The sequence below is a fragment of the Serratia sp. TSA_7 genome (genome assembly GCF_052692135.1).
On the sequence record NZ_JBQZFU010000004.1, the window covers coordinates 1 to 55,250 of the forward strand.

60 protein-coding genes (1 of these 60 running past the window's edge) are annotated in these 55,250 nt (G+C 56.3%); 36 read left to right on the forward strand and 24 right to left on the reverse strand.

Annotated elements, in window-relative coordinates; all coding sequences use genetic code 11:
* Positions 1–108: 108 nt before the first annotated feature.
* From ACUTQW_RS14960 to ACUTQW_RS14985, 6 genes are all read right to left on the reverse strand, one after another.
* Positions 109–573 (reverse strand): YehS family protein, encoded by a 465-nt coding sequence (locus tag ACUTQW_RS14960; RefSeq protein WP_006324267.1) that lies wholly within the window; start codon positions 571–573, stop codon positions 109–111.
* Positions 574–798: 225 nt separating this feature from the next.
* Entirely contained in the window at positions 799–1,698 is a 900-nt protein-coding gene (gene phnE, locus ACUTQW_RS14965) for a phosphonate ABC transporter, permease protein PhnE (RefSeq protein ID WP_006324266.1), read from the reverse strand.
* On the reverse strand, positions 1,695–2,558 hold the full coding sequence (gene phnE / locus ACUTQW_RS14970; RefSeq protein ID WP_037432466.1) for a phosphonate ABC transporter, permease protein PhnE: 864 nt from the start codon (positions 2,556–2,558) through the stop codon (positions 1,695–1,697). The genes phnE (ACUTQW_RS14965) and phnE (ACUTQW_RS14970) overlap by 4 nt, the downstream gene beginning before the upstream one ends.
* 58 nt (positions 2,559–2,616) lie before the next feature.
* Positions 2,617–3,549, reverse strand: coding sequence for a phosphonate ABC transporter substrate-binding protein (gene phnD, locus ACUTQW_RS14975; protein ID WP_037432463.1), 933 nt, complete (start codon positions 3,547–3,549; stop codon positions 2,617–2,619).
* A gap of 35 nt (positions 3,550–3,584) precedes the next feature.
* Positions 3,585–4,418: a phosphonate ABC transporter ATP-binding protein gene (phnC, locus tag ACUTQW_RS14980; protein ID WP_004942097.1), complete on the reverse strand. Its 834-nt coding sequence runs from the start codon at positions 4,416–4,418 to the stop codon at positions 3,585–3,587.
* 140 nt (positions 4,419–4,558) lie between these two features.
* Complete coding sequence (locus ACUTQW_RS14985) at positions 4,559–5,584, reverse strand: zinc-binding alcohol dehydrogenase family protein (RefSeq protein WP_006324261.1); 1,026 nt, start codon at positions 5,582–5,584, stop codon at positions 4,559–4,561.
* 140 nt (positions 5,585–5,724) lie between these two features.
* Here ACUTQW_RS14985 and ACUTQW_RS14990 point away from each other — a divergent pair, with 140 nt between their 5' ends.
* Positions 5,725–6,630: a GntR family transcriptional regulator gene (locus ACUTQW_RS14990; RefSeq protein ID WP_006324260.1), complete on the forward strand. Its 906-nt coding sequence runs from the start codon at positions 5,725–5,727 to the stop codon at positions 6,628–6,630.
* 206 nt (positions 6,631–6,836) lie between these two features.
* Complete coding sequence (locus tag ACUTQW_RS14995) at positions 6,837–8,195, forward strand: MFS transporter (RefSeq protein WP_006324258.1); 1,359 nt, start codon at positions 6,837–6,839, stop codon at positions 8,193–8,195.
* 70 nt (positions 8,196–8,265) lie between these two features.
* Here ACUTQW_RS14995 and ACUTQW_RS15000 read toward each other — a convergent pair whose 3' ends face one another.
* Positions 8,266–8,943, reverse strand: coding sequence for a helix-turn-helix transcriptional regulator (locus ACUTQW_RS15000; RefSeq protein ID WP_174270203.1), 678 nt, complete (start codon positions 8,941–8,943; stop codon positions 8,266–8,268).
* Between the two features lie 88 nt (positions 8,944–9,031).
* Here ACUTQW_RS15000 and ACUTQW_RS15005 point away from each other — a divergent pair, with 88 nt between their 5' ends.
* Positions 9,032–9,628 (forward strand): hypothetical protein, encoded by a 597-nt coding sequence (locus tag ACUTQW_RS15005; RefSeq protein ID WP_064798730.1) that lies wholly within the window; start codon positions 9,032–9,034, stop codon positions 9,626–9,628.
* A 171-nt stretch (positions 9,629–9,799) separates the two neighbouring features.
* Here the strand turns inward: ACUTQW_RS15005 and ACUTQW_RS15010 are convergent, their stop codons facing one another.
* Positions 9,800–10,729 carry a LysR family transcriptional regulator gene (locus ACUTQW_RS15010; RefSeq protein WP_064798729.1) on the reverse strand — a complete coding sequence of 310 codons (930 nt, stop codon included), beginning with the start codon at positions 10,727–10,729 and terminating at the stop codon, positions 9,800–9,802.
* A gap of 127 nt (positions 10,730–10,856) precedes the next feature.
* Between ACUTQW_RS15010 and ACUTQW_RS15015 the strand changes: the two genes are divergently transcribed.
* On the forward strand, positions 10,857–11,603 hold the full coding sequence (locus tag ACUTQW_RS15015) for an SDR family NAD(P)-dependent oxidoreductase (RefSeq protein ID WP_006324255.1): 747 nt from the start codon (positions 10,857–10,859) through the stop codon (positions 11,601–11,603).
* 88 nt (positions 11,604–11,691) lie between these two features.
* Here ACUTQW_RS15015 and ACUTQW_RS15020 read toward each other — a convergent pair whose 3' ends face one another.
* From ACUTQW_RS15020 to ACUTQW_RS15035, 4 genes are all read right to left on the reverse strand, one after another.
* Positions 11,692–12,219 carry a cysteine hydrolase family protein gene (locus tag ACUTQW_RS15020; RefSeq protein WP_006324254.1) on the reverse strand — a complete coding sequence of 176 codons (528 nt, stop codon included), beginning with the start codon at positions 12,217–12,219 and terminating at the stop codon, positions 11,692–11,694.
* Between the two features lie 27 nt (positions 12,220–12,246).
* Positions 12,247–13,350 carry a suppressor of fused domain protein gene (locus tag ACUTQW_RS15025; RefSeq protein WP_004942081.1) on the reverse strand — a complete coding sequence of 368 codons (1,104 nt, stop codon included), beginning with the start codon at positions 13,348–13,350 and terminating at the stop codon, positions 12,247–12,249.
* Positions 13,351–13,533: 183 nt separating this feature from the next.
* The gene (locus tag ACUTQW_RS15030; protein WP_006324253.1) at positions 13,534–14,406 is read right to left on the reverse strand and encodes an oxygenase MpaB family protein; all 873 of its coding nucleotides are present in this window, start codon (positions 14,404–14,406) and stop codon (positions 13,534–13,536) included.
* Positions 14,407–14,455: 49 nt separating this feature from the next.
* Positions 14,456–15,427 (reverse strand): quinone oxidoreductase family protein, encoded by a 972-nt coding sequence (locus tag ACUTQW_RS15035; RefSeq protein ID WP_006324252.1) that lies wholly within the window; start codon positions 15,425–15,427, stop codon positions 14,456–14,458.
* A gap of 121 nt (positions 15,428–15,548) precedes the next feature.
* Between ACUTQW_RS15035 and ACUTQW_RS15040 the strand changes: the two genes are divergently transcribed.
* The 5 genes from ACUTQW_RS15040 (at position 15,549) to ACUTQW_RS15060 (ending at position 19,826) form a co-directional block, all read left to right on the forward strand.
* Positions 15,549–16,439 carry a LysR family transcriptional regulator gene (locus ACUTQW_RS15040; protein ID WP_006324251.1) on the forward strand — a complete coding sequence of 297 codons (891 nt, stop codon included), beginning with the start codon at positions 15,549–15,551 and terminating at the stop codon, positions 16,437–16,439.
* Positions 16,440–16,604: 165 nt separating this feature from the next.
* Complete coding sequence (locus ACUTQW_RS15045; RefSeq protein ID WP_004942073.1) at positions 16,605–17,048, forward strand: acetyltransferase; 444 nt, start codon at positions 16,605–16,607, stop codon at positions 17,046–17,048.
* Between the two features lie 252 nt (positions 17,049–17,300).
* Positions 17,301–18,326 carry a methionine ABC transporter ATP-binding protein gene (locus ACUTQW_RS15050; protein WP_004942072.1) on the forward strand — a complete coding sequence of 342 codons (1,026 nt, stop codon included), beginning with the start codon at positions 17,301–17,303 and terminating at the stop codon, positions 18,324–18,326.
* Positions 18,319–18,987: a methionine ABC transporter permease gene (locus ACUTQW_RS15055; RefSeq protein WP_006324250.1), complete on the forward strand. Its 669-nt coding sequence runs from the start codon at positions 18,319–18,321 to the stop codon at positions 18,985–18,987. Before ACUTQW_RS15050 ends, ACUTQW_RS15055 begins: the two co-directional genes overlap by 8 nt.
* 17 nt (positions 18,988–19,004) lie before the next feature.
* On the forward strand, positions 19,005–19,826 hold the full coding sequence (locus tag ACUTQW_RS15060; protein WP_020438694.1) for a MetQ/NlpA family ABC transporter substrate-binding protein: 822 nt from the start codon (positions 19,005–19,007) through the stop codon (positions 19,824–19,826).
* A gap of 45 nt (positions 19,827–19,871) precedes the next feature.
* On the opposite strand, the gene ACUTQW_RS15065 is transcribed toward ACUTQW_RS15060, so the two are convergent.
* Positions 19,872–20,516, reverse strand: coding sequence for a TetR/AcrR family transcriptional regulator (locus tag ACUTQW_RS15065; protein ID WP_004942064.1), 645 nt, complete (start codon positions 20,514–20,516; stop codon positions 19,872–19,874).
* A gap of 174 nt (positions 20,517–20,690) precedes the next feature.
* Between ACUTQW_RS15065 and bhsA (ACUTQW_RS15070) the strand changes: the two genes are divergently transcribed.
* From bhsA (ACUTQW_RS15070) to ACUTQW_RS15105, 8 genes are all read left to right on the forward strand, one after another.
* Complete coding sequence (gene bhsA, locus ACUTQW_RS15070; protein WP_004942062.1) at positions 20,691–20,948, forward strand: multiple stress resistance protein BhsA; 258 nt, start codon at positions 20,691–20,693, stop codon at positions 20,946–20,948.
* A 203-nt stretch (positions 20,949–21,151) separates the two neighbouring features.
* Positions 21,152–21,409: a multiple stress resistance protein BhsA gene (gene bhsA / locus ACUTQW_RS15075; RefSeq protein ID WP_004942060.1), complete on the forward strand. Its 258-nt coding sequence runs from the start codon at positions 21,152–21,154 to the stop codon at positions 21,407–21,409.
* Positions 21,410–21,524: 115 nt separating this feature from the next.
* On the forward strand, positions 21,525–22,397 hold the full coding sequence (gene dapF / locus ACUTQW_RS15080; RefSeq protein WP_006324248.1) for a diaminopimelate epimerase: 873 nt from the start codon (positions 21,525–21,527) through the stop codon (positions 22,395–22,397).
* Between the two features lie 402 nt (positions 22,398–22,799).
* Positions 22,800–23,471 carry a CsgG/HfaB family protein gene (locus ACUTQW_RS15085; RefSeq protein WP_006324246.1) on the forward strand — a complete coding sequence of 224 codons (672 nt, stop codon included), beginning with the start codon at positions 22,800–22,802 and terminating at the stop codon, positions 23,469–23,471.
* Positions 23,472–23,489: 18 nt separating this feature from the next.
* A complete protein-coding gene (locus ACUTQW_RS15090; RefSeq protein WP_006324245.1) occupies positions 23,490–23,846 on the forward strand; it encodes a DUF4810 domain-containing protein in 357 nt (118 codons plus the stop codon).
* Positions 23,843–24,499, forward strand: a complete 657-nt coding sequence (locus ACUTQW_RS15095) for a DUF799 domain-containing protein (RefSeq protein ID WP_037432452.1) — start codon at positions 23,843–23,845, stop codon at positions 24,497–24,499. Before ACUTQW_RS15090 ends, ACUTQW_RS15095 begins: the two co-directional genes overlap by 4 nt.
* Positions 24,500–24,635: 136 nt before the next feature.
* Positions 24,636–26,126 (forward strand): alpha-amylase, encoded by a 1,491-nt coding sequence (gene amyA, locus ACUTQW_RS15100; protein WP_006324243.1) that lies wholly within the window; start codon positions 24,636–24,638, stop codon positions 26,124–26,126.
* 124 nt (positions 26,127–26,250) lie between these two features.
* The gene (locus tag ACUTQW_RS15105; protein WP_004942055.1) at positions 26,251–27,099 is read left to right on the forward strand and encodes a PA4780 family RIO1-like protein kinase; all 849 of its coding nucleotides are present in this window, start codon (positions 26,251–26,253) and stop codon (positions 27,097–27,099) included.
* A 28-nt stretch (positions 27,100–27,127) separates the two neighbouring features.
* On the opposite strand, the gene ACUTQW_RS15110 is transcribed toward ACUTQW_RS15105, so the two are convergent.
* A complete protein-coding gene (locus ACUTQW_RS15110) occupies positions 27,128–27,346 on the reverse strand; it encodes a DUF7661 family protein (protein ID WP_004942052.1) in 219 nt (72 codons plus the stop codon).
* A 68-nt stretch (positions 27,347–27,414) separates the two neighbouring features.
* Between ACUTQW_RS15110 and ACUTQW_RS15115 the strand changes: the two genes are divergently transcribed.
* On the forward strand, positions 27,415–28,230 hold the full coding sequence (locus ACUTQW_RS15115; protein ID WP_020438690.1) for an AraC family transcriptional regulator: 816 nt from the start codon (positions 27,415–27,417) through the stop codon (positions 28,228–28,230).
* Here the strand turns inward: ACUTQW_RS15115 and ACUTQW_RS15120 are convergent.
* On the reverse strand, positions 28,227–28,820 hold the full coding sequence (locus ACUTQW_RS15120; protein ID WP_006324241.1) for a LysE family translocator: 594 nt from the start codon (positions 28,818–28,820) through the stop codon (positions 28,227–28,229). The genes ACUTQW_RS15115 and ACUTQW_RS15120 overlap by 4 nt on opposite strands.
* An 84-nt stretch (positions 28,821–28,904) precedes the next feature.
* Positions 28,905–29,201: a (4S)-4-hydroxy-5-phosphonooxypentane-2,3-dione isomerase gene (lsrG, locus tag ACUTQW_RS15125; protein WP_004942047.1), complete on the reverse strand. Its 297-nt coding sequence runs from the start codon at positions 29,199–29,201 to the stop codon at positions 28,905–28,907.
* 186 nt (positions 29,202–29,387) lie between these two features.
* Between lsrG and lsrK the strand changes: the two genes are divergently transcribed.
* From lsrK to ACUTQW_RS15160, 7 genes are all read left to right on the forward strand, one after another.
* Entirely contained in the window at positions 29,388–30,953 is a 1,566-nt protein-coding gene (gene lsrK / locus ACUTQW_RS15130; protein WP_020438689.1) for an autoinducer-2 kinase, read from the forward strand.
* Positions 30,954–31,187: 234 nt separating this feature from the next.
* Entirely contained in the window at positions 31,188–32,372 is a 1,185-nt protein-coding gene (locus tag ACUTQW_RS15135) for an MFS transporter (RefSeq protein ID WP_006324238.1), read from the forward strand.
* A 60-nt stretch (positions 32,373–32,432) separates the two neighbouring features.
* Positions 32,433–33,326 (forward strand): LysR family transcriptional regulator, encoded by an 894-nt coding sequence (locus ACUTQW_RS15140; protein WP_006324237.1) that lies wholly within the window; start codon positions 32,433–32,435, stop codon positions 33,324–33,326.
* 52 nt (positions 33,327–33,378) lie between these two features.
* On the forward strand, positions 33,379–33,840 hold the full coding sequence (locus ACUTQW_RS15145; protein WP_064799421.1) for a GNAT family N-acetyltransferase: 462 nt from the start codon (positions 33,379–33,381) through the stop codon (positions 33,838–33,840).
* Positions 33,841–33,898: 58 nt separating this feature from the next.
* A complete protein-coding gene (yajD, locus tag ACUTQW_RS15150) occupies positions 33,899–34,240 on the forward strand; it encodes an HNH nuclease YajD (protein ID WP_004942039.1) in 342 nt (113 codons plus the stop codon).
* A gap of 315 nt (positions 34,241–34,555) precedes the next feature.
* On the forward strand, positions 34,556–35,191 hold the full coding sequence (locus ACUTQW_RS15155) for a division plane positioning ATPase MipZ (protein WP_004942035.1): 636 nt from the start codon (positions 34,556–34,558) through the stop codon (positions 35,189–35,191).
* Positions 35,188–35,484: a hypothetical protein gene (locus ACUTQW_RS15160; RefSeq protein WP_004942032.1), complete on the forward strand. Its 297-nt coding sequence runs from the start codon at positions 35,188–35,190 to the stop codon at positions 35,482–35,484. Before ACUTQW_RS15155 ends, ACUTQW_RS15160 begins: the two co-directional genes overlap by 4 nt.
* Positions 35,485–35,584: 100 nt before the next feature.
* Here the strand turns inward: ACUTQW_RS15160 and ACUTQW_RS15165 are convergent, their stop codons facing one another.
* From ACUTQW_RS15165 to ACUTQW_RS15185, 5 genes are all read right to left on the reverse strand, one after another.
* Complete coding sequence (locus ACUTQW_RS15165; protein ID WP_020438688.1) at positions 35,585–36,313, reverse strand: substrate-binding domain-containing protein; 729 nt, start codon at positions 36,311–36,313, stop codon at positions 35,585–35,587.
* A complete protein-coding gene (locus ACUTQW_RS15170) occupies positions 36,306–37,085 on the reverse strand; it encodes an ABC transporter ATP-binding protein (RefSeq protein ID WP_006324234.1) in 780 nt (259 codons plus the stop codon). Before ACUTQW_RS15170 ends, ACUTQW_RS15165 begins: the two co-directional genes overlap by 8 nt.
* On the reverse strand, positions 37,078–38,076 hold the full coding sequence (locus ACUTQW_RS15175; protein ID WP_004942022.1) for a FecCD family ABC transporter permease: 999 nt from the start codon (positions 38,074–38,076) through the stop codon (positions 37,078–37,080). Before ACUTQW_RS15175 ends, ACUTQW_RS15170 begins: the two co-directional genes overlap by 8 nt.
* Positions 38,073–39,122, reverse strand: a complete 1,050-nt coding sequence (locus tag ACUTQW_RS15180; protein WP_445654883.1) for an ABC transporter substrate-binding protein — start codon at positions 39,120–39,122, stop codon at positions 38,073–38,075. Before ACUTQW_RS15180 ends, ACUTQW_RS15175 begins: the two co-directional genes overlap by 4 nt.
* A gap of 302 nt (positions 39,123–39,424) precedes the next feature.
* Positions 39,425–40,348, reverse strand: coding sequence for a DUF7916 family protein (locus tag ACUTQW_RS15185; RefSeq protein WP_064798722.1), 924 nt, complete (start codon positions 40,346–40,348; stop codon positions 39,425–39,427).
* A 101-nt stretch (positions 40,349–40,449) separates the two neighbouring features.
* Here ACUTQW_RS15185 and ACUTQW_RS15190 point away from each other — a divergent pair, with 101 nt between their 5' ends.
* Positions 40,450–41,184, forward strand: coding sequence for a GntR family transcriptional regulator (locus ACUTQW_RS15190; protein WP_006324231.1), 735 nt, complete (start codon positions 40,450–40,452; stop codon positions 41,182–41,184).
* Between the two features lie 39 nt (positions 41,185–41,223).
* On the opposite strand, the gene bglX is transcribed toward ACUTQW_RS15190, so the two are convergent.
* Together bglX and ACUTQW_RS15200 are read right to left on the reverse strand one after the other, a co-directional pair.
* Complete coding sequence (gene bglX / locus ACUTQW_RS15195; RefSeq protein ID WP_006324230.1) at positions 41,224–43,521, reverse strand: beta-glucosidase BglX; 2,298 nt, start codon at positions 43,519–43,521, stop codon at positions 41,224–41,226.
* A 116-nt stretch (positions 43,522–43,637) separates the two neighbouring features.
* Positions 43,638–44,567, reverse strand: coding sequence for a LysR substrate-binding domain-containing protein (locus tag ACUTQW_RS15200; protein WP_020438687.1), 930 nt, complete (start codon positions 44,565–44,567; stop codon positions 43,638–43,640).
* Positions 44,568–44,835: 268 nt separating this feature from the next.
* On the opposite strand from ACUTQW_RS15200, the gene ACUTQW_RS15205 reads away from it, so the two are divergent.
* The 6 genes from ACUTQW_RS15205 to ACUTQW_RS15230 all read left to right on the forward strand — a co-directional run bounded on the left by ACUTQW_RS15205 (position 44,836) and on the right by ACUTQW_RS15230 (position 49,759).
* On the forward strand, positions 44,836–45,990 hold the full coding sequence (locus tag ACUTQW_RS15205) for a pyridoxal phosphate-dependent aminotransferase (protein ID WP_020438686.1): 1,155 nt from the start codon (positions 44,836–44,838) through the stop codon (positions 45,988–45,990).
* A gap of 42 nt (positions 45,991–46,032) precedes the next feature.
* Positions 46,033–46,812, forward strand: a complete 780-nt coding sequence (locus ACUTQW_RS15210; RefSeq protein ID WP_006324225.1) for an ABC transporter substrate-binding protein — start codon at positions 46,033–46,035, stop codon at positions 46,810–46,812.
* An 867-nt stretch (positions 46,813–47,679) separates the two neighbouring features.
* Positions 47,680–47,961 (forward strand): hypothetical protein, encoded by a 282-nt coding sequence (locus tag ACUTQW_RS15215; RefSeq protein WP_155728972.1) that lies wholly within the window; start codon positions 47,680–47,682, stop codon positions 47,959–47,961.
* Between the two features lie 51 nt (positions 47,962–48,012).
* Positions 48,013–48,282, forward strand: a complete 270-nt coding sequence (locus ACUTQW_RS15220; RefSeq protein ID WP_071825596.1) for a hypothetical protein — start codon at positions 48,013–48,015, stop codon at positions 48,280–48,282.
* A gap of 202 nt (positions 48,283–48,484) precedes the next feature.
* Positions 48,485–48,745: a TcdA/TcdB catalytic glycosyltransferase domain-containing protein gene (locus ACUTQW_RS15225; protein ID WP_020438684.1), complete on the forward strand. Its 261-nt coding sequence runs from the start codon at positions 48,485–48,487 to the stop codon at positions 48,743–48,745.
* Between the two features lie 63 nt (positions 48,746–48,808).
* On the forward strand, positions 48,809–49,759 hold the full coding sequence (locus tag ACUTQW_RS15230) for a TcdA/TcdB catalytic glycosyltransferase domain-containing protein (RefSeq protein WP_020438683.1): 951 nt from the start codon (positions 48,809–48,811) through the stop codon (positions 49,757–49,759).
* Between the two features lie 330 nt (positions 49,760–50,089).
* On the opposite strand, the gene ddlA is transcribed toward ACUTQW_RS15230, so the two are convergent.
* Positions 50,090–51,193 (reverse strand): D-alanine--D-alanine ligase, encoded by a 1,104-nt coding sequence (gene ddlA, locus ACUTQW_RS15235; protein WP_006324221.1) that lies wholly within the window; start codon positions 51,191–51,193, stop codon positions 50,090–50,092.
* A gap of 169 nt (positions 51,194–51,362) precedes the next feature.
* Between ddlA and ACUTQW_RS15240 the strand changes: the two genes are divergently transcribed.
* The 4 genes from ACUTQW_RS15240 to ACUTQW_RS15255 all read left to right on the forward strand — a co-directional run.
* Positions 51,363–51,566 carry a ParD-like family protein gene (locus ACUTQW_RS15240; RefSeq protein WP_006324220.1) on the forward strand — a complete coding sequence of 68 codons (204 nt, stop codon included), beginning with the start codon at positions 51,363–51,365 and terminating at the stop codon, positions 51,564–51,566.
* The gene (gene map, locus ACUTQW_RS15245) at positions 51,563–52,357 is read left to right on the forward strand and encodes a type I methionyl aminopeptidase (protein WP_004942002.1); all 795 of its coding nucleotides are present in this window, start codon (positions 51,563–51,565) and stop codon (positions 52,355–52,357) included. The genes ACUTQW_RS15240 and map overlap by 4 nt, the downstream gene beginning before the upstream one ends.
* A 207-nt stretch (positions 52,358–52,564) precedes the next feature.
* Positions 52,565–54,274: a D-lactate dehydrogenase gene (gene dld, locus ACUTQW_RS15250; RefSeq protein ID WP_037432443.1), complete on the forward strand. Its 1,710-nt coding sequence runs from the start codon at positions 52,565–52,567 to the stop codon at positions 54,272–54,274.
* A gap of 173 nt (positions 54,275–54,447) precedes the next feature.
* Positions 54,448–55,250, forward strand: the 5' portion of a protein-coding gene (locus ACUTQW_RS15255) for an NAD-dependent succinate-semialdehyde dehydrogenase (RefSeq protein ID WP_037432441.1). The gene runs 571 nt beyond the window's last position; only the first 803 of its 1,374 coding nucleotides appear in the window; it begins with the start codon at positions 54,448–54,450; the stop codon falls past the right edge of the window.

Sequence of the window (55,250 nt, forward strand, 5' to 3'; positions counted from 1 at the left end):
TTTTCCTCTGTGCGTGAGTAAAATGTGTCAACGCTATTCAGGACGGGTCAACAGAAAGAAAAAAGGCGCAATCTTGCGATTACGCCTCTAGTTACGTGAACACCTTAATTACTCGCCGCGAATGCGTTGCGCCAACCCTTTGAGGAAATAACGCAGCATCTGATCGCCGCACGGGCGGAAGTTTTTGGTGCCTTCTTTACGGAACAGCGCGCTCAGCTCCGGCTTGGAGATGCGGAACTCCACGGCGGTGAAGATCTGGTGCATGTCGGTGTCTTTCAGTTCGAACGCCACGCGCAGCTTTTTCAACACCAGATTGTTGGTGATCGGCAACTCCACTTCCGGTGCCGGGAACTTGTCGTCCTTGCCGCGCTTGAGGAACACCAGGCCGTTCAGGAAGTGCGCCATCACTTCGTCCGGGCAGTTTTCGAAACCCGGCTCGCCTTCTTTGATGACGTAAGCGCGCATCGCAGAGACCTCAACGTCGAAATTATCCAGCTTGATAATCTCGGTCATTTTGGCGTCGTTAAGACTCAGCATGTAGCGCACGCTGCGCAGCACATCGTTGTTGATCATGGAGTTAAATTGCCTTTAGCTTGTAAACCGGGGAGGTGCGCATTTGATATATACCCTATGATTTTCAAGTTGCAGCTAGGCGCCCAGCTCGCTCATCCCAGACGCTTACTCAGGTAAGTCACTGGGGTGAGCGAGTGCAGGTAACAACGCTGCGGCTTGAAAGACGACGGGTATGGCCGCACACCTTGAATATGTGCGGCAGTATAGGGATCGCCAAGGGGTTTCTCAATCGATTTGGCTTTTTTGCTGATACAGCGGGATGTCTTCGCCAATAATGTATTTGTTGCGCAGGAGCGACGACACCTTATCCATCGCCATCACTACCACCACCAGGATCAGGGTGATGAACATCACCACGTCCCAGTTCCACAACCGCATGTTCTCCGCATACACCAGGCCGATACCGCCGGCGCCGACGAAGCCCAGCACCGCCGCAGAGCGGGTGTTGGATTCAATCTGGTACAGGCTTAGCGCCAGGAAGGTGGGAAACGACTGGGTGAAAATACCGTAACGGTGCTTCTGCAAACCGTTGGCCCCCACCGCCGTCAAGCCGCGGCTGGGGGATTTATCCACCGCTTCGTGCCCTTCGGCATACAGCTTGCCGAGCAGCCCAACGTCCTGCATCACAATCGCCAGTACCCCGGCCAACGGCCCCATGCCGACGGCGCGCACGAAGATCAGCCCCCAGATCGCCATATCGATGCCGCGTAAGATATCCAGCAACCGCCGCACCGCCACCGAGATCGGCCGCAGCAGCGGCGTCGACATCACGTTGCGCGCGGCAAAGAACGACAGCGGCAAGGCGATAAGCGAAGCGGTGATGGTGCCGGCAAACACGATGCCGATGGTGATGAAGATCTGCTGGAAGTAATACATAAACGGCCAGTTGACGAAATCGTGCCAGACGAACATGCGCACAAAGTAACGGCCCAGTTGATGGCAGCCGTTAACGAACTGCGGCCAGGAGATGCCGAAGAACTGGAAGAAGAACAGATAATACAGCGCGATCGCCACGGCGATAATACCGAGGGTACGCAGATAGCGGCGCTGCTGCGAGAATATTTCCGGGTGCTGCTGTTTGAGCGTTTGCAGCTCTTGTGCCGAGAGCGTTGGTGCGGTGATCATTTTTTCCCCTCCACGACCCGTTTGCGCAGTTCGCCGGAGGTGTAATCCAGCAGCGAGACCACCAGGATAATCAGCAACAGCGTCATGCTGACCTGATCGTAGCGATCGAGCTTGATATTGGTCATCAGCTCCTGGCCGATGCCGCCCGCCCCCACCAGCCCCAGAATGGTCGACTGGCGAAAGTTGATTTCCAGCCGCATAAAGCTGTACGACAAAAACACCGGCTTCACCTGGGGCCACAGGCCGAAACGCATGCGTTGCAACGGCGTCGCGCCGCAGGCCGTCAGCCCGCGCACCGGCTTGTTGGACGCGGTTTCGATCGACTCATAAAACAGTTTTGTCAGGCTGCCGATGGTGTGCAGCGCCAGCGCCAAAAAGCCGGGGATGGCGCCAATGCCGAATGCCATCACGAACATCACCGCCCACGCCAGCTCGGGCATGGTGCGCAAAAATGCCACCAACGTGCGGATCGCCAGGCGCAGCGACGCCGGGCTGTGGGTGTTGTTAGCCGCCAGAAACGCCAGCCCCCCCGCCACCAGCACCGAAAGAAGGGTCGCCGCCAGCGCCAGTTGCAGCGTTTCCCAGATCAGCGGCAGCTGAATGTTGAGCCGATAACCCCAGTAGGCCAATGAGCCTTCGGTATGGCCATCGGCGAACAGCAGCTTCCAGTGCAGCGTCGGGACGGTTTCCGCCAGGTAATCGAAGAAGTGGGGAATGGACACCCACACGGTATGCAGGTTGAACTCGGCGATGTTGCCGGCGCCCAGGTAGAGCGCCACCAGACCGAGCGACCAGAACAGCGTCTCGCGCTTTTGCTTGCTGCGGATCTGTTGGTAGTAGTGCGCAAAATCTGTATTCAAAATAGGTTTCCGACGTGTGGAAATCAGCGGGGCTCAGCCTGGCCAAGCCCCGGCAGCATTAACGGTCGCCTTTGGTCAGCTCACGCTTCATATCGATGATGTTCTGGTATTCCGCCAGAGTGGTGTCGCCGATGTGCTGTTTGCCGCCCATTGCCTTGATAAAGCACTGGTGATCGTCCTTATCCAGCTTTTTGATGGCGGTCACAACTTTGGCTTTGAAATCGCCCGGCAGCGAGTTGCTCACCAGGATTGGGCCATTCGGGATCAGCGGCGACTGCCAGATAATGCGGATCTGTTTCATCAGGTCCGGGTGATCCATGCGGATCATGCGGGTGAACGCACCGCTGGTGTAGCCGGTGTTGTAGTCGCCGATCATCGAAGCCCAGGTCACCGCGCCTTCGAACTGGCCGTTCAGCACGCCGAGAATGTCCTGCTCATGGCCGCCGGAGAAGGTGACGCTGGAGAAGGCGTTGTTGTATTTGTTGTCCACCGTGCCGCCGAACAGTTTTTTGAACGCCTGGTTCGGGATCAGGAAGCCGGAGGTGGAATCAGGATCGGCGAAACCGATAGCTTTGCCCTTAAGATCTTCCAGCTTTTTATACGGGCTACCGGCTTTGACCACCACCACAGAGTGGTAGCCGCGGGATTGGTCAACGTCATCGACTGCGATACCGACGATGTCCACCGCTTTCGGATCCTTGATGTACACCGAGGCGAACGACGATGGCGACATGCTCAGCACCAGATCGATCTTGCCGCCCAGCAGGCCCTGGATCACCCCCGAATAGTCGGAAGAGTTGCGCATCTTGGTGTCCACGTTCAGCTCTTTGTCCAGGAACTGCTTCACGCACTGGTTATCGCCGATCTGCTGGGTGGCGTTTTGGCCACCGAGAATGCCCAGGTTCAGTTCTTTAGGTGCGTCTGCTGCGGCAGCATTAAATACCATCATCGCGCCGGCCATCAGGGTGGTCAGACTCAATACTTTTTTCATTACGGGTGCCTTGTGTGTGTAAAGGTAAAAGTGAATCAATGGATTTGATTGGCTTCTTCGCCATACAGCTGGTGCAGTATCCGTTCGTTCAGTTGCGACGGGTGCCCGTCAAACACGATTTTGCCCTGGGCGATGCCGATGACCCGGGTGCAATATTCTTTCACCAGTTCAACCGAGTGCAGGTTCACCATCACCGCGATGTCGTTTTCGCTGACTTTTTGCAGCGCATCCATAATGCGGCGGGTGTTTTTCGGATCGAGGGACGCTACCGGCTCGTCGGCCAGCAGAATTTTAGGGTTTTGCATCAGCGCACGGCAGATAGCCACCCGCTGCATTTGGCCACCCGACAGGTTTTCGGCGCGCTGCAGGGCGTGCGGCAGCATATTGAGCCATTGCAGCAGCTCGATGGCGCGCCCGCGATCGGCGTCGTCAAACAGTTTGAAGAAGGATTTCAGGGTAGAGGTGTGGCTCAGGCGGCCCAACAGTACGTTGGTCATCACGTCCAGCCGCGGCACCAGGCAGAAGTCCTGGAAGATCATGCCGCAGCGGGAACGCCACTGGCGCATCTGACGGGCGGAAAGTTGGGCGATATCCTGCGCCACGCCGTCATCTTCAAAATGCAGCATCTCGCCGCAGCTCGAAGGAATAGTGCCGTTCAGGGTATGCAGCAAGGTGGATTTGCCTGCGCCCGAGCGCCCAATCACCGCCACGAACTCGCCTGCATGCAGATCGAAGTTGATGTCGTCCAGCACGCGCTGCTGGGATTTATAGGCTTTGCCCAAGCCTTTCACCGACAGCACCTTACGTGAGGAGATCGGTTGCTGCCCTGGAAAATCGGTTGGTGCAAGTTTTAACAGTGCCTGAGCCATATGATTTCTCTGGTTTCAGTGGCTAATCATTATGGGCACCTATTAACGAATAAATTTATGACAGCGGGATGATGGTTTTATGGCTGGGAAGTGACGTATGCCGCCCGCTCGCTATAAAGCATTGAGGGGCGACGTCGGGATTAATTGAAATGGATTACGCCTTTGATCAGCTGCTTATTATTAATCACCTGCTGTTCGTAATGTTCCGCCAGGGTGTCGAAATCAAAATGGTGGGAGAGCATCATCTGCGCGGTAATTTTCCCTGCCGCCATCAAACGCCCCACCTTGGCGAAATCCTCATGGGTCGCATTGCGGCTGCCCATCAGAGTGGTTTCTTTTTTATGGAACTCCGGATCGGAGAACTGAATATCGCCCTTGAACAGCCCGACGAAAACGATGCTGCCACCGTGACGGATCAGGTTCAGGCTATTATTCATCGCGTGCGGGTTGCCGGTGGCGTCAATCACCTTGGCCGCCAGCATGCCGCTGAACCGATCGCGCAGCGCCGCGTCAAATTGCTCATCCGCCGGGTTGAGCGTCGGCAGCCCCAAGGCTTTTTCAACATGCGCCCGCCGCTCGGCGCTGGTATCGGCGACCACCACCTGCGCGCCGTCGGCGCAGGCTATCGCCGCCACGCCCAGCCCGATCGGCCCGGCCCCCACCACCAGCAGGTGATCGTCCGGTGCTATTGCCGCCCGGCGCACCGCGTGGGCGCTGATGGCGAAGGGTTCAATCAGCGCCGCCGTTTCCGGCGGCAGGTCGTCCACCGCCAGCAGATTGCCGGCCGGCACGCTCAGGAACTCGCAGAAACCGCCATCCTGATGAACGCCAATCACCGAAATATTCTCGCAGCAGTTGGTTTTGCCGCTCTGGCAGGCCCCGCAGCGCCGGCAAGAAATATACGGCATTACCGTCACGCGCTGGCCCACCCGCCAGCCGCTGACATTATTGCCGATGCTGACAATCTCGCCGCATATTTCATGGCCCAATACGCGGGGATAACTAAAGAAAGGCTGATGACCGGACCAGGCGTGAATATCCGTTCCGCAAATGCCGACGGTCATTATTTTGATCACCGCCTCCTGGTCTGCGGGCAAAGGCACCGGGCGCTGTTGATAAACCAATTTCGTCGGCTGCTCACACACTAATGTTTTCATTGTCGTCATCATCTTTCCTCCAGTCAGGTGAGAAGGTTATTCAATAAAAACGCGGCGACCGGTTATGCCAGTGGACAGAACTGTGAGGCAGCACTAAATAAACCGATTTAAATTGGTTTTAAATGCATAAAAAACACCAGAGACAGCACATGAGCAGAACCCAGGCCCTGCGGCACAACGTGGTTAACCAGATGATCGACGGCATTAACGGCCGCCATCTTCGCTCGCCACTGCCTTCACAGGCGGCATTGGCCGAAATGTATAACATCAGCCGCACCACGGTACGCCACACGCTGGCCCACCTCGACCGGCGCGGGGTGTTGGAAAAGGTCGGCGATGACTATGTGATTGTACGGCCACCGCAGGCAGAGGACGGCTTCGAGTGCGTGAACCCTTCGCTGGAAGACCAGGACAAGCAGTTCAAGAAAAGCTTCTATCAGATGATTAACCAAAAGCAGCTGCGCGCCGGCGACAGTTTCAGCGAGCTGCAACTGTCGCGCATCGCCAACGTCAGCCCGCTGGTGGTGCGGGAATTCCTGTTGCACTTTAGCCGTTATAACCTGATCGAAACTGTCAAGCGCGGCCAGTGGCGCATGAAAAAGTTTGATCAAAACTATGCCGAGCAGCTGTTTGAACTGCGCCAGATGCTGGAAACTCACGCCCTGTCGCGCTTTATCAATTTGCCCGCCGACGACGAACGCTGGTTGCAGGCCAGGGAGCTGTTGAGCCGCCACCGCCAGCTGCGGGAAAGCATCAGCGACAGCTACCGCCTGTTCTCCCAGTTGGATCGCGACTTCCACGGGCTTATCCTCTCCGCCGCCAACAACCCGTTTTTCAATCAGTCGCTGGAGATCATTTCGGTGATTTTCCACTTCCACTACCAGTGGGATGAAACCGACCTGAAACAGCGCAATATCATTGCCATCGAAGAACATATGATCATCCTCAGCGCGTTGATCTGCCGCAATGACCAGGAAGCGATCAACGCGCTGCATCGCCACTTGGACACGGCCAAGCAATCGATGATCCGCTCCATCAATCAGGACGTCGCCTGATCGCTTTTTATCGATAAAAAACACCGAATGCGGCATTTAAAACCGATAAAGAGCAGCAAAATAGTAACTGCCGCACGGAACCGCGACAAAAACGCATCGCTAAAATATCCCTCCATCTAGGCTTACTGCCGACCGCCTGCTAATGCACCACCCAGGGGAATACCCGGAATAATAAATATTATTAATGCGAAATTCTGGAGGCAAAGATGGAAAGAACCACCACCGTTGACAGCGGAAAAGAACAGATTGACCCTTATTCAGATCACATCATTCCGATGCCGCCAAACGGCCTGCTGGTACGTTCGGCGAGAATTAAAAAAATCCAGACCACCGCCATGCTGTTGCTGTTTTTCGCCGCCATCATCAACTTCCTTGACCGCAGTTCGCTGTCGGTCGCGAATTCCACCATCCGGGAGGAAATGGGCCTGAGCGGTACCGAAATCGGCCTGCTGCTTTCGGCGTTTTCATTGGCTTACGGCATCGCCCAACTGCCCTGCGGCTTGCTGCTGGATCGTAAAGGCCCGCGCATTATGCTGGGGGTGGGAATGTTCGTCTGGTCGGTGTTCCAGACGCTGTCCGGCATGATCCACAATTTCACCCAGTTTATCTGGGTGCGCATCGGGTTGGGGATCGGCGAAGCGCCGATGAACCCGTGCGGCGTGAAGGTGATCAACGACTGGTTTAACATCAAACATCGCGGTATGCCGATGGGGGTTTTCAACTCGGCGTCCACCATTGGCATGGCGATCAGCCCGCCGATCCTCACCGCCATGATGCTGGCCTTCGGCTGGCGCGGGATGTTCATCACCATCGGCGTGCTGGGGATCGCGCTGTCGATCGGGTGGTATATGCTGTATCGCAACCGCCAGGACATCGACCTGAGCGCCCAGGAACAGGCCTATCTGAATGCCGGCAGCGTCAGCGCGCGGCGCGAACCGATGAACTTCCGCGAGTGGCGCTCGTTATTCAAAAATCGCACCATGTGGGGCATGATGATCGGCTTTAGCGGCATCAACTACACCGCGTGGCTGTATCTGGCCTGGCTGCCGGGCTACCTGCAAACCACCTACCATCTGGATCTGAAAAGCACCGGGTTGATGAGCGCCATTCCGTTCCTGTTCGGCGCTGCCGGCATGCTGTCGAACGGCTTTGTCACCGACTTCCTGGTTCGCCGTGGCATGGTGCCGCTGAAAAGCCGCAAAATCTGCATCGTGGCCGGCATGTTGCTGTCCGCGTCTTTCACCGCCATTGTGCCGCAGGCCACCACCACCTACAGCGCCGTTGTGCTGCTCGGCATGGCGCTGTTTTGCATCCACTTTGCCGGCACCTCCTGCTGGGGCTTGATCCACGTGGCGGTAACCTCGCGCATGACCGCCTCGGTCGGTAGCATTCAGAACTTCGCCAGCTTTATTTTTGCCTCGTTCGCCCCGGTGATCACCGGCTTTATCCTGGATACCACCCACTCCTTTAAACTGGCGCTTATTCTTTGCGCCTGCTTCACCGTCATCGGCGCGCTATCCTATCTCTTCGTGGTGAAACACCCGATTGTCGACAGCGCGGCCTGACCTGCGTCCTTGCAATGCCGCCGGTGCTGGCGGCATTGCAAGGCGCCTTCTGACAGGCTTTTTCTCCCGTCTAAAGTGTTTTGAGGTAGTCCTCAAATAGCTTCCCGCTCTCAGGCCTGAAATGTTGGCCTGTTCCCACCGCCAAAGTGATGTTATCTACCCGCAGATTACGAAAATCGGAGCGCTTTTCGCACCAGACCGTCAATAACCACACAGAGTCGAATACCGTCAAACCCAGCGGGCGGACTATCCGATCGCTCTCTCTTCCTTGCAGATCGACATAATTGATGTTCAGTTGAAGCTTCTTACGAATCGCCTGGCGGAGAAACGCGAGGTGTTTCATCGCTTTCTCACTTTCCTCCGTAGGCCGAGAGACGGCTCTGAGAGGGAGTCGTTTATAAATGTCTATTTTTTTGACATCGATGACTGAACCGATCTTTGCTGAAACCCGGGTTGCCGCTGCGGAAAGTACATCATCGCCCCGCGCCCCTATCAGCCGCATTCCGAGCATAATCGCGTCCAATTCGTCGGGGTCAAAATTAAGCGGCGGGAGGAAATACTCTTTTTCAAGCAAATAACCCAAACCCGATTCGCCACGCACGGGAGCCCCGATCGCCTGCAGCGTTGCCATGTCCCTGTAGATGGTTCTTACAGACACATCTAAAGCCTGAGCCAATACTTCAGCCGATACCGGGTGTACGCGACAGCGAAGATGCTCAAGTAAAGTGAAGAGCCGAATAGTTTTCATCACAAGAGCTTACATCACCCTGACAAAAACTGTCAGGGGGGGTGTCATAGGATCAAGACTTCATATCATCCTGATAACGGAGTTAATAATGACGACCCCTTGTTACGAAATAGTCACCTATAAGGTGAAAAACCCACAAGCTGCGGATTCGGCCAGAGCGCTTGCGCAGAGCCTGCTGAAACATTTTCCTGGATTTGTCGACTGGATTGCATTTTCAGGGAGGGATATGGCTGACGAACGCGTTGACCTCGTTGTCTGGAACAGCGCTGAAGAAGCCCTGGCGGCAGCAAAAGCCGTTGGCAATCAACCTGAATTCTCCAGTTTCAGATCTTCTGTCAGCAGTTTGCACAGCATGGGGCACTATGCCGGACAGAGGGAGCAAACGCCGTCGTTGAAAACAGGTCATGGCATCGAAATAGGGAGATTTCGCTTGAAACCGGGTATTCGCGAGAGCGACATGCGTAACGTTTATAATCGAATGGTAGAAAATCACCTTGCGCTACAGCCTGGATGGAAGAGCCAGCATCTGGTCAGTCTGGGCGATGGGGTATTTGTCGATCTCGCCTTTGCCGACGACCGGCAGCATGCAGAAGCGATTTGCGCATCCTGGCAGGGGCAGGCTGTCTGTGACGCCTTTTTGGACATGATTGAACCAGAGAGCATGGAGTTTGGTTCGTTATGCTAACCCCTGAAGAGGGGCAAACCGGTCTATCAAGATAAAGTAACGGACCTCTTGCCGCCGCATACCTAAACATATGCGGCGGCAAGAGGCGGACAATCCTGGCCGGCAGCCATGAGAGCTTGAGTGAAATGCCATAAGCATTGGCAATCGCCCCTCTCTCACCACCGTACATATTTATGATTTCCCGGCAATCGTGCCCACAACCTCACGCCGATAGGCCGCCGCCTGTTCCGCGGCGATACGGCAAAACGCGTCGGTCAATGGCGAGGGCGTTTGCCATGCCAGCGCCAGCGTATAAGGCACCGGGCTGCCCACGCCGCTCAATTCGCGAAACACCACGCCGGGGGACTTGAGCACGGCAAACAGCGCAGGCATCAGCGCAATCCCTACGCCACCGGCCACCAACCCACCGATAGTCTGCATCTGCCGCGCCTCTTGCACGATACGCGGGCTGAATCCCGCCACCGCACAGGCTTGCAGGATTGCCGCGTGCATGCCCGGCCCGTAATGCGCCGGAAACAGCAACCACGGCTCATCGGCCAGATCGCGCAGCGTCACTTGCCGTTGTGCCGCCAACGGGTGGTGATCCGGCAGCGCCAGTACCATACGATCAGACAAGAAAGGCTGGATCTGCAGGCCCTCCTGCGGTGCCACCGGCAACACCACCATGCCGATATCGGCGCGATCGTCGCGCAGGGCGATCAGTTGCTCGGCGGTCGTCGCTTCCTGCAGGTGAAACTCCGCCAGAGGATGTTCGAGGCGAAACTGCCGCAGGATCCCCGGCAACAGGGCGTTCACCGTGCTGTCGACAAAGGTCAGCCGCAGCGATTCAGTCAGGCCACGCGCCGCCCGCCGGGTATTGCCCAGAGTGCGTTCGAACTGCGCCAGGGTACGCCGCGCCTCGATCAAAAACACCTGCCCCGCTTCGGTAATGCGCGTGATGCGGTTGCCGCGCTCCAGCAACGGCACGCCCAGCTCCTGCTCAATTTTTCTGATGGCTGCGGTCAGCGGCGGCTGCGCCATATGCAGGCGCTCGGCGGCGCGGTGAAAGCTCATCTCTTCGGCCACGGCAATAAACTGCCTAAGTTGGCGTAGCTCAATCACGCGATACCTTTTTCGTATTTTGAAAGCATAAATAGAGTATTGGATGTATCAATGCCAAAAGCCAATACTTTTCCTGACCGCCGGGCCACGTCATTCCGGGGTGGGCGGCGGTGAATGAGGATCGGTTATGACGCAACGTACAGCAATTATCACCGGCGGCTCCAGCGGCATTGGGCTGGCTATCGCCCAGCAGTTGGCACAACAGGATTACCGCATCGCCATCGTGGCGCGTGACCCCCAGCGTCTGCAGCAGGCCGCCCGGCAAATTGGCCCCGGCACCCGGCACTATGCGGCGGACTTGAGCCGCCGCGGTGAGGTGGAAGAGGTGGTCGCACGGCTGGCGGAAGATCTCGGTACGGTGGATGTGCTGGTCAACAACGCTGGTTTTACCCGAGTGATTGCGGCCGACACGCCGCTGGCACAGGCCGAGCGCGAATGGGATGCGGTGATCGAGGGTAACCTGAAAAGTACCTTTTTGTTCACCCTGGCGATGCTGCCGCACCTGCGCAAACCGGGCGGACGCATCATTAACCTGAGTTCGATTGCCGCCCAATGCGGCAGCGGCAGCCCCGGTGCGCTGGGCTATTCCGCCGCCAAAGCCGGCGTGCAGGGTTTTACCCTCAATCTGGCGCGCGAGCTGGGCCCGCAGGGGATTACCGTTAATGCCATTGCGCCGGGTTTTATCGCGGATACACGCTTCTTCGGTGCCGGGCTGCCGCAGGAACGCATTGATGCCATTGCGGCAGAAACGCCGCTGGCGCGCACTGGCCGGGTAGAAGATATTGCCGCCGCCGCCTTGTGGCTCGCCTCGGAACAGGCTTCATTTATCACCGGCACCATCACCTCGATTAACGGCGGCGCGCGGGTCGGCTGAAAAATCCTGGTGCGGCGGTATATAAAGCGGGAGTGAAAGAAAATGCACGGCCCGGAACGCAGATTCCGGGCCTGTTTTTATCTGGCGATCAGAAGAGGATTTCCGCCGCCGGCAGCGCGTCGATAAGTACGCCAAAGCTCTCGATATTCGATAACGTGGCGTTGTGATGGGCACGAATTTGCAGGCCCGTCGCATGCGGTTTGTCGTGGCTGGTGTGGGCATCCGCCGCCAGCGTGACCGGGTAGCCAAGCCCGGCGGCGCGGCGGGTGGTGGTGTCCACGCAGAACTCGGTGGAATAGCCGCAAATCACCAGGTGAGTTACGCCGTTGGCGATCAACAGCGGCCCCAACCCGGTGCGCAGGAACGAATCCGGCGTGGTTTTTTCCACCCGATGATCGCCGGCTTTCACCTGCAATGCGGGGTCAATCTGCCAGGCATCGCTGCCGTGCGCCAGCTCTTCGTCAGCCGTGCGATGCTGGATAAAAATCACCGGCACGCCGGCCAGGCGGGCGCGATCGCTCAGTGCGTTAATCCGGCCAAGCGTCGCTTCGGCATCCGCCGGCGGTGGCGTAAACAACCCTTTCTGCACATCGATAATCAACAACGCTGACTTCATGATGGATCCCCTGAGAAAAATTCCCTCTCAACATACCGGTTGGCGTGGGCGGAAGATATGATCAACGCCCTGCTCGCGCAGCTTGTTCACCAGATCGTGGCCGCCGTTCGGCGTGGCATGCGCCAGCAGACGCTCGGCTTCAAATACCGGGCTGGCCCAGAAAATGTTCACCGGATCGCCATACTGTTCCGGCAGCCTCAGATGGTCATTGTAGGGATAAAACGCCGAGGACAGTACGTAGCCTTCATAACCCAGCGGCGCCACCTCCGACTCCAGCGTATGCCCTTCGCCAAACCAGGTGATTTTCGCCCAAGGGACGTGCGCGAACCCGGCCAGCGCGCTGGCCATCTGCACCGCGTTCTCTTCGGTCATGTACTGGCCGTCGATGGCGATGCCCATTTCCATGCGGCGATAACGGCTGGCATCGTCGTTAAACAGAATGTCTACCCAGGGCATCGGCCGAATGCTGACGCCCATGGTGAGAAAATAATAAATACCGTCGCGTTCGTGCTGGGTAATCGCCATCGGCGGCCATTTGCCTTGATCGATGGCGTAGTATTTTACCGAAGGGCCAAAATGCTGCTCATAACGCGCCTGATAATCGCTCTGCATTTTGGGCCACGGGTTGCCCTCCTCGCGCTGCCAACTGCGCCAGAACTGGCGGGTGTTTTCCGCCAGCGCATACTGGGTGTTGGTGGAGGCCGAACCGAGCGGATAAACCAGCGGGCTCTCTTTGATGCAACTGGCGGAATAGCACACCGAATGGTCGATATACAGGCTCCAGCCGGGGATCACTGCCAGCAGTTGGCCGTAATACCACAGCGCCGCGCCGTCGTCGCTTTCGCTCCAGACCACCGTCAGCCCTTCCGGGTTCAGCGGCGCTTCCCCTTCCAGATTGCGGCAAAACTCGGCCGCCAGCATGGGCGGTTGGCCCCGTTCAAGCGCGGCGCGATCTTCCTGCAAGGGTGCAGCCGCCAGATTACGCAGCCAGCAGGCGCGCACCTGAAAACGCTCGCCGTTTTCTTCCGCAGGGTAAATGTAAAAATAGGCTGCCCGGTGATCTTGCTGAACCACCGCCACCAGCGTCTGATTCTCATTACTGACTTCAGCAAGTACGTATGACTCGTTCATATCACCTCAACAATGGGGTCACGGCGCAGAATAATGCTGCGCACTAATAAATTGGAATTCGGCTTTTCCCAAGTGTAAAGCGCATCCATGGCCGGATCACCCGTAAAAGTCTCAAAAATGACCATAAACGGGGATAAAACATTGGGTTATTGGTAATAACTATAGTGCTTATGGCGACGGGGCTTACGCCGGTTTGTTAATTCGCCGTACGGCGCGCTGATAGGACCCGTTGCGCATCGAGGCGCGCAGCACCTTACCGACACCGCCTACGCCCACTCTCACCAGGCGCCGCCGCAGCGTGCCGGGATAAAAATCAAACTGCCGCTGCGCCCAGTCGGGCAGCAGGTCGATGCCCGCCTGCATCACCAGCCAACCCAAGGGCCGTGCCAATGCGCTCGGCGCCGGGGCGGCCAGCAGAATGCGCGCCACTTCGCGCGTGCGTTCATCGCACACCAGTTGCGGCCGCATCCGTTGCAGATAGTCGGCCACCGCCGCGCGGGAAATGGGAATATCGCGCGCGCCCAGAGCGGCGGCAACGCGCGCCGTCTCCTGGTAATAGCGATCTTGCAATTCGTGAGAAAGATGCGGGTTGCGGTAACGCAGGTGGCTCGCCAGGAAGCAGCTGCTTTCCACCACGTGTACCCAGGTAAGCAAATCGGGGTCGCTGGCGGCATAGGGCCTGCCGTCATTGCTGACGCCGGTCACTTGCAGATGAATGGCCCGCACCTTGGCGATCAGCCGTTCGGCTTCTGCGGTGGGGCCAAAGGTGGTGACGGAGACAAACTGGCTGGTGCGGCGCAGGCGGCCAAGCATGTCTTCGCGAAAATTGGAGTGATCCCACACCCCGGCCAACGCCAGCGGGTGCAGCATTTGCAGCAGCAAGGCGCTGACGCCGCCGCACAGCATTGAGGTGAAATCGCAGTGTACCGGCCAAATGACCGACTGCGGGCCAAACAGGCCGGGGTCACCCGCCGGGTTTTCGAAATCTATGCCGCCGAGCGCCAGCCCGGTCAGGCCGATCACCTGTTTTTCTATCGCTGCGCGTAGTGCTTCCATCCTGCCTGGCCCCTTTATTATCCGGTGGCCAGTGTATCACGCGGCGGTTTTAGTCCTGCTCGTTGAGCAAAACAATCTTGCCGGCAAAGCTGCGATCCTCCAGCCGGCGGTGGGCAGCCGCGCCTTCGCTCAGCGGGAAAGTCTCGATATGCGGCAGCGTAAATTCGCCGTTCTGCCAACTGGCGAACAACCGTTCTGCCCGCTCGCGGCGCGCGACGCCGCTATTGAGGTAGGTCCAGAGATCGCCGCCCACCACGCCTTTGGAATCCATCATCAGGTGATAAGCCGAGATCGCCGGTGCCTCGCCCCCCGCCATACCGAAAGTCACCACCCGGCCGCCGGGGCGCAGCGCGTCAATGCTTTGCTGTAGCGTGATGCCGACCGAATCAAAACCGTACTCGACACCGCCGTCGGTCAACGCGGCGATTTGCGCCACCCAGTCCTGCTGGTAGGTAAAGGCCGCCGTCGCGCCATTCTTCAGTGCAATCTGCTGTTTGTGCGCCGAAGACACCAGCGCATAAACCTGCGCGCCGCGCGCCACCAGCATCCGGGTCAATATTTGCCCGACGCCGCCGGCCGCCGCATGCACCAACGCGCGATCGCCCGCACGCACCTGCACGCTGTCGTTAATCAGGTACTGCGCCGTCAGCCCCTGCAACAAAATCGAGGCGGCCTCAACGTCGCTCAACGCCTGCGGCAACCGCAACGCATGATCCACCGGCACGTTGATGCGCGTGGCATGGCAGAAAGGCACGTCGGCAAAGCCAACCCGCTCTCCCACCTGCCAACCGTCAACGCCCTCTCCCACGGCGATAATGGTGCCGACGCCTTCGTAACCGCCGATATGCGGCGGCTTGCCGTGCAGCACATAATTGCCCTTGCGGCGGTAGATATCGGCGAAGTTAAGCCCGGCGGCCCCCATCCGTACCTGCACCGCGCCTGCCGGTACCGGTGGCGTCGGCAGCTCAAGGTATTCGAGCACATCTGGCCCGCCAAATCGTTCAAAGGTTAATGCCTGCATGGTGTTACTCCGGGAATTTTTCGCCAATAACGCACTGGCGGTCGTTACCCTCCAGTATCCCAGAGCGCTATACTGCCGAAAAGTGGCCCACAGGGCATTCAGAAAACACCCGAGGTTTATAATGGATCGTTTAACCAGCATGGCGGTGTTTGTGCGGGTGGTGGAAAAAGGCAGCTTTGTCGCCGCCGCCGACGAGATGGCGATTTCCCCCACGATGGTCGGCAAGCATATTCGCTATCTGGAACAGCGGCTGAACGCGCCGTTGCTGAACCGCACCACTCGCAGGCAAGGGTTGACCGAGGCCGGTCGGGTCTTCTATGAACGCTGCCGCCGCCTGCTGGCCGATGCCGACGCCGCCGAAGCCAGCGCAAGGGCGCTGTTAAGCTCGCCCAGCGGGCTGTTGCGCATCAGCGCGCCGGTCACCTTCGGTAACCGCGTTTTGACGCCGATCCTCACCGAGTTCCTGCAACAACACCCGGACGTAGAAGCGGAGGTAGTGCTGTCGGACCGCAAGGTGGATTTGATTGAGGAAAGATACGAAGCCGCGTTTCGCATCGGGCCGGTCGCGGATGACGGCCTGGTGGCACGCGCCCTGCCCGATTACCGCATGACGCTGGCGGCCTCTCCCGGTTATCTGGCGCAGCATGGCGTCCCAAGACGGCCGGAGCAGCTCAGCGAACACTGTTGCTTTGGCTTTAGTCAGTGGGACGGCAATCATTTTTGGCGGCTGCAAGGCGCGCAGGGGGAAATCAGCGTGCCGGTCAGGCCAAGGCTGCGCATGGACTCCGGCGAAGGGGTACGCCGTGCGGCGCTGGCCGGTTTCGGCATTGCGCTGCATGCCGCCATGTTGCTGGATGAAGATATCGCCGCCGGCCGACTGGTGCGCGTGCTGCCGGACTATTCGCCGCTGCCGCGGCCGATGCATCTGGTCTATCTGCCCGAACGGCGGCAATCGCCCAAGCTGGAAGCCTTTATCGCCCTGACCGTCGCCAGACTGTGGGGGCGCGCATAAATGCGCAATGCGGCGGTTGAAACGGACACCGCACTGAATTACATTTTCTGTCCGACTCACTGCAGAGGCGTTTTTGCAGGGCGTTAACCCACGTTAATTCGGCATTAACCCCACAAACCTCTATCTAATTTTTGTTTTTCTTCAACTTAGATAGCAGAGACTTCGATGATTATCATTAGAGCACGCGCGGCGGAAGACAACGCGCAACTGGCAGATATTTGGCAGCGTTCGGTGCGCGCCACCCACCACTTTCTGACCGAAGATAACATTACCCAACTGTTCCCGCTGGTGCTGAACGATTACCTGCCGACGGTCAACGTTTGGGTGGCGGAAGATCGCCCCGGTCACCCTTGCGGCTTTATCGGGCTGAGCGGCAACAAGGTGGAAATGCTGTTTATCGACGCGGAACAGCGCGGCAAAGGGGTCGGCAGAGCGCTGCTGGCGCATGCCGAAACGCTGCACGATGAGCTGTTGCTGGACGTCAATGAGCAAAACCCGCAGGCCAGCGGATTTTACCGCCATTACGGTTTTGAGATCACCGGCCGTTCGGCGCTCGACGGCCAGGGCAATCCCTTCCCGCTGCTTCATATGAAGCTCGACAAGCGTTAAATAAAACAAATCGGCCAAGGTTTACCTTGGTCGATTTTTTGTCATCACTTCCTCTCATGATTTGATATACCAAATCAGAATAACTAATAGATTTTACATTCTTCCTGTCACTATAAACCCCCGGTAGGATTGGCCCCGTATTCACCAGAAACAGAGGTTCCGCCTGCCTTTTACCCCCAGAATCCGCCCCCTTTCCGGCGTGACTCGCTCCGGGCGGAATGCTGTGATGTTTTGATAAGGATTGGCTGTTCTATGATCGTTCTTTCGAACGTTTGCAAAACTTTTGACAGCGCGCAGGGCCGCGTTGTCGCGGTTGATGACGTCAACCTGGCCGTGGAGGCCGGGCAAATCTACGGCATCATCGGTTACAGCGGTGCGGGCAAAAGTACCCTGATCCGCCTGCTTAACGGGTTGGAAACCCCCACCAGCGGCAGTATTGAAGTCGATGGTTTCGATATCGCCCGCGCCAAAGGCAACCAACTGCGCCAGGCGCGGTTGAAAATCAGCATGGTGTTTCAACACTTCAATCTGTTGTGGTCACGCACCGTCAGCCAAAATATCGCCTTCTCCATGCAAATCGCCGGGGTGCCCAAAGCGCAAATCAAGCAGCGGGTGGCGGAACTGGTCGCGCTGGTTGGCCTGCAGGGCCGCGAGGATGCCTACCCTTCGCAGCTCAGCGGCGGGCAGAAACAGCGCGTCGGCATTGCCCGCGCGTTGGCCAATAACCCTGGCGTGCTGTTGTGCGATGAAGCCACCTCGGCGCTCGATCCCCAGACCACCGATTCGATTCTCGATCTGCTGCTGGATATCAACCGTAAGCTGAACCTGACCATTGTGCTGATCACCCATGAAATGCACGTGGTCCGCAAAATCTGCCACCGCGTGGCGGTGATGGAAAACGGCCGCATCGTCGAGGAAGGCCCGGTGATCGATGTCTTTACCCAGCCGCAGCAGCCGATTACCCGGCAGTTCGTTAAACAGGTTTCGCAGTATCAGGAAACCGAAGAGAACTTCAATCCATTGCTGGCTCAACATCTGCCCGGGGCCATTTTCAAGCTGACCTTTGTCGGCATGCAAACCCATCAGGCGGTGATTTCCGATGTGATCCAGCGCTACCGGGTGACCATCAACATCCTGCACGGCAAAATCAGCCACACCCTGAACGGGTCGTTCGGCGAGCTGTATATCCATGCGGAAGGCAACGACCTGCAAATCGACAACATGCTGAAATTATTGAAAGAACGAGATATCGCCGTTGAGGTCATCAAACATGATTGAGTCACTGTTCCCTCACCTGCGTATTGATCAGTTGCTGAACGCCACCTGGGAAACCCTGTATATGACCGGCATCGCCGGGCTGGCAACGCTGGTGCTCGGCATGTTGTTGGGAGTGATCCTGTTTCTGACCTCCCGGGGCCAGCTGTTGCAGAACCGCACGGTCTATTCGCTGATTTCGGTGCTGGTCAACGTGTTCCGCTCCATCCCCTTCATCATTCTGATTGTGCTGCTGATCCCGTTCACCAAGGCGCTGATCGGCACTATTTTGGGGGCCGACGCCGCCCTGCCGGCACTGATTGTCGGCGCTGCGCCTTTTTATGCCCGGTTGGTGGAGATTGGCCTGCGCGAGGTGGACAAAGGCGTGATTGAAGCGGCGCGCTCCATGGGCGCCAAAACCGGCACCATCATCTTCCGCGTGCTGCTGCCGGAGTCTTCTCCGGCGCTGGTTTCCGGCATTACCGTCACCCTGATCGCACTGGTGAGCTACACCGCGATGGCCGGGGTGATAGGTGCCGGCGGGCTGGGTAACCTGGCCTATCTGGAAGGGTTTCAACGCAACCACGGTGACGTGACGCTGGTAGCGACGCTGACGATTTTATTGATCGTTTTCGTTATCCAGTTCATTGGCGACACCATTACAACAACGCTCGATAAACGATAAATAACTCAGGAATAATGATGATGAAAAAGCAAATAATGATGCTGGCCTTCGCCTCTCTGACCGCGTTGGCGTCCTTTGGTGCGGCGGCGGAAACCAAGCTGGTGGTCGGCGCGTCCAACGTCCCCCATGCCGAGATCCTCGAGCAGGCCAAACCGATTCTGGCAAAGGAAGGCATCGATCTGGTGATCAAGCCTTTCCAGGATTACATTCTGCCGAACACGGCGCTGGCCAGCCACGATATTGACGCCAACTATTTCCAGCACGTGCCCTACCTGAATTCGGTATTGAAGGATCATGCCGGCGATAAGACCTATGACTTCGTCAGCGCCGGCGCCATCCATATCGAACCGATCGGTATTTATTCCAAGAAGTATAAAAGCCTGAAAGACCTGCCGGACAACGGCAAAATCATCATGCGTGACGCGGTGGCGGAAGAAGGCCGCATTCTGTCCATCTTTGAGAAAGAAGGCGTGATTAAGCTGAAGCCGGGCGTGAGCAAGGTGGATGCGCGCATCACCGACGTGGTGGAAAACCCGAAACACCTGAAATTCCTGGCTAACGTTGAAGGCGCGCTGCTGCCGCAGATGTACAACAATGACGAGGGCGACGCGGTAGTGATTAACGCCAACTACGCCATTGACGCCGGGTTGAACCCGACGAAGGATCCGATCGCTATCGAAAGCGGTGAAAATAACCCGTATGCCAACATCATCACCGTGCATAAGGCCGACGTGAACAAGCCGGAGATTGTGGCGCTGGTAAAAGTGCTGCACTCCAAGGCAATTCAGGACTTTATCCGCGAAAAATACAAAGGCGCGGTGATCCCGGTTAACCAGTAATTCAGATCAAGGCCGCAGCGATGCGGCCTTATCCTGACGCCTTCCCTAGACCTTATTCCCCACCTGGCTGAGACGCGGCCAAACCAGCATCAGCGCATCAAGCAGACGGAACAAATCCTCGCGGCTTGCTCCTTCACGCGCCTGCACCGACATGCCTTCAATGGTGCAAATAATGTACTTCGCCAGTAACCCGGTGTCGGTTTTTGCCAGCAACTCGCCCTGCTGCACTTTACGGTCGAAGCAGGCCTTCAGGCTGGTTTCCTGCGAATGGTGTTTTTTACGCAGCATCATGGCGACTTCGTCAGAAGAAGATGACAGCGCGGCGGACGCACACACCATAAAGCAACCGGACGGCGTGTCCGGATCGGTAAACACCTGCGCTGAAGAGCGGACGTAAGCTTCTACGATTTCCGCAATCGGCAGGTCCTGCTCCAACAGTTGGTTGGTGCAGGTGGTGTATTTTTGCAGGTAACGTTCCACCGCAGCGCGGAACAGCCCTTCCTTGTTGCCGAACTCGGCATACAGCGTTGGCGCCTTGGCACCGGTCACCTCAACCAGATCGGCCAGCGATGTTGACTCATAACCGTGCCGCCAGAACAGATCGAGTGCGCTTTCCAACGCACGGTCGCGATCAAACTGCTTCGGTCTGCCACGCGTTTTTTTGGCGCAGACTTCTTCATTGATACTCATAGACCCTCTCTTATCCCGCCCCGCAGCAGGGCTTCACAATTAAATTAACGATCATTATAAAAAAATATTGCGCTCCCGTCGAGAAGGGATTAACATTTAGTTATCGATCGTTAAGTAATCTTGACGACAGACATTGAAAACCCAATTCATGCTTCTCGGATAGGAACTAATATTATGAAAAACTTAAAAATTACTCTTGCCGCTCTCGCTCTGGCTTCTGCTTCCTTCGGGAGCTTCGCTGCCGATCTGGTTAACAGCCAACCGACAGATCAGCAAAAATCCGGTGTGATCACCGTCAGCGGCGCTTCCGATATTACCTCACTGGAAGCCAGTTTGGCGGAAAAAGCGGATGCAGCCGGTGCGAAATCATTCCGTATCATTGGCGCCGGTGGCGATAACCAATTGCACGGCACCGCAGTAATCTATCAATAACAATAAGTTAATCGTTATTCGCAGGGCCGCTGGCCGCCGTTTCCTCTCTCGCGGACGACGATGAAAAAACAAATTAATTAATGAACGTTAAAAAATACTTGCAATACGCCGAACAGGCGTCTAACATTAAATTATCGATCGTTAATTAATTTAACGACCTTACTAAACAAATATCGTACAGAATAGAGATAGGAAATAAGACCATGAAAAACCTGAAAATGACCCTCGCCGCTATCGCACTGGCTTCTGTTTCTTTCGGTAGCTTCGCCGCCGAACTGGTTAATACTCAACCGGCAGACCTGCAAAAAACCGGCGTGATCACCGTCAGCGGCGCTTCCGACCTGACCAGCCTGGAAAACAAACTGGCTGCCAAAGCGGATGAAGCCGGCGCAAAATCCTTCCAGATCATCTCAACCGCCGGCGACAACAAGCTGCACGGTACTGCGATCATCTACAATTAATTGCTGAATCAGCAGTTGAGCAAAGAGGCGGCTTATGCCGCCTTTTGTTTTTATTCCCCCGCCAAAAATCTGTTGTAAGCTGTGGTTTCCCCTTACCGCTAACCTGACAAATGCCATGACTCCTCTGCTTTTTCATAAATATCACGGGCTGGGTAATGATTACCTGGTGTGCCACCATTCGGTCGCTGCGCGGCTGAGCAACGAGCAAATCCGCATACTGTGTCATCCCCATTACGGCATAGGTTCAGACGGCTTGCTGATCGACAGCGGTGACAATATCAATCCCACGCTGCGCATCATTAACCCCGACGGTTCGGAGGCCGAGAAAAGCGGTAACGGCCTGCGCATTTATGCCCGTTACCTGTTTGATATCGGCCGCGTCGGCCACCTGCCGTTTCTGGTACACACCGCCGGTGGCGACGTGCAGTGCCAGGTCGATGAAGATAAACACCGGGTCCGCGTGGATATGGGACGTGCCAATTTCAATCCGGCAGCGCTGCCGGCGCTTATCGACTTACCCGAGGCGCTCAACTATCCGCTGGCGCTGGCGGAGGAAACGCTCAGCGTATCGCTGGTATCGATGGGTAACCCGCACTGCGTGGTGCCGGTGACTCGGCTTGATCTGGCGCAGGTCCACCGGTTGGGGCCACAGATAGAAAATCACCCGCTGTTTCCCAAACGAACCAACGTGCAACTGGTGGAAGTGATAGATCGCCAGACGCTGCGCATCGGCATTTGGGAACGTGGCGCCGGTTTTACCCTGGCCTCCGGCAGCAGCAGCTGCGCGGCCGCCAGCGTCATGCGCAAGTTGAATCGGGTCGATGACAACGTCAGCGTTCAGATGCCGGGCGGCCAGTTGCAGATTAGCTTCAGCGGGGATTTTCACGTCCGCATGCGCGGACCGGTGCATAAAATCGCCAGCCTGACGCTGGACGAAGACTGCTTTATTGGCGGTGAAGAAGCCCTGCGTCAGGGTGGAAAACACTGATATTCAAATATGATGGCAAAATGAGTTAATCGGACAATGTGCGCAGCCGGCATCTACGCATCAAATGCCGCCGCGCACAGAGTTAAAACCTTATTAATAAAAAATCATAAAAATAAAAAACCAACAATTTAAAATCATACAAATAATCATTCGGCATAAAAGCACCTCAAAAAATCCGAAAAACGCAAAATGATCTATATCCACGATCAATCCTTTGTATTTAAATGATTTACTCTCCATCAAATACGCCACATTACGACGCTAACAGGTTGTGTTTTGCCGCTTATCCATGGCAGGATTACGCCGTTCAAGGGCTGCAGCCTGTTTTCGCGCCTTTTTGAACGGTTGGCGCAGGGTGCATCAACCTGCCGCCGTTTTATGATCATGGAGAGATTATTTTCAATGAAAACGACCTTCACTCTTTGTTCCGCAGCGCTTGCCGCCAGTTTGCTGGCAGGATGTGCAACGGAGTCCTCCCGTTCTTTGGAAGTGCCAAAAGTGGCTTCCTACAACACCACCTATCAAGGCCAGCGCAGCCCCATCGCCGTCGGCAAATTTGATAACCGCTCCAGCTACATGAACGGCATTTTCTCTGACGGTGTCGATCGCTTGGGCAACCAGTCCAAAACCATCCTGATCACCCATCTGCAGCAAACTGGCCGCTTCAACGTGCTGGACCGCGTCAATATGGATGAGCTGAAAACCGAAGCCGGCATTAAGGGCAAAGCGCAAACGCTCAAAGGCGCCAACTACGTGATTACCGGTGATGTGACTGAATTTGGCCGCAAGGAAGTCGGCGATCACCAACTGTGGGGTATTCTGGGTCGAGGTAAGTCGCAGGTGGCTTACGCCAAGGTGAACCTGAATGTGGTTAACGTCCAAACCTCGGAAGTGGTGTATTCCAGCCAGGGCGCAGGCGAATACGAGTTGTCCAACCGTGAAATCATCGGCTTTGGCGGCACCGCCAGCTACGATTCTACCCTGAACGGCAAAGTGTTGGATCTCGCGGTACGCGAGGCGGTAAACAATCTGGTTGCCGGGATCGAAAGTGGCGCATGGCGCCCTGCTAACTAACGGAATAGAAGCAGCATTATGATAACTAAAAAAATGGGCGGGGTGCTGTTCGCGGCCACCCTGCTGGCCGGCTGTGCCGCGCCAAAAACGATCTACAATTGGGATGGGTATCAAACTTCTCTTTATCAATATTATCAGCAAGATGGGGAAAGCCCTGAGCAGCAGATCGCCACGCTGAAAACCCTCATCGAAAAATCCCGCGCCAAGGATAAAGCCGTACCGCCGGGCCTGCATGCGCAACTCGGTCTGCTCTACAGCAAAACCGGCAATACCGGCCAGGCATTGGCTGAGTTCAACACGGAAAAATCGCTGTTCCCTGAGTCAGCGCCGTTTATGAATTTCTTGCTGAGCAAAGATAAGGGGAGTTTTAAATGAAGCGTGCATTAGGCTTATTCAGCGTGATTGCCACGCTGCTGCTAACCGGCTGCGCCAAACAGGCGCCTTACGATTACGCCGCATTCCATGAAAGCAAACCCAAATCGATCCTGGTGCTGCCGCCGGTTAACCATTCGCCGGATGTCAAAGCCGGCCATAGCGTGCTTTCCACCACCACGCTGCCTTTGGCCGAAGCAGGCTACTATGTGTTCCCGGTCGCGGTGGTTGAAGAAACCTTCCAGCAAAATGGCCTGACTAACGCCAACGATATCCGCGCGGTCAGTATCCAAAAACTGCATAGCATTTTTGGCGCCGACGCGGTGCTTTATCTTGATGTCACGCAATATGGAACCAGCTATATGGTGCTCAACAGCGAGACGCGCGTGACCGTCAATGCGAAACTGGTTGATCTGCGCAGCGGCAAGCAACTGTGGGTCGGCGTCGCCAGCGCATCCAGCAATGAAAACAACAACTCCAACGGCGGTTTGCTGGGTATGGTCATTAGCGCTGCCGTGGCGCAAATCGTCGATACCATCAGCGACAAAGGCTTCGATATCGGCGCCATCGCCAATACCCGCCTGCTGTCGGCCACCGGCAGCAACGGCGCCATTCTCTATGGCCCACGCTCACCGCATTACGCCGCCCAACGTTAACCCGCACTCCAGGCGGCCGCTCGCGGCTGCCTGCATTGAATTTTCCCTTTTGCCAAAAATAGCCCATGCTAAAAGAGGATATGGCGGGAACAAGGCCAATCCCTCACCTCTTTCTGGCTAACCGGGATGCTGGTTCATGACGAAAAAAACCACGCTGCTGCAATTTTTTCATTGGTATTACCCCGATGGGGGTAAGCTATGGCAGGAAGCCGCGGAACGCGCACCGCACATTGCCGGACTGGGCATCACCGATCTGTGGCTGCCTCCCGCCTATAAGGGCGCTTCCGGCGGTTATTCAGTGGGTTACGACAGTTATGATCTGTTCGATCTGGGCGAGTTCGATCAAAAAGGCAGCCGCGCCACCAAATACGGCGATAAAGAGGCACTGACCCATGCCGCCGCCACGCTGCGCGACAACGGCGTGCGGGTGATTTACGACGTGGTGTTCAACCATAAGCTCGGCGCCGACGAGAAAGAACAGGTCCACGTGTACCGAGCGGACGTCAACAACCGCAACAATATCAACGATCAGGGCTTCGACGCGCTGGCTTATACGCGTTTTACTTTCCCCGGCCGCCAGGGTACCCACTCCCAATTTATTTGGGATTATAAATGTTTTGGCGGGGTCGATTACATTGAACAGCCGGATGAAAAAGGCGTGTTCAAAATCGACAATGACTACGGCGACGACGGCTGGAACGATCAGGTCGGCGGCGAGAAAGGCAATTACGATTATCTGATGGGCGCCGACGTGGAGTTTCGCAACACGGCGGTGGCGGAAGAGCTGAAGTTCTGGGCGCGCTGGCTGATGGAAACCCTGCCGTGCGACGGATTCCGGCTGGATGCCGCCAAACACATTCCGGCCTGGTTCTTTAAGGAATGGGCGGACCATGTGCGCGACGCCGCACAGCGCGACCTGTTTATCGTCGCGGAATACTGGTCACACGATCTGGCGGCGTTACGGCAGTATATTGACCTGGTGGACGGCAAAGTGATGCTGTTCGACGTGGCGTTGCACCTGAAGTTTCATCAGGCCTCGAAGCAGGGCGACGGATTCGACATGGCGCAGATTTTTACCGACACCCTGACCGCCGCCGATCCGGCACACTCGGTCACGCTGGTCGCCAACCACGACACTCAGCCGCTGCAGTCGCTGGAAGCCCCGGTCGAGCCTTGGTTTAAACCGCTGGCCTACGCCCTGATCCTGCTGCGCGAACAGGGTGTGCCCTGCGTGTTTTATCCTGACCTGTACGGTGCCAGTTATAAAGACAAAGGCGGCGACGGCAATGAATACCAGATTGATATGCCGGTGATCCCCGAGCTGGAAAAATTGATCCAGGCGCGTCAACGCTTTGCCAACGGCGTGCAAACCGATTATTTTAACGATAGAAACTGTGTGGCCTTCAGCCGCAGCGGCACCGCTGATACCCCCGGCTGCGTAGTGGTGCTCACCAATGGCGCCGAAAACGGCAAAGCGGTTTCTCTGGGCGCGGAATTGGCGCATAAAACCTGGCGCGACCTGCTCGGAAACCGTCAGGATGAAGTCACCACCGACGATCAGGGGAACGCCACTTTCCCGGTAAACGGTGGCAGCGTCAGCGTCTGGGTGCTGGCCGAAAACCTGTAGCAAAACCGCCGTCGCGGCGATGAGTCACCCCGGCGGCAAAACTAATTTTTGCCTTTCAGGTCTAAATTGCGGTATCACCTAAGCAAACCATTCACACAGGAGCCTAAATAGGGTACAAGGCTGCATGAAAATTCCAAAACGACTCCAGCCATTGGTAGATGATGGTTTAATCGACGACGTCATCCGCCGTTTAAAGAGTGGCAAAGAAGCCGACGTCTTTATCGTGCGTTGCGGCGAAGAGATCCGCTGCGCCAAAGTCTACAAAGAAGCAGACAAACGTAACTTCAAGCAGGCCGTCAATTATCAGGAAGGCCGTAAAGTGCGTAACAGCCGCGATGCCCGCGCCATGAGCAAAGGTTCCAAATTCGGCCGCCAGCAACAGGAAGAAGCCTGGCAGAATACCGAGGTCGATGCGCTGTACCTGCTCGCCAAAGCGGGCGTGCGCGTGCCTCAGCCGGATATTTGCCTGGATGGCGTGCTGTTGATGGAGCTGATTACCGACGAAGAAGGCCTGGTTGCGCCGCGCCTGAGCGATGTGAGCCTGACGCAGGAACAAGCGTTGGCCGATCACGCGGTGATGATGAACTACGCGGTGCGTATGCTGTGCGCCGGGCTGGTGCATGGCGATCTGTCGGAGTTCAACGTGCTGATGGACAAAAATGGGCCGGTGATTATCGATCTGCCGCAGGTGGTGGACGCCGCCGCCAATAATCACGCAAAAAGCATGTTCGAGCGCGATATCAACAATATGTCGAATTTTTACGGTCAATACGCGCCGGAACTGCTCAACAGTAAATATGCCAAAGAGATCTGGGCGCTGTATCAGGAAGGCAATCTGACGCCGGAAAGCGTGCTGACCGGGAAGTTCGTGGAAAGCAGCAAGCGCGCCGATGTCGGTTCAGTACTGGAAGAAATCCAGGCAGCCAGCGAAGAACACCAGCGCCAGCTGATGGCCCGCAACGAAGAAGATTAATCTGCGCCCCGGTCATTCTGCCGGGGCCTTATTCTATTTTGAAAACGTCGGGGTACCTTTCGGTCGCCGCTTCATGATAAATATCCCCCAGATAGCCGGCAATATCGGCCTCGGTCAACGCCTCCGGCAGCACGATATCGTAACTGCGCACATATTTGCGCTCCGGCAGCGTCACGCGGAACAGTAGCCACTCTTCCCCCACCCTTTTAACGCCCATCAGGCGGCCGAACACATTAAAAATCATCATCCGCATTCCCTCCTTCACGCGTTTTACGCTATAACAAGCTAGCCTCCTCGCACCCAAAAGGAAAAACAATGACCGCTAATGCACCGCAGTTCTGGCGCGACCCGCAGTTGCCCTTTGTGGAGGCCCGCGCCATCGCGGATGGTCGCAAGGTCTGTTATGCCTTGCACAGCCATGAAATCTTTTCCATCGGCACCATCACCGACGGCACCAGCATTTATATTAACGGTAGCAGGCAGTGGCAGGTCAGCGCCGGCGACGTGGTGATAATCAACCCGCAGCAGGCCCACGCCTGCAACCCGATCGACGGCCAGCGTTGGTCATACATCATGTTTTATATCGATACCGCCTGGCTGGGCGAATTGCAACGGGAGATAGCCGGCGGCGACGGCGATTTTATCCCATTCAAAGAAGTGCTCAGCCGCGATCCGCAGCTGTTCAGCGGTCTGAACCGGCTGTATGGACTCTTCACTGACCCGCAATGCGGCAATCTGGAAAAACACATTGCCCTGGTGGAGTATTTTACCGATCTGCAAATCCGGTTGGGCGAAGCGCAACCCTCCGCCATTGTCGCCCACCCCAGACTGGAAGCCGCGGCCGCCTTTATCAGCCAACATTGCACCCAACCGCTGACGCTGGAGGCGATCTGCCAGGCGGCGGCGCTGTCGCCCTCCTACCTGATCCGCGCCTTCAAGCAGCATTACGGCATGACGCCGCACGCCTATCTGGTGAATCGCCGTATCCAGTTCGGCCACAGGTTGCTAAAACGCGGCTACCCTATCGCCGCAGTCGCCAGCGAAAGTGGCTTTGCCGATCAAGCGCACTTCCAGCGCACGTTCAAACAGTTGCTGGCCGCTACCCCCGGCCAGTATCAAAACCCGCGTTAAGCACCGTCGACCAACAGATAACAGGCGCTGGCCGCCAACAGCAGCGCCATCAGCCGATTAAAACGCTGCACGTTGCGGGCTCGCTGCAACAAACCGGTCAACATCGCGCCGGCGTAGGCCCAACAGGCCACCGAGGCGTAACAGATAACGCCATAAATCACCGCGAACTGCCACAGCAGCAGCCGGTCACCGTCGGCGACAAACGCCCCCAGGCTGGCCACCGACGCCAGCCAGGCTTTGGGATTCAACCACTGCATTAGCGCGCCGTACCAGAATGACGGCGCCTGACGTTGCTGGTCGTTGCCCAGCCGCCCGTCATCAAAGGCCAGTTGATAAGCCATAAACAGCAAGAATGCGACGCCCCCCCACTGGATGATCTTCGTCAGCACCGGCCACAGGGTCAGCAGTTGGTGCAATCCCAGACCAATCAGGATCAGCAGCAGGGTAAACCCCAGCGTGGCGCCAAGCACATGGCGCAAGGTCGCGTTAAAACCGAATTGCGCCCCGGCGCTCAGGGCAAGGATATTGACCGGGCCGGGGGTGATGGAAGCGGCCAACGCAAAAGCGGCCATGGAAAGATAAATATTCATTGCAAGCACCTGAGAAAAAGTTCACAGATGCCAGATTGCCGCCCAGGGGCGGCAAAGTATTGAACAAAATTACCCTGATGCCGCTCACTGAGCCGGCATCAGGCCGATAAAGGTGGTTTTCTTGCGCGGGCCGGTCATCAGCGCCTCCAGTTTCTCCACGCATTGCAGATAGTGCGGGGTCTTTTTATGGGCGGCAACCGCCTGCTCATCCTTATAGGCTTCATAGATATAAAACCGCGTCGGGATGTTTTCATCCTGCAGCACGTCAAAGCGCAGGTTACCCGGCTCTTCGATCGCCCCCAGATGGTTGGCGCGGAAAACTTCAATAAACTCGTCGATTTTGTCCTGCTTAACGTTAATTTCGACCAAAGTGACGTGCATGGCGGCTCCTTGTTTAACCTTGAAATCACTGTTCTTTCAAACCATAGGTTTATTCCCTCTGATTTACCCTGCGCGGCGGCAATTTTGCAGTACAGCTCACAAATCCCACCGCCCCCACGCGTTGCTCACGCGAAGGCGCGAACCCGGCATCTATAGTTAAGATCCCAACCCCAGAGAGTGTGAACTATGGATAACTATTTGATGGCGCTGGATGCAGGCACCGGCAGCGTTCGCGCGGTAATCTTCGATCTGGCGGGCAATCAGATCGCGCAGGGCCAGGCTGAGTGGCGGCATCTGGCGGTGTCTGGGGTGCCCGGCTCAATGGAGTTCGATTTAACCCACAACTGGCAATTGACCTGCCAGTGCATCCGGCAGGCGTTGCAAAACGCAGGCCTGACTGGCCAGGCTATCCGCTCTGTAGCCTGCTGCTCAATGCGCGAAGGCATAGTGCTGTACGATCGCAACGGCGTACCGATTTGGGCCTGCGCCAATGTGGATGCGCGTGCCAGCCATGAAGTCAGCGAGCTCAAAGAGCTGCATAACAATAATTTCGAAAGCGAAGTGTACCAATATTCCGGCCAAACGCTGGCGTTGAGCGCCATGCCGCGCCTGCTGTGGCTGGCCCACCACCGGCCGGACATCTATCGGCAGGCGGCGACGCTGACCATGATCAGCGACTGGCTGGCGAATATGCTGAGCGGCGAACTGGCGGTGGATCCTTCCAATGCAGGCACCACCGGCATGCTGGATTTGGTCAGCCGCGACTGGCGACCGGCGCTGCTCGATATGGCCGGGCTACGCGCCGATATTCTGTCGCCGGTGAAAGAGACCGGCAGCCTGCTGGGGCAGGTTACCGCAGCGGCGGCAGAGCAAAGCGGCCTGCTGCGTGGCACGCCGGTGGTGATGGGCGGCGGCGACGTTCAACTGGGCAGCCTGGGGCTGGGGGTGGTGCATGCCGGGCAAACGGCGGTATTGGGCGGTACCTTCTGGCAGCAAATCGTCAACCTGCCGGAACCGGCCACCGATCCGGACATGAACATCCGCATTAACCCGCACGTGATCCCCGGCATGGCACAGGCGGAATCCATCAGCTTCTTCACTGGGTTGACCATGCGCTGGTTCCGCGACGCCTTCTGCGCCGAGGAAAAACTGATGGCGGAACGGCTGGGCGTAGATGCTTACAGCCTGTTGGAAGAAATGGCGGCGCGGGTGCCGCCGGGTGCCTACGGGGTGATGCCGATATTTTCCGACGCCATGCACTTCAAAACCTGGTATCACGCCGCGCCGTCGTTTATCAATATGTCGCTCGACCCGGAACGCTGCAATAAGCAAACCCTGTTCCGCGCGCTGGAAGAGAACGCCGCCATTGTCTCCGCCTGCAATCTGGAGCAGATCGCCAGCTTCTCGGGCGTGCAGGCGCACTCGCTGGTGTTCGCCGGCGGCGGTTCTAAGGGCAAATTGTGGAGCCAGATCCTGAGCGATGTCACCGGCCTGACCGTTCGCGTGCCGGTGGTGAAAGAAGCCACCGCGCTGGGCTGCGCGATTGCCGCCGGCGTCGGCGCCGGGTTGTATGAGTCGCTGGCGGCCACCGGTGAAAAACTGGTGCGCTGGGAGCGTGAATATCAGCCGGATAGCGCCAATCATGAACTCTATCGACAGCAAAAACACACCTGGCAGCAGATCTACGCCGATCAGCTCACGCTGGTGGATCACGGCCTGACCACCTCAATGTGGAAAGCGCCGGGGTTGTGATGCCCCTGGGCGCAGTCTGCTGCGCCCGCCGCATATGCTTATGCTCATTGAGCCTTTAACCTGCCGTTCTGCCGCAACCCGCCGTTTTGCTTGCCCTACATGATTATTCCCCCTCAGAAACAGTGTAACTACGGTAAACGGATTTATCCGCCGCCAATGCCTGCGTAAATTGTGATCTCTGTCACTCCGCACCTTACCGTGCGGTGTACGCACTCACCTGAGACGAGCGGTACTATGCTGAATAATAAAGATAAACCTGCATCATCACCCTGGCTGGCGATCTTCTCGCTGACGGTCGCCTGCTTTGTGATGGTCACTACCGAGTTTCTGCCGATCGGCCTGTTGACCAATATCGCGCCGTCGCTGGACGTCAGCACCGGCAAGGCGGGCCTGATGGTTACCGTGCCCGGCATCGTGGCGGCGATAGCCGCGCCCGCGCTGAGCCTGGCAGCCGGCCGGCTCGATCGTCGTCTGCTGATGCTGGCGTTGAGTCTGTTGCTGGTGGTGTCCAATCTGGTTTCGGCGCTGGCGGTTAACTTCCCGATGATGCTGCTCGGTCGCGTGCTGCTGGGAGTCTGCGTCGGCGGTTTCTGGGCCTTCGCCGCCAACTACGGCCGCCATCTGGTGCCGGAAGCCAGCCAGGGCCGCGCCACCGCGCTGATCCTGAGCGGTATTTCGGTCGGTGCGGTATGTGGCGTGCCCGCGGGCGCGCTGATTGGCGACCTGTTCGGCTGGCGCGCCGCTTTCTTTGGCAGCGCGGTGCTGGCGGTGGGTGTGCTGTTGGCGCAGCTGCGCTTGCTGACGTCGGTGCCGCCCACCCGGCCGGTCACACCGCGCGATCTGCTGCTGCCGCTGCGTTTGCCGATGGCGCGTACCGGGTTGATTGCCATCGTTTTGCTGTTTATCGGCCATTTTGCCGCCTACACCTACCTGAAACCGCTGCTGCAACAGGTGTTTGTCCTTAGTCCGTCGGCGATTTCATTGCAACTTCTGGCCTACGGCGCCATCGGCCTGCTCGGCACCTTCCTCGGCGAACGCCTGGCGGAGCGCAGCCTGCGCGCCACCTTTATCCTGATCGCCGTCATGCTGGCCGCCATCCTGATCGTTTCGCCATTCCTTAGCGGCATTGCCGGCGCCACGCTGATGGTGATGGTTTGGGGGTTGGCGTTCGGCGCCGTGCCGGTTTGCGCCACCAACTGGATGTTTGCCGCAGTGCCACAGGCGCCGGAGGCCGGCCAGGCGTTGCTGGTCTGCGTGATCCAGATTGCGCTGGCCTCCGGCGCGCTGCTGGGCGGGGAAGTGGTCGACTGGCAGGGCGTCAGCAGCGCCATGCTGTTCGGCGGCGCCCTCACCCTTTCCGCCGCGCTGGTGTTCGGCTTGACCTTGCGTTCCGGCATGATTGGCGCTAAACAGTCATAATCATTGTCTATCCACAGAAACACCCCGGTCCTCCGACCGGGGTTTTGCACTGAGAGCGTTATGGATCATCATTTACTCGCCATCCGGGTGTTTAACCGCGTGGTGGAAACCGGCGGATTCACCCGAGCGGCAGACTCGCTGCGGATGCCCAAGGCCACCGTCACCAAGCTGATCCAGAACCTGGAAGATCACCTGCAGACCAAGCTGTTCCAGCGCACCACCCGCAGCGTGTCTGTTACCCCTGAGGGTGAGTGTTACTACCAGCGCACGGTTAAGTGGCTGGCGGAACTGGAGCAGATGGAAGGCTGCATGACCGAATCCCAGAGCGCGCCGCAGGGCGTGCTGCGCATTGATGCCGGTGGCTCGACCGCACGCCAACTGCTGGTGCCGGCGCTGCCGGACTTTATCGAGCGTTATCCGCAGATTCAGATTGATTTGGGCGTCGGCGACCGCTTGATCGATCTGATCAACGACAGCGCAGACTGCGTGATCCGCAGCGGCCCGCTGGCCGATTCCAGCCTGATTGCTCGCCGCCTGTTCGAGCTGGAATGGGTGACCTGCGCCACGCCAGCCTATCTGGCGCGTTACGGCACGCCGAAACACCCCTGCGATCTGGAGCTGGGTTACCCGTTGGCGCACTATCGCCATGCGCTGAACGATCGCATCCAGCCGCTGCACTTCGTTGATCGGGGCAAAGAGATCGACATCCAGCACCGCTATCACGTCAGCGTCAACGAAAGCAACGCGCTGCTGGCGGCGGCTCTGGCCGGCCTGGGCATCATCCAGACCTTCCGCTTTATGGCGCAACCGCATCTGGACAACGGCGAACTGGTCAGCCTGCTGCACGACTGGCAACCGCCATCGGAGCAAATGTACGTGGTGTATCCCTCTAACCGCCATCTTAGCGCCAAGCTGCGGGTGTTCATCGACTGGGCGGTGGAGGCCTTTAAATAGCCGACAACTGCGGCTATAGTTGTGCATTCTCTGGGCAATAAGAACTTGAATCATGCGTATCGAACGACTTTCCGCACACCGCCAGCACATTGGCGAACTGGCTACCCTGCTGCATCAGGAGTGGCGTGATTTCTCGCCGTGGAGCAGCCACGAGAAAATCAGCCAACGCTTTGAACAACGCTGTGAACCGCAGCATTCCGGCATGACGTTGCTGGCGCTGTCACCGCAACAACACATCCTCGGCACGGCCAGCCTGGTCATTTACGATCTGGCGGATAAGCCGGAGCGCAAATTCTGGCTGGGCGAAGTTTTCACCCATCCGCAACATCGCGGTCTGGGCATCGCACGCCGCCTGATCGACCAGTGCATTACCCACTGCAAACAGAAAAACATCACCGAACTGTATCTCTACACGCCGGACCAACAGCCGCTGTATCAAAAGCTGGGCTGGCAGCCGGTGGAGCAACGCCAGGTTTCAGGCGAAGAAGTGACGGTGATGTGTCGCACGCTGTAACCCGGCGCTTTGTGATAGTATTGAGCGTAATATCGTTATCATTCTACAGGCACTGACCATGGCATATATTCCCAAAAACTACGCAAGGCTGGAGACCGGCTACCGCGAAAAAGCGCTGAAAATTTTCCCGTGGGTCTGTGGGCGCTGCTCACGCGAATTCGTTTACTCCAACCTGCGCGAGTTGACGGTTCACCATATCGATCACGACCACAGCAACAACCCGGAAGATGGCAGCAACTGGGAAATGTTGTGCCTGTACTGCCACGACCACGAACACTCCAAGTACACCGAAGCAGACCAATATGGCTCAACGGTGATCGCCGGTGAAGACGCGCAAAAAGACGTCGGCGTAGCGACCCATAATCCGTTCGCCAACCTGAAATCGATGTTGAAAAAGTAATGCCGCCGCTGCGGATGCGCACTGTCGCATCCGCAAAAAAGCCATTAAGCTAGCAACTTATTAAGCTAATAAAAAAAACGAAAAACCGTCCCTTTCTCCATTTCCCAGAGCATTCCTACTTACCCACTTGATAAGTTACCAGCAAAATAAGCTGCAAAGTTAACAGCATACTGGCTTGGCAAGCGGCCACCGTTGGTGCATATTGTCCACAAGTTGTTCTTGTTAACCTGTTTAATTATCAACCTAATAAGCGCACTAACTTAATAAGCAACTAGCTTAATAAGTTAGCAGCTTGATAACTTGAGAGATGGCAGCATGATTGTTTTGATTGGCTCGCAAAAAGGTGGCGTAGGAAAATCGACCAAGGCGGTCAATATCGCCGGATATCTGATCCTCAAACAGGGGAAAACCGCCATCATCGTCGATGCTGACGATCAGAAATCAATCATGACCTGGTATAACGATCGCCAGAATGTGGAGGGCCTGCCGCATATCCCGGTGGTCGCCGCCTCGGGTAAAATCAAAGAGACCCTGCTGGAATTGGATCGTCATTACGATTACGTGATTGTCGATACCGCCGGCCGCGACAGCGCCGAACTGCGCTCCGGCCTGCTGGCGGCCGATCTGTTCCTCTCTCCGCTGCGCCCGTCGCAAATGGATCTCGACACTATAGGTTATCTGTCGGAAATGTTTTCTACCGCGCAGGAATATAACGAGAAGGTGAAAGGCTACATCGTGCTGAACATGTGCCCGACCAATATCTTTATTAACGAAGCCAACGAAGCGGCGCAGGTGCTGAGCGAATACCCGGAATTTACGCTGGTCAGCAACCGCCTGTGCGATCGCAAGATTTATCGCGATGCCTGGGGTGAGGCGATCACCGTGCACGAGGCGCACAACGCCAAGGCGCAGGCGGAAATCGAAAACCTGGTGAAAGAGGTGATCCTGTGAAAAAGCGCACCCCTACCCACCGCATGTCGGAAGACGAGTTTATCAATAGCGCCACCTCCCACACCCTGATTGCCCCCGTTGCCGAAGCCAAACCCCAGGGCCGTAAACGCACCTACAAGGCGATTTCGGTCAGTCTGACCGACAACCACGTCGACGCCATCGATGAAATCATTGTGCAGGCGGCACGTAATGGCGTGGTACGCATTACCCGTTCCGACATCATCAAGCTGGCCATTGACGGGCTGGCCGAAAAGAGCGAAGAACATCTCCTGCAGTTGCTGAAAAAGCTGTAATTAACCTCATAGCCTGCCAGCTTAATAAGTTGGCAGGCTAACAATGGGCGTTACAACCCATTACCGGCAACCGCGCACTGATGCAAGCTCCTGCTGCGCCTCAACTTTGTCGCACGGAAAGAAACCCCTGCTCCCGCAGTATCGCCTGCCCCTGCTCCGCCAGAATAAACTCGGCCAAGGGTTGCGCCTGCGGGGCCAACAGGCACAGGCCGTAATCGGCTTCAATCATCAGAGGCGGCGGCAATTGCCGCACCGCTAACTCGGGATAGCGCGTCAATGCGGTGCCATAGCTGGCGTAACCGAGAAAGATATCCGCCTGCCCGCTGTTAATCAGATACTCCGCCGCTAACCGATCCTGTGGAACAGGCGCCGAATCTGCACCGCCCACCAGCGCCAACGCTCTGCTTCGCAGTGCTTCTCCTTGTCCCGGCATTGCCCCTTCAAGGCGATCAAACAGCTGCTGCGCATAGTCGCCGGAAGGATCGGCCCCCGGCGTCGAAGTGGCGACTCGCCAACGCGAGTCCAGCAGTACCTCGAGTAACGACGGTTCTGTCAGCCCGGCTACGTTGCGCACCGTGGCACACAGCCGATTACCGGCGAAAGACTCCACCCGTTGCGCCAGCCGCAAGTCCACCAGGCGCTGCGGATGCGCCAGATTGGCGGAGGCAAAAATATGCGGCGATTCTCCCTTCTCGATACGCTGGCGTAGCAGCCCCGCCGGGCCGAATACCGCTTCCACCCCGCAATCGCTCTGCGCCTGAAACGCCGTCAGCAAAGGGCCAAATGCCCCCTTCAGACTGCCGGCGGCAAACAGCAAAATATTATTCATTTCGATGTTCCCTTTGGCTGCGAAAGAGCGGTACCAGCGTTTCAAACCGTCGACCGTTGACCTGCAACGCCACCCGCTCAATGGCTACATCAAACAGGGGTGACAGGCTCTCCGCCGTCAATACCCCGGCACAGGTGCCGATTCGCTGCTGCCCCGCAATCCCCAACAGCAAGGCGCGATCGGCCACCGCATGGGCATGGTTGGGTTGATGGGTAGAAAACATCACCGCCATCTGTCTCTCACGCGCCAGGCGCGAGATCAGGCTCAGCACCCGATCCTGATGGTGGAGATCTAACGCGGACGTCGGTTCATCCAGCATCAGCACCTCACAGCACATCGCCAATGCGCGGGCAATCAGCACCAATTGCCGCTGGCCACCGGACAAGCTGCCGAATTCACGATCGGCAAAACTCAGCATATCCAGCGACTGCAATGCCTCTTTTGCCAGCCGGCGATCCTGCGCCGAAGGTGAGCGAAACAGGCCCACGTAGCGTGCTCTCCCCATCAACACGATATCCAGTACCCGGTAAGCAAAGGGAGCCGTGAAATGCTGCGGCACAAAACCGATGCCGCCACGGCATTCAACGGTGCCCTGCTGCAACGGCAAGCTACCGAGCAGCAGTTGCATCAAGGTACTTTTTCCGCATCCGTTAGGGCCCAATACCGCCAGCACTTCGCCGCGCTGCAACCGTAAATTCAGTTGGTCAAACAAAGGCGCTTGGCCGGGCCAGCCAAAGCTCAGGTCATTAACCCTCAGTAAGGACTCAGCCATGCCAGCCCCTCAATTGCGCGCGACGCAACATCAAAGCAAACAGCGGCGCGCCAATCAGCGCGGTCAGTATGCCCAAAGGAATTTCGCTGCTGCTCAGGGTGCGTGCCAGATCGTCGATCAACACCATATACAGAGCGCCCAGGCACATTGAGGCAGGCAGTAAGCGACGATGATCCGGGCCGACCAGCAGCCGGGCAACATGCGGGATCACCAATCCCACCCAGCCGATGCTGCCGCTGACGGCGACCTGCGCGGCGACAATCGCGGCGCATAAGGTCAGAATCAGCCAGCGGGTGCGCTCGACGTTGATGCCCAGCGCGGCGGCGTCTTCATCTCCCAGCGATAACAGATTGATACGCCAGCGCAATGCCAACAACAGACCACCGGCCAGCAGCAACGGCAGGAACAACATCCGCAGTTTCTGAGCGTCGGCGGTGGCGAAGCTGCCCAGCAGCCAGAACACGATGCTCGGCAGTTTCTCTTCGGTATCGGCCAGATATTGCAGCAGGCTGACGCAGGCGGAGAAAAAACCGCTGAGGATCACCCCGGCCAGCACCAGGGACAAAATATTACGCCGGGCGATGGCGCTGGTAATGGCGAAAATCAGCAGCAACGCCGCCATGCCGAACACAAAGGCGGATAACAGCAGCGCCGCCAGCGGCAGGCTGAGCAAAATAGCCAAGGTGCCGCCAAATGCCGCACCGGAAGAGACGCCAATGATATGCGGGTCCACCAGCGGGTTGCGGAATACCCCCTGCAACGCGGCGCCGCACAGGGCTAACGACGCCCCGGCGCCCATCGCCAGCAGCACTCTGGGCAAGCGCACCCCAAGAATGACCTGCCGCTGCACCGCATCCGTTCCCACGTGCGGACCGGTGAATGGCTCAAACAGGATCATCAGGCTGTGAGCCGCCGGCACCTGATAGCGGCCGATGCCCAGCGACAGCAGTGCGCAAAGCAGTGTCAGCAAGATCAGCCAGCCCAGCTTCATTGCCCACTCTGGCAGCAGCTGCTGCGGTAATACTGTCGGTAGTAGGCATCTACCCGCTGTTGCAGATTAACGTCGCTGAAACGCTGCGGATAAAGCTTTTTCGCCATCCATAATTCGCCCAACGCCAGGGCTTCCGGCATCGGATACCCCCAAGCTTTGGCATATTCAGGCATCAGGTAGACACGCTGATGCTTCACCGCGTCGATAGCCTGCCACTGCGGCGAGCGGAGGATCTGTTGCACCACCTCAGGGTAACGTTCCTGAACGAAAATCACCGCAGGGTTCCACCTCAGCACATCCTCGATCGACACCTGTTTGAACCCCTGAATATCCTTCGCCGCGACGTTCAGTGCGCCGGCATGCTGCATCATCAGCCCGGTATATTTCCCCGAACCGTAGGTGGTCAAGTCCGGGTTGGCCATATAAACCCGCACCCGTTGGTCTTCCAGCAGATCGCGCAACCGGTCGGCCACCAGCGCCCGCTGCTGAAACACGTCCTGAATCAGCGCCTCGGCCTGCGGCTGGCGGCCCATCACCGTGCCAATCAGGCGAATGCCGTCCTGCAGGCCAAGGGTATAAGCCTGGTCCTCATCATTCAGCACCGGGTTCATTTTGCCTTCCTGGCTGGCCGCTTCACGGCGCAGAGATACCGCCACTACCGGAATGCCGACCCGTTCGATTTGCGCGATCATCTCCGGTGGGGCGTAATTGGCGACAAACACCACCTGCGGATGCAGGCCGAGCAGGCTTTCAATATTTACCGAGGTGAGATCGCCCGGCATCGGCATTTTCACCAAGGTGGGCGCCAGCCGCTGATAGTTGGGCCCCAGCTGTTTTTTCCAACTGCCGAGTACCCCCACCACCTGCGGCATGGCGTCGAGCTGTACCAGCAGATTCAGCGTTTGGTGTTGCAGCACCACCGCACGGGTGATGGTATCGGGCAAAGTCACCTTTCTGTTGAGCTGGTCGGTAACCTGGCGATCCGCCTGCGCGAGGGACGAGAACAGGATGAAAACAAGCAGCACGCGCGGGAAACGTTTGAACATGAGGGGTTCCGGTTAACTATCGTTATATACAAAATAATATAGCGATAGTTGTAACGAAACAATCGGCGGGTTCAAACACAGCGCGTCATCCTGTCCCGCCACTGAAGTGGAATATTTCTGCCCCTGGCCCGCCAGGGACCTCACTCACGGCTTTCCACGCACAGTCATCTGGATGAAACAATATGACGTTAGGCAAAGCAAACTGTCCGTTGCCGATGAAAAGTCGGCAACTTAGTTAGTGATTAACTTAGTAAGCTGATAAGCGAAGCGCGGCTCTGCGCAGAGCCGACGCGTTTTATCGGCTAGCGGTTAACCGAGCGAGCCATGCGGGTATAGGTGTGGCGCACGCCGCGAATCGCCACGCTGTAGGCGAAGATGTTTTCCGGCAGCGCCAGCCCCAGATAACCGGTATCGCCAATGTGGTGCAGATCGGCCCCGGCCATTTTGCTCATCAGGGCAATCTGGCGGAGGGTTTGTACGTCGGCGCCTTCCTGGGACGTCCCGATAGCCGTCATGGCCAACGCGCCCTGTTGTTGGGTAAACGCAATCAACGCCGCCACCTTTTCCTGCGACATGCCGGGAATGGTGCCCGGCGCCGGCAGCAGGACGATGTCCGCGCCGTTTTCGACAAACAGAGCGATGTCCCGCTCATTGATCAACTGGCTACCGCTTTCACGCACAATGCCGGCGCCGTGCATTTTACCGGTCACCAGCACCAGCTTGTCCCCCACGTCATCGCGAATCTGCTTCAACGCCGCGGCGATAGCCTGGTTGCTGACGCCATTATTGGGATTGCCGGTCAACACCACCATGCGGGCGCCGAGCTCATAAAGCTTGCGCGCGTTCTCTGCGGTCGCGGCGCGGCCCGCCGTCATCTGCCAAAGCTCATTGTGCGTAGAGGTGAAAGCAGGATCCACCGCTTCCAGATTGACCCCGATAACCCGCCCGGTCAGCCGCTGCAACTCGCGCAATACCTCTTGCGGCGGCACTCCGTCGGGCAAGCCTTCGATGCGCGGCCGGTTGACGTCAAACAGGTTCAGCAACAGCATATCGGCGCCCTGGCTGGCCGCCAGCTCCGCATTGGTGACGTTATTGAGCAGCGGCTGCGTCACGGCAATGCTTTCACTGACCAGGATCCGCCCTTCACTGGCGCGAATGGCGTAAAGCAAATTGTCTTTGGTGATGTTGGCAAGATCGGTGGCGGTACAGTCGAGGTATCTTTTCATCGTGCAAGCTTCCGGTTATGATCACTAAACCAATTATGTACCACTTAGTTTTCATCGGCACAAGTGGTATACTTAATGGTCATTTCGTGGGGAAGATTCGTATGGATGAAAAACTGGCCTTGCTTCAACCGGACTCGGCAGACAGCACGCCGATTTATCTGCAACTGGCAAAAAAAATAAGGGCCGCCGTGGAGTCCGGGCAGTGGCGTTCCGGCGATGCGTTGCCTTCGGAAAGAGCGCTGATGGAAGCTTTCGGCATTGCGCGGGGGACGGCTCGCCGTGCGTTTCAACACCTCGAACAGGATGGCACCATCAACCGCAATCGGGGTTCAGGCACCTTTATCGCGCCGCGCTTCGCACCCGCGTTGCCACTGCTGGAAAGTTTTACCGAGATGGTGGAGCCGCAAGGTTTCAGGGCGCAAAGCGAACTGATTGGCTTTCTGCGGCGCGGACCAACGGCAGAAGAAATGCAGGCGTTACAGTTGAGCGATGAGCAGGATGTGGTCGAACTGGTGCGCTTGCGTAAAGCCGGCGAGATCGCCATTGCCTTACAGTATTCGGTGCTTCCCGCCGCCATTTTGCCGGCGAGCGGCCTGCCTGAAGAGTCGTTGTACCACTATCTGCACTCCATCGGTCAACCCATTGTGCGTGCGACTCAGCGTTTTCGCGGCGAGATAGCCGATAAATCCGTCGCCCGCTATCTGGCGATGGAGGTGGGGGAACCGCTGCTGCTGGTGACCCGCACCGGGTTCACCCGCGAGGAAAGGCCCATCGAGTACACCCGCAGTTGGTGTTTGAATGAGTACTATGATTTTGCGCTGGAATTGAAACATTGAAAAACCCTCTCTTACCACAGCAAGAGAGGGCGATACGATTTACTGCAGCGTAAAGCTTTGCGCCTGTACGTTGTCGGAATCCAGGCCGACAAACACGTTGAACTTGCCCGGTTCCGCGCCCCATTTCAGGTTGGCGTTGTAAAACTTGAGATCCTCTTCGGTGATCGGCAGCTCCACTTGTTGTGATTGACCGGCTCGCAGCATCACCTTTTTGAAGTTGCGCAGTTCTTTCACCGGGCGGCTGACCGACGCCGTCACGTCCTGCACATACAGCTGCACCACGGTGGCGCCGTCATATTTGCCGGTATTCTTCAGCGTGACGCTGGCGGTCAGTTTGCCGTTGCGCGCCATCGTCGGGCTGGAAAGTTTGAGATCCGACAGGCTGAAGGTGGTGTAACTCAGGCCGTAACCAAAGGGATACAGCGGGCCGTTAGGCGAGTCGAAGTAACGTGACGTGTACTTGCCCGGGTTTTCCTTGCCGAACGGCCGGCCGGTATTCAGATGGTTGTAGTACATCGGGATCTGGCCGACAGAACGCGGGAAGGTCATCGGCAGCTTGCCCGACGGGTTGTAGTCGCCGAACAGCACGTCTGCCACCGCATTGCCGCCCTCGGTGCCGCTGTACCAGGTTTCCAGCATCGCATCCGCCTGCTGGCTTTCCCAGCTCAGCGCCAACGGCCGGCCATTCATCAGCACCAGCACCAGCGGTTTGCCGGTCGCCTTCAGCGCGGCGATCAGATCCCGCTGGCTTTGCGGAATGGTGATATCGGCACGGCTGGAAGCTTCGTGCGCCATGCCCTGCGCCTCACCCACGACCGCTACCACGACATCGGCCTGTCTGGCCGCCTGTACCGCTTCATCAATCATCTGCTGCGGCGGGCGGGTATCAAACACCACCGCCGGCTCATACTCGTTCAGATAGTCGATAATGCTTTTGTCCTGGGTAATGTTGGCGCCCTTGGCGTAGAGGATCTTCGCCTTGTCGCCCACCGCATGCTCCAGCCCCTGGCGCAGGGTCACCGACTGCTTGACCACGCCGGCCGCCGACCAACTGCCCATCACGTCACGCTGGCTGTCGGCCATCGGCCCAACCAGCGCAATGGTGCCTTGCTTGCTCAACGGCAGCGTCTGCTTGTCATTCTTCAGCAGCACCAGCGTTTTGCGCGCCACTACGCGCGCTTCGGCGCGGTGCAGACGGCTTTCGGCATTGGTGTCCTGCGGATCGGAACCTACCGGGCCAAGGTGGTTATACGGATCTTTGAACAGGCCCATATCATATTTGGTGTTCAACACATCGCGGCAGGCGCGATCGATATCGCTTTCCGAAACCAGCCCGTCCTTCACCAGCCCCGGCAGGTATTGGTCGTAGTATTCGTCGCTCATGCTCATGTCGACACCGGAAGTGATCGCCAGCCGCACCGCATCGCGCGCATCTTCGGCCACACCGTGCTTGATCAGCTCTTTAATCGCGCCGTGATCGCTGATGGTAATGCCGCCAAAGCCCCACTGGCTGCGCAACAGATCTTTCAGCAGCCACGGGTTGGCGGTGGCCGGGATACCGTTGATCGCGTTGAGCGATACCATCACCCCACCGCTGCCGGCGTCTACCGCTGCCTTATACGGCGGCAAATAGTCCTGATACATTTTCAGCGGGCTCATATCGACGGTGTTGTAATCGCGACCGCCTTCGGTGGCACCATACAACGCGAAGTGTTTAACGCTGGCCATCACTGAACCGGGCTGAGACGGATCGCCGTTCTGGTAAGCATCGACCATCACTTTGGCAATTTTGGACACCAGCCAGGTGTCTTCGCCGAAGCCTTCCGATACCCGACCCCAGCGCGGATCGCGGGTGATGTCGACCATCGGCGAGAAGGTCATGTTCAGGCCGTCATCGCTGGCTTCCTGCGCCGATACCCGGCCGCTGAGCGCGATGGCTTCGAGATCAAAACTGGCCGCCAGCCCCAGGCTGATCGGGAAGACGGTGCGTTGACCGTGTACCACGTCGTAGGCGAAGAACAACGGGATTTTCAGGCGGCTGAGCTGCATGGCCTGATCTTGCATCGCGCGGATATCCGGCCGGGTGACGGTGTTGAAGATAGCGCCAATCTGGCCCTTGCTGATGCCGTCGCGGATCGCTTCTTTCGGGTTGTCCGGCCCGACGCTGATTAAGCGCAACTGGCCGATTTTTTCTTCCAGCGTCATCTGTTTCATCAGGTTGGAAACGAAAGCATCACGCTGCTGGGCATTAACTCCTTGCGCCGCCCCGCTCTCCTGCGCAAAAACCGGGCTGATCGCCAGGCCGGACAGCAAACTCACCACACAAAGCCATTTCATATTGTTTTGTCTCAGGCATGTTCCCGCCGCAGCCTGCGACGGAGAGGATTAATCAAAGTGGAAAAACAGTGTGACATACTCTTTTTCACCGCAGAAATAATTTGTAATGTTAAAGGTTACAAGCTGTTAGCGGAGGCGGATAAGCCGTTCTTCAGCCGTGCGCGGCTTTGCTCCGCCTCTTCGCCCAGAAAATTGACCAGCGTGGCTAATGTCGCGGGCATCAGCGCCCGTTCAGGATAGACCAAATAGTAGGCCGCGCCGCTGACCACGCTGAGCGGGAACGGCGTAACGACGCGCTGCGCCTGGATATCCTCCTCCAGCAGGCACAGATCGCCGATGGCGATGCCAAAACCTTGCAGTGCGGCGCTCATCGCCAAATCCAGAGTATCAAAATGCTGCGCCTTGCCGGAAGGCAGCGTCTCCAGCCCTGCCGCCTTCAACCACAGCAGCCAGTCGCGGCGATCGCGCGTGGGGTGCAGCAGGGTTTTCTCCGCTAGATCGGCCGGGGTTGGCGGGCGGGCCAAATCGGGAAGATAAGACGGCGTGCAGACCGGCGTGAGGATTTCATCGAACAGGTGATGCACCGCCAGCTTTTTACCCTGCGGCTGGCCGAACACCACCGCAGCATCGAAGTGCTCTGCGCTGAAATCCAACCCGTGCGATACCGAGGCGGTCAGTTCGATATGCATTTCCGGGCGTTCGTTTTGCAACCGGATAATGCGCGGCAACACCCAGCGCATGGCGCAGGTCGGGCACTTGATGCGTAACGTGCCCGGCTGCGCCCCAATCCGCGCCAGCGCCTCGCCCAGTTGCCCCAGCGCCTGCTGCACCGGCGCCAACAACATGGCGCCCTGCGGGGTCAACGCCAGCCCGCGCGCCCGGCGGCTGAACAGCGGATAGCCCAAATGCTGCTCCAGCCCGAGGATCTGACGGCTGACCGCGCCTTGCGTCAGGTGCAGAGTCTGGGCGGCATGAGTGAAATTAAGGCGCTGAGCCACCACCACAAAAGTTTTCAAAACGTCGAGCGACGGCAGAGATGTCTGCATAGCGGGTTCCTTAATCTCGCCAATTAATAATCACGGGCATATCCCCTAAATAATTGGAGTTGCATCCAGGCGGCAAGCGAGGGAATCCCGATGAGCTTACTCAGGTAAGTGATTCGGGTGAGTGAACGCAGCCAACACAGATGCAGCTTCAAGTATGACAGGGATAGCCATGACTTTAACTCATGGCTAGTATGACAAACATTCCCTTGTCCGCCTACCGTCACTGATGCTTAATCAAGCAATACTTCCCTCTCTCCAGGAGCCAATCATGCAGAGCGCCTGCTCACAACGCTCGAAGTTGCCGGATGTCGGCACCACTATTTTCACCGTAATCGGCCAGCTCAGCGCTGAACATCAGGCACTGAATCTGTCGCAGGGCGCACCGAACTTCGCCTGTCAGCCGCAACTGGTCGACGCGGTGGCGCAAGCCATGCGCGCAGGTCATAACCAGTACGCGCCGATGAGTGGCGTGGCCGCATTACGCGCTGCGCTGGCAGATAAAGTTGAACGATTGTATGGCACGCGTTATGACGCCGACGAAGAAATCACGGTCATCGCCAGTGCCAGCGAAGGATTGTATTCCGCTATCAGCGCGCTGGTGCACCCGGGCGACGAGGTGATTTATTTCGAACCGGCGTTCGACAGCTACGCGCCGATTGTCCGCCTGCAAGGTGCCACGCCGGTAGCCATCAAGCTGTCGCTGCAGGACTTGCACATTGACTGGGACGAGGTCGCCGCCGCCATCACCGGCAAAACGCGGATGATCATCGTCAACAGCCCGCACAACCCGACCGGCAGCGTGTTCGGCGAGCATGACATTGAGCGCCTGACCGCCCTGACGCGCAATACCGATATCGTTATCCTGTCCGACGAGGTTTACGAGCACGTGGTATTCGACGGCGATATTCACCACAGCATGGCGCGCCACCCGCAATTGGCCGAACGCAGCGTGATTGTGTCGTCGTTTGGCAAAACCTATCACGTCACCGGCTGGCGCGTCGGTTACTGCATGGCGCCGGCGGCGCTGATGGATGAGATCCGCAAGGTGCACCAATTCATGGTGTTCTCCGCCGATACGCCGATGCAATATGCCTTCGCCGAAGCGCTGGGCAATCCGCAAAGCTATCTGGGGCTGGCGGATTTCTATCAGCAGAAACGCGATTTGCTGGCCGGCGCTTTGCAAGATTCGCGCTTTGAATTATTACCCAGCCGTGGCAGTTTCTTTATGCTGGCCCGCTTTAGCGGTTTCAGCAGCGAAAGCGACAACGATTTTGCGGTGCGTTTAATCCGTGAAGCGAAAGTCGCGACTATCCCGCTGTCGGCGTTTTACAGCGACGGCACCAACACCGGCATCATCCGGCTGAGTTTTTCAAAAGATAACGAAACCCTGCTGGAAGGCGCACGCCGTCTGTGTCAGGTGTAATGCATTCACTTTTGGTTTGACCATGGGAAAAAGGCACTGACTATGAAATCACTGAAAACGCTGATCGCTGTGGGCTGCCTGCTGGCCGCCGGTTCCTCTCTGGCGGCGGAAAACACGCTGCGCTTCGGCCTGGAAGCGCTGTATCCGCCGTTCGAATCCAAATCCGCCGACGGCAAGCTGGAAGGCTTCGATATCGATCTGGGCAACGCGGTCTGCGCCGCCGCCCAGTTGAAATGCAGTTGGGTCGAGACTTCGTTCGACAGCCTGATCCCGGCGTTGAAAGCACGCAAGTTTGACGCCATCAACTCGGCGATGAACGTCACCGACCAGCGCCGCCAGGCGATTGACTTCACCGACTCTATCTATCAGGTGCCCAACCGCCTGATCGCCAAAGCCGACAGCGGCCTGCTGCCGGACGCCAAGTCGCTGGCGGGCAAACACGTCGGCGTACTGCAGGGGTCGATTCAGGAAACCTACGCCAAGGCCCACTGGGCGCCGCAGGGCGTAGACGTCGTCTCCTATCAGGATCAGAACCAGGCGTACCTTGACCTGACCGCCGGCCGCCTCGACGCCACGCTGGTGATGGCGCCGTCAGGGCAAAGCGGCTTCCTGGCGCATCCGGACGGCAAAGGCTTCGCTTTCGTCGGCGATGCGGTCAGCGATGACAAGATCCTCGGCGAAGGCATCGCCTTCGGCCTGCGCAAAGGGGATGACGCGTTGAAGAAAAAGCTGAACGACGCGATCGTAAAAGTGAAGCAGCAAGGTACCGTGACCGCACTGGCGAAGAAGTATTTTGGCGATATCGACGTGACGGTGAAATAAGCTGCCCGCCCCCGGCCATTGACAATAATGACCGGATGCCGGGGATTGCACTGCCGGCTATAAAATGGCTCCTTCGCAAGCGGGAGCCATTTTTAGTTTGCAAAGCCGATGCTTTCAGCCTACCACGCGGCTTGCTCATTCAAGTCCATGGAACTGATTTATTATTAGCTACGCTGAAGCTGACTTGGAATTTTTATTGCAGACGATAAGTGCCAATGAAGTTATCGCTCCAAGATACCCCCCGCCCAAGTAACAGAGTTATTTATAAGAAGGAATTTCAAGAACGTCTATATATTTTTAATCCGCGAAATATTTCACCCTTCTTTCATTGAAGGACTTAAATTAATCATCTGTAAAATTAATAATTGACAATCAAGTGATTATTTTAGGAAGTGCTAATAATTGATTGTCACGAGAGTATAAAGACTTTGATACTTACAGATGACGTAGAACTGCATCAGCATCATGCCCAGACCGGGCGATTAACGACAGCAAGTAACCTGGTGGAGGCGTTCAAACACGGGAATGAATGGCACAGGTTCAGGGGACTGCGTTATCGTTCGCTACAGTAATGCCTGTGGTATCGAAGCAGTAATGGGTTAAATGATGAAAAAGCACATTGAAATATAGGGGGAAATCCAGATACTCAGTAACAGGTTATTTAATACGGAACTATAAGTCTTACCTGTAATAGAACATCTCCTCTCTGGTTTTAATTGTTTTATTTGGAATGGTTATTTATATTTATTTTTGTGACTATTATCGCATTTCAATTAAATTCACCATTGCCTGCATCTTGTACGCGAGTAGTATTGGATCTGAACGATTGCAATCATGCATAATATTATAAGTTCAAGGAGAACATCCATGAAAGAAATTTTAAGCAGTCAATATGATAGAATATCTGGCGGATGGCAGGACAGAGATGGCAGTGGGAAAAGGTCATCAGATAACGGAGGCTTTGGCTCTTCAAATAGAGGCGGCAATAACGGCGCCCATCGAGGAAGTCAGTCATTTTTATCACAAAATAGTCCGTATGGCAGTGGTGCTGGCGCAAATGGGATCTGGGGGAATGCCAATTCTATGGCTTCTGGAAATGGCTATGGTGGAAATGGTACTGGGCCGAGAGAATCTGGTACCAAACGTTAATTAACTGATAAAATCACAGATGTAAAACCCTGTGATTTTATGGGAAATACCATGCGTAAATATGTTGTCTTTATAAAAAGTGATGATTCAAAGGTAATCCAAAAAGAATCAGTAACACATTCACTCATTAAGGATATGAAAAAAAAAGGTTTCAGGAAGCACCATGTCGAAGTAGATGCTGAAAATGAAAGAGAAGCCATTGATAAATTAAATAAAAATAGCGAAGATTATTTAAATTCATTACGTGAATTCTCTGGGGATATATTTATCTGTTCAGTCTGCGTTATTATTGTATTTTTATTCTGTATTTTTAGGCAATAACCAGTGATTGATACTCGACAAATGACATTAATCTACAATATTTTCATTTCAAATGATTTTGCAATGTTTATCATATTGTTTTGATAAAATATCAAAACATCATACTTTAAATTTATATTGATAAAATAATTTATTATCAATACAACCAATTAAAAAATTAAATTTAAACCACACAACTCTCAATTAACAGGCGGATATTTAAATGAAGTACAAATTATCGGAAATAAACACATCCCGGGATAATAAAATACCGGTTCCAGATATCATTCACTTTGTATTGGTTGGTGATACAAATCAGGCCAACATCGAATATGTAGATATATGGAAAAGAACAAACAAAGACAAGAAAATATATTTCTGGTGTGACAAAAACTCTTCGCAAAGCAATTCACTTCACGACTCCATACGAGACTATGTCCTTTGCAATGAATTTGAAAATAAAAAAACGCTGAAATACGCATAAAAACCATGCTTTTAACTACATATTTCCAAAATTAAAATTAGGTTTTTTTTTGATGAATTAGTTGTGGGGTTTTTATCTGAAAACAATATCCCTTATCATGGGTTAACTACATCAACTTTGCCCCCACGACTTAAAGACAAAGGTATTACAATCAGGGATATTACAGATATTTTTAGTTTCAAGTTCGCTAATTTTATGAAGTATTATTATTACGAGATTATTTTAAGAGGTAATCTTGCCAGTGCCTGTGACATAGTCAGACTCCTGATTATCTATCAGCATGGCGGGGTTTATATGGACATGGACACGCTTCCATATACTGACAATATCTTCAAGAGATTAAATCGATTTATAGAAAAAGAAAAAATTGTGGAGGATGAATTTCTGCTTTTGTTTAAAACAAAGTGTATTTTAAAGAAACTTTCTCTCTTTAATAATTCAGATAACAAATATTACAATCATCATAATTATGAAATCGGAATAGATAAGAGTAAATATAAAAAAATACAGGAACTTGCAGAATTAGATATTGCAGATTTCTCCTTGATGGACGTATTCCCTCTTGGGAAAATGTATGTACATAAAAATCTATTATCCCTCGGATCTCTTAGAAGATTAAAAGGCATTTATTTTAATAACTTTATTGTTTCTCACTCCGATTCAAAAGCCATAAGGATAATTCTTCGCACCATGAAGAAAAGATATAAATTTTTAGAACAAAACAACTGCATCTTTGATTATTACAAAGATAATAAAAAAACCGGCTATCTGACCAGAATTCTAACATGGCGGACTGAGCTAATGACAAAAGACTATTGCGTGACTTCTGTTTTATCAGGACCTGGTTTAATCATTGAAGTTTTATTAGGATTGGCTTATGAACTCCTTGAGTTTGACCATTCAACTGAACCATCCTCTGTTGCAGAGCTCATGCAAAATGATCAGTATGGGATAGCATTATTTCAACATAATTTAGACACTCCGGACGGCGTTTATTCCTCATGGCGAAAATAGCGTTAATAATAAATTCAAGAGAGATTATTTGAGCAAGTATAGGCAGGGAATTTTCGTCTGCACAATAGAGCGTATTCTTCTCACCTCAGTTAATTAATCATTCAGGGGAGCTGATAGTGTTTCATCAGGAAGCGATCGATAACCATAAAATTAAATGGCACGGCCGAGCGCTCCTCCTCTCCGGAATTCCCTTTTGGATTTTGGCGGGATTATGTCTCTTTTTTATTACACCCTTCCCGACCTTTGTCATTTCCGCCACCCTACACTAGCGGGCTGGAACTCCCTAGAACCAGCCCTATCTTCTGCCTAATGCAGTAACCTTACCCGATATTACCGATCGAACACCGAGCTGTTCAGCGCGCGATCTTGCTGATGGCGCTCCAGCGCCAGCTCGATCAACCGGGTAATCAGCTCGCTGTAGCTAACGCCGCTGGCGGCCCACAGTTTGGGGTACATGCTGATATTGGTAAAACCCGGCAGCGTGTTGATTTCGTTAATCACCACGTTGTTGTCCGGCGTCAGGAACACGTCAACGCGCGCCAGGCCAAAGCATTCCAGCGCCCGGAACGCTTTTAGCGCCACGTCGCGGATCTTGTCGCTGACTTCCGGCGCGATCTCCGCCGGCACCACTACCTTCGCGCCCTGCTCATTGATGTATTTGGTGTCGTAGGAGTAGAAAGCATCGCTCAGCACGATTTCACCGCACAGGCTGGCCTGCGGCTCGTCATTGCCCAACACCGCGCACTCAATCTCACGGCCGACAATCGCCGACTCCACCAGCACCTTGTGATCGAAGCTGAACGCCAGCGCCAGCGCGGCGTCAAAGCCGGCCCGATCCTGCACCTTGCTGACGCCCACCGAAGAGCCCTGGTTAGCCGGTTTGATAAACAACGGCAGGCCCAGACGCTCGCTAAGCTGATCGAAACCGTATTTGCCGCGGTTGGTGCGCGTCAGGGTGACAAAGGGGGCCACCGCCAGCCCGGCATCGCGCAGCAGGCGTTTGGTGACGTCTTTGTCCATGCTCACCGCCGAGCCCAACACACCGGCGCCGACGAACGGCATATTGGCCATCCGCAACAACCCTTGCAGTGAACCGTCTTCGCCCAGCGTGCCATGCACGATCGGGAATACCACGTCGAGCTGGCCCAGTGCGCCGGCGCTGCTCGCCTCAATCAGCTGTTGTTTCTCCTGACCGGGGATCAGCGCCACATTTTTATTTGAGCGGTTCAGCGCGATCAGCGCCGGGTTTTCCGCATTCAGCAGGTAATTGGAGGCATCGTTAACGTGCCATTGCCCCTGCTTGTCGATCCCCAGCAACGTGACGTCAAACTTCTCTTTGTCGATAGCGTCCACAATGTTTTTTGCCGACTGCAACGACACTTCATGCTCAGCCGATTTACCGCCAAAGATCACCCCAACCCGTAATTTAGTCACGCCCTGAATCCTTCTGAAAAATCATGCAAAAAAAGTCGTTTATCACAATAAACGCATTGTCCGACGGCGGCAATCGTTGTCGCCAGGAAACTTCTTATGCCACGGAATGTACAATCCCCACCATCCAAACCATATACACTTCGTATATTATTCCTTTAAGGAGCAGCCTATGGGCATTGTGAAAATTTCAGACGCGCTGCATGACGATCTGCGCCTCGCCAGCCTGACGATGACGCGTTCGATCAACGCGCAGGCGGAATACTGGATCAAGATCGGCATGCTGGCGGAGTTCCATCCAGAACTGACCTACCCTCAACTGGTAAAAAAAATGATGAAAGATAATGCGCTGACGCTGAAGGAGATTGTCGGGTGAAACAGATTGTGATCAAAACGCCGGAAGAAATCGCCAAAATGCGTCACTCTGGCGCACTGCTGGCCAAGGTGTTTGCTATGCTCGATGGGGTGATTGGCGAAGGCATGTCGACCATGGAAATTAACGACCGCGCCGAAGCCTTTATCGTCGATGAGCTGAAATCGCGCCCGGCCAGTAAAGGCCAGTACGATTTCCCTTACGTGCTCAATACCTCAATCGACGACGTGATCTGCCACGGCATTCCTTCGGCCAGCAAAATCCTGCGTTCCGGCATGATCGTTAACGTCGACATTACGCTGGAAAACGGCGGTTACATTGCCGACTCCAGCAAAATGTACTGCATCGGCCAGACAACGCCATTGGCCAAACGGCTGGTGAACAACGTATATGAGTCCTTGTGGCAAGGCATCCGCGCGGTGAAGCCGGGTGCGACGCTGGGGGATATCGGCCATGCCATTCAACAGCATGCGGAACAGGCCGGTTACAGCATAGTGCGTGAATACTGCGGCCACGGCATCGGCCGCGACATGCACGAGGAACCGGCGGTGATGCACTTCGGCCTGCCGGGCACCGGCATGGCGTTGCAAGAAGGCATGGTATTTACCATCGAACCCATGATTAACCAGGGCGACCACCGCATTAAACAGAAGAAAGACGGCTGGACGGTGGTGACCCGCGACAAAAAGCTGTCCGCTCAATGGGAGCACACCGTGGCGGTCACCGCCGACGGCGTGGAAATTCTGACGCTGCGTGACGAAGAGCGCCAGGCCGGGTACGCGGAACGTTATTAAGCTACCAGGCCAGTAAGTTACCAAGGTATTAAGCCAGCAGGCTACTCAATTAATTTACCCTCTGGATTTCAAACGGCTGTAACGGTAAGAACCACAGGCCATGTAGGAGCGCTGCATGCGGCGCCCACGTGAATCGGGACAACTCTCTTCGTCCCCGGGGAACCGTGCCGCCGTTTGAAAGACGATCGGTATGACAGGGAGATCGGCATGACGCAGTCAGGTAATCAGGCATTTCTCGCTCAGCTCAAAGACATCGTCGGCGGCCCGCAGCTGTTGACCGGCGAACGCAGCACAGAACGTTATCGCAAAGGGTTCCGCTCCGGCGAAGGCAAAGCGCTGGCGGTGGTGTTCCCTACCCGCCTGTTGCAGCTGTGGCGGATATTGGAGGCCTGCGTGGCCGCCGACAAAATCGTCATTATGCAGGCGGCGAACACCGGGCTGACCGAAGGTTCGACGCCCAGCGGCAACGATTATGACCGCGATATCGTCATCGTCAGCACCCTGCGGATCGATCACGTGCAGGTACTGGACAACGGCAAACAAGTGGTTGGCTTCCCCGGCAGCACCCTCAATCAGCTGGAAAAATTGCTGAAACCCTACGGCCGCGAACCGCATTCGGTGATCGGATCTTCCTGCATCGGCGCTTCGGTGATTGGCGGCGTGTGCAATAACTCCGGCGGTTCGCTGGTGAAACGCGGCCCGGCCTATACCGAAATGGCGCTGTACGCCCAGTTGGGTGAAGACGGCCAACTGCGGCTGGTGAACCATTTGGGGATTAAACTCGGCGACACGCCGGAAGAGATCCTCACCCGGCTGGAGAAAGGCGACTACCGGCCGGAGGACGTCGAGCACGGCGAACTGCGCGCCTCCGACAACGAATACGCCAGCCGGGTGCGCGACGTCGATGCCGATACCCCGTCCCGCTTCAATGCGGATAAACGCCGCCTGTACGAAGCCTCCGGCTGCGCCGGCAAGCTGGCGGTGTTTGCGGTGCGCCTGGATACCTTTGAGAAAGAAGACAAAGAGCAGGTCTTTTATATCGGCACCAACGACACCGCCGTGTTGACCGAGCTGCGTCGCCATATGCTCGGCAAATTCGACAATCTGCCGGTGGCCGGCGAATACATGCACCGCGATATTTTCGATATCGCCGAAGTGTACGGCAAAGACACTTTTATGATGATCGACAAGCTCGGCACCGATCAAATGCCGCGTTTCTTCACTCTGAAAGGCCGCGTGGATGCCAGCTTCAACAAACTGCCGCTGCTGCCGCACAACCTGACCGACCGGCTGATGCAGGGCCTGAGCCACCTGGCCCCCAGCCATTTGCCGAAGCGGATGAAAGAATACCGCGAACGCTTTGAACATCATCTGCTGCTGAAAATGGCCGGCCCCGGCGTCGACGAAGCGCAACGGTATCTGAGCCAATACTTTGCCCAGGCCAACGGCGCGTTTTTCGCCTGCACCGCAGACGAAGGCAAAAAGGCCTTCCTGCACCGTTTCGCCGCCGCCGGCGCTGCGGTGCGCTACCATGCGGTACATGCCGACAAGGTAGAGGATATTCTGGCGCTGGATATTGCGCTGCGCCGCAACGATACCGAGTGGTTTGAAACCCTGCCGCCGGAAATCGACAGCCAACTGGTGCACAAACTCTATTACGGCCACTTTATGTGCCACGTATTCCACCAGGATTACGTGGTGAAAAAAGGCGTCGACAGCCACGCGCTGAAAGAGCAAATGCTGGCGATCCTCGACCGACGCGGCGCGGAGTACCCGGCCGAGCATAACGTCGGCCATCTGTACCACGCCAAGCCCGATCTGCAGGCCTTCTACCAATCCGCCGATCCGACCAACAGCTTTAACCCCGGTCTCGGCAAGACCAGCAAGCTGAAAAACTGGGCCGGCAATACCCGGTAACATTTCCGCTTTCGGCCCGCGCCCCCGGCATACGGGGGCAAAGCCGAAGATCCCTCTGCGCCTTCGGCCCCTCTCTCCCCTCTCGTCTAGACTTAAAGACCGGTGCAGCCGCTTTTGCTGCGCCGTTCAAGGCGTATGTCATGCGTCACCATCCGCGACGAGAGGAACTCTTCATGCCATACCAAACGGTAAACCCTTTTAACAACCAACTTATCAAAGAGTACACACCGCATACCGACCAGCAGGTCGAACAAGCGCTGGCAAAAGCTGACGCGCTGTATCACTCCGGCTGGGCCAAGGGCGATATCGACCAGCGGCTACCGGTACTGCACAAGCTGGCGGACCTGATGGAGAGCCGGGTTGAGGAACTGGCGAAAATCGCCAGCCAGGAGATGGGCAAGCTGATCGCGCAAAGCCGCGGCGAAGTGAAGCTCTGTGCCCAGATCGCCCGCTACTATGCCGACAACGCCAAAAAATTTCTCGCGCCGGTGCGCTATGAGTCCAGCCTCGGCGAAGCCTGGGTAGAGCATCATCCGATCGGCGTGCTGATGGCGGTGGAACCGTGGAACTTCCCGTTCTACCAGTTGATACGCGTGCTGGCGCCCAATCTGGCCGCCGGCAATCCGGTGCTGGTGAAGCATGCCGGCATCGTGCCGCACTGCGCACAGGCCTTTGAACAATTGGTCGCTGAGGCCGGTGCGCCGCAAGGCGCCTACACCAACCTGTTTATTTCGCAACAGCAGGTGGCGAACATCATCGCCGACGACCGGGTGCAGGGCGTGGCGCTGACCGGCTCGGAAAAGGCCGGTAGCATAGTCGCCTCTCAGGCCGCGAAGGCACTGAAAAAATCTACGCTGGAGCTGGGCGGTAACGACGTATTCGTGGTGCTGGACGACAGCGATATCGCCAGAGCCGCCAAGATCGGCGCGCAGGCGCGGCTGAGCAATGCCGGCCAGGTGTGCACCGCAGCCAAACG

Excerpts from the sequence above, each read along its gene's own strand:
- ACUTQW_RS14960 (WP_006324267.1), bottom strand. The coding sequence starts at position 573 with ATGATCAACAACGATGTGCTGCGCAGCGTGCGCTACATGCTGAGTCTT.
- phnE (WP_006324266.1), bottom strand. The coding sequence starts at position 1,698 with ATGATCACCGCACCAACGCTCTCGGCACAAGAGCTGCAAACGCTCAAA.
- phnD (WP_037432463.1), bottom strand. The coding sequence starts at position 3,549 with ATGAAAAAAGTATTGAGTCTGACCACCCTGATGGCCGGCGCGATGATG.
- phnC (WP_004942097.1), bottom strand. The coding sequence starts at position 4,418 with ATGGCTCAGGCACTGTTAAAACTTGCACCAACCGATTTTCCAGGGCAG.
- ACUTQW_RS14985 (WP_006324261.1), bottom strand. The coding sequence starts at position 5,584 with ATGACGACAATGAAAACATTAGTGTGTGAGCAGCCGACGAAATTGGTT.
- ACUTQW_RS14990 (WP_006324260.1), top strand. The coding sequence starts at position 5,725 with ATGAGCAGAACCCAGGCCCTGCGGCACAACGTGGTTAACCAGATGATC.
- ACUTQW_RS14995 (WP_006324258.1), top strand. The coding sequence starts at position 6,837 with ATGGAAAGAACCACCACCGTTGACAGCGGAAAAGAACAGATTGACCCT.
- ACUTQW_RS15000 (WP_174270203.1), bottom strand. The coding sequence starts at position 8,943 with ATGAAAACTATTCGGCTCTTCACTTTACTTGAGCATCTTCGCTGTCGC.
- ACUTQW_RS15005 (WP_064798730.1), top strand. The coding sequence starts at position 9,032 with ATGACGACCCCTTGTTACGAAATAGTCACCTATAAGGTGAAAAACCCA.
- ACUTQW_RS15015 (WP_006324255.1), top strand. The coding sequence starts at position 10,857 with ATGACGCAACGTACAGCAATTATCACCGGCGGCTCCAGCGGCATTGGG.
- ACUTQW_RS15020 (WP_006324254.1), bottom strand. The coding sequence starts at position 12,219 with ATGAAGTCAGCGTTGTTGATTATCGATGTGCAGAAAGGGTTGTTTACG.
- ACUTQW_RS15025 (WP_004942081.1), bottom strand. The coding sequence starts at position 13,350 with ATGAACGAGTCATACGTACTTGCTGAAGTCAGTAATGAGAATCAGACG.
- ACUTQW_RS15030 (WP_006324253.1), bottom strand. The coding sequence starts at position 14,406 with ATGGAAGCACTACGCGCAGCGATAGAAAAACAGGTGATCGGCCTGACC.
- ACUTQW_RS15035 (WP_006324252.1), bottom strand. The coding sequence starts at position 15,427 with ATGCAGGCATTAACCTTTGAACGATTTGGCGGGCCAGATGTGCTCGAA.
- ACUTQW_RS15040 (WP_006324251.1), top strand. The coding sequence starts at position 15,549 with ATGGATCGTTTAACCAGCATGGCGGTGTTTGTGCGGGTGGTGGAAAAA.
- ACUTQW_RS15045 (WP_004942073.1), top strand. The coding sequence starts at position 16,605 with ATGATTATCATTAGAGCACGCGCGGCGGAAGACAACGCGCAACTGGCA.
- ACUTQW_RS15050 (WP_004942072.1), top strand. The coding sequence starts at position 17,301 with ATGATCGTTCTTTCGAACGTTTGCAAAACTTTTGACAGCGCGCAGGGC.
- ACUTQW_RS15055 (WP_006324250.1), top strand. The coding sequence starts at position 18,319 with ATGATTGAGTCACTGTTCCCTCACCTGCGTATTGATCAGTTGCTGAAC.
- ACUTQW_RS15060 (WP_020438694.1), top strand. The coding sequence starts at position 19,005 with ATGATGAAAAAGCAAATAATGATGCTGGCCTTCGCCTCTCTGACCGCG.
- ACUTQW_RS15065 (WP_004942064.1), bottom strand. The coding sequence starts at position 20,516 with ATGAGTATCAATGAAGAAGTCTGCGCCAAAAAAACGCGTGGCAGACCG.
- bhsA (WP_004942062.1), top strand. The coding sequence starts at position 20,691 with ATGAAAAACTTAAAAATTACTCTTGCCGCTCTCGCTCTGGCTTCTGCT.
- bhsA (WP_004942060.1), top strand. The coding sequence starts at position 21,152 with ATGAAAAACCTGAAAATGACCCTCGCCGCTATCGCACTGGCTTCTGTT.
- dapF (WP_006324248.1), top strand. The coding sequence starts at position 21,525 with ATGACTCCTCTGCTTTTTCATAAATATCACGGGCTGGGTAATGATTAC.
- ACUTQW_RS15085 (WP_006324246.1), top strand. The coding sequence starts at position 22,800 with ATGAAAACGACCTTCACTCTTTGTTCCGCAGCGCTTGCCGCCAGTTTG.
- ACUTQW_RS15090 (WP_006324245.1), top strand. The coding sequence starts at position 23,490 with ATGATAACTAAAAAAATGGGCGGGGTGCTGTTCGCGGCCACCCTGCTG.
- ACUTQW_RS15095 (WP_037432452.1), top strand. The coding sequence starts at position 23,843 with ATGAAGCGTGCATTAGGCTTATTCAGCGTGATTGCCACGCTGCTGCTA.
- amyA (WP_006324243.1), top strand. The coding sequence starts at position 24,636 with ATGACGAAAAAAACCACGCTGCTGCAATTTTTTCATTGGTATTACCCC.
- ACUTQW_RS15105 (WP_004942055.1), top strand. The coding sequence starts at position 26,251 with ATGAAAATTCCAAAACGACTCCAGCCATTGGTAGATGATGGTTTAATC.
- ACUTQW_RS15110 (WP_004942052.1), bottom strand. The coding sequence starts at position 27,346 with ATGATGATTTTTAATGTGTTCGGCCGCCTGATGGGCGTTAAAAGGGTG.
- ACUTQW_RS15115 (WP_020438690.1), top strand. The coding sequence starts at position 27,415 with ATGACCGCTAATGCACCGCAGTTCTGGCGCGACCCGCAGTTGCCCTTT.
- ACUTQW_RS15120 (WP_006324241.1), bottom strand. The coding sequence starts at position 28,820 with ATGAATATTTATCTTTCCATGGCCGCTTTTGCGTTGGCCGCTTCCATC.
- lsrG (WP_004942047.1), bottom strand. The coding sequence starts at position 29,201 with ATGCACGTCACTTTGGTCGAAATTAACGTTAAGCAGGACAAAATCGAC.
- lsrK (WP_020438689.1), top strand. The coding sequence starts at position 29,388 with ATGGATAACTATTTGATGGCGCTGGATGCAGGCACCGGCAGCGTTCGC.
- ACUTQW_RS15135 (WP_006324238.1), top strand. The coding sequence starts at position 31,188 with ATGCTGAATAATAAAGATAAACCTGCATCATCACCCTGGCTGGCGATC.
- ACUTQW_RS15140 (WP_006324237.1), top strand. The coding sequence starts at position 32,433 with ATGGATCATCATTTACTCGCCATCCGGGTGTTTAACCGCGTGGTGGAA.
- ACUTQW_RS15145 (WP_064799421.1), top strand. The coding sequence starts at position 33,379 with ATGCGTATCGAACGACTTTCCGCACACCGCCAGCACATTGGCGAACTG.
- yajD (WP_004942039.1), top strand. The coding sequence starts at position 33,899 with ATGGCATATATTCCCAAAAACTACGCAAGGCTGGAGACCGGCTACCGC.
- ACUTQW_RS15155 (WP_004942035.1), top strand. The coding sequence starts at position 34,556 with ATGATTGTTTTGATTGGCTCGCAAAAAGGTGGCGTAGGAAAATCGACC.
- ACUTQW_RS15165 (WP_020438688.1), bottom strand. The coding sequence starts at position 36,313 with ATGAATAATATTTTGCTGTTTGCCGCCGGCAGTCTGAAGGGGGCATTT.
- ACUTQW_RS15170 (WP_006324234.1), bottom strand. The coding sequence starts at position 37,085 with ATGGCTGAGTCCTTACTGAGGGTTAATGACCTGAGCTTTGGCTGGCCC.
- ACUTQW_RS15175 (WP_004942022.1), bottom strand. The coding sequence starts at position 38,076 with ATGAAGCTGGGCTGGCTGATCTTGCTGACACTGCTTTGCGCACTGCTG.
- ACUTQW_RS15180 (WP_445654883.1), bottom strand. The coding sequence starts at position 39,122 with ATGTTCAAACGTTTCCCGCGCGTGCTGCTTGTTTTCATCCTGTTCTCG.
- ACUTQW_RS15185 (WP_064798722.1), bottom strand. The coding sequence starts at position 40,348 with ATGAAAAGATACCTCGACTGTACCGCCACCGATCTTGCCAACATCACC.
- ACUTQW_RS15190 (WP_006324231.1), top strand. The coding sequence starts at position 40,450 with ATGGATGAAAAACTGGCCTTGCTTCAACCGGACTCGGCAGACAGCACG.
- bglX (WP_006324230.1), bottom strand. The coding sequence starts at position 43,521 with ATGAAATGGCTTTGTGTGGTGAGTTTGCTGTCCGGCCTGGCGATCAGC.
- ACUTQW_RS15200 (WP_020438687.1), bottom strand. The coding sequence starts at position 44,567 with ATGCAGACATCTCTGCCGTCGCTCGACGTTTTGAAAACTTTTGTGGTG.
- ACUTQW_RS15205 (WP_020438686.1), top strand. The coding sequence starts at position 44,836 with ATGCAGAGCGCCTGCTCACAACGCTCGAAGTTGCCGGATGTCGGCACC.
- ACUTQW_RS15210 (WP_006324225.1), top strand. The coding sequence starts at position 46,033 with ATGAAATCACTGAAAACGCTGATCGCTGTGGGCTGCCTGCTGGCCGCC.
- ACUTQW_RS15215 (WP_155728972.1), top strand. The coding sequence starts at position 47,680 with ATGAAAGAAATTTTAAGCAGTCAATATGATAGAATATCTGGCGGATGG.
- ACUTQW_RS15220 (WP_071825596.1), top strand. The coding sequence starts at position 48,013 with ATGCGTAAATATGTTGTCTTTATAAAAAGTGATGATTCAAAGGTAATC.
- ACUTQW_RS15225 (WP_020438684.1), top strand. The coding sequence starts at position 48,485 with ATGAAGTACAAATTATCGGAAATAAACACATCCCGGGATAATAAAATA.
- ACUTQW_RS15240 (WP_006324220.1), top strand. The coding sequence starts at position 51,363 with ATGGGCATTGTGAAAATTTCAGACGCGCTGCATGACGATCTGCGCCTC.
- dld (WP_037432443.1), top strand. The coding sequence starts at position 52,565 with ATGACGCAGTCAGGTAATCAGGCATTTCTCGCTCAGCTCAAAGACATC.